The 55767-nt window shown below is 68.3% G+C and carries 52 protein-coding genes (2 of these 52 cut by a window edge); 29 read left to right on the top strand and 23 right to left on the bottom strand.

Translation table 11 applies throughout. The features are described from left to right. The 3 genes from GLS40_RS13160 to GLS40_RS13150 form a co-directional block, all read right to left on the bottom strand. Nucleotides 1–664, bottom strand: the 5' portion of a protein-coding gene (locus GLS40_RS13160; RefSeq protein ID WP_160383189.1) for an NAD(P)H-dependent flavin oxidoreductase. 344 nt of this gene lie to the left of the window's left edge; only the first 664 of its 1008 coding nucleotides appear in the window; it begins with the start codon at nucleotides 662–664; its stop codon lies beyond the left edge, outside the window. A 462-nt stretch (nucleotides 665–1126) separates the two neighbouring features. Continuing rightward, complete coding sequence (locus GLS40_RS13155; RefSeq protein WP_160383188.1) at nucleotides 1127–2872, bottom strand: hydantoinase B/oxoprolinase family protein; 1746 nt, start codon at nucleotides 2870–2872, stop codon at nucleotides 1127–1129. A gap of 358 nt (nucleotides 2873–3230) precedes the next feature. After that, the gene (locus tag GLS40_RS13150; RefSeq protein ID WP_202076144.1) at nucleotides 3231–5279 is read right to left on the bottom strand and encodes a hydantoinase/oxoprolinase family protein; all 2049 of its coding nucleotides are present in this window, start codon (nucleotides 5277–5279) and stop codon (nucleotides 3231–3233) included. A gap of 307 nt (nucleotides 5280–5586) precedes the next feature. Here GLS40_RS13150 and GLS40_RS13145 point away from each other — a divergent pair, with 307 nt between their 5' ends. The 7 genes from GLS40_RS13145 to GLS40_RS13115 all read left to right on the top strand — a co-directional run bounded on the left by GLS40_RS13145 (nucleotide 5587) and on the right by GLS40_RS13115 (nucleotide 12202). Next, nucleotides 5587–6957: a hypothetical protein gene (locus GLS40_RS13145; RefSeq protein ID WP_160383186.1), complete on the top strand. Its 1371-nt coding sequence runs from the start codon at nucleotides 5587–5589 to the stop codon at nucleotides 6955–6957. Between the two features lie 107 nt (nucleotides 6958–7064). Next, complete coding sequence (locus GLS40_RS13140; RefSeq protein ID WP_160383185.1) at nucleotides 7065–8357, top strand: substrate-binding domain-containing protein; 1293 nt, start codon at nucleotides 7065–7067, stop codon at nucleotides 8355–8357. Between the two features lie 4 nt (nucleotides 8358–8361). After that, nucleotides 8362–8739 carry a VOC family protein gene (locus tag GLS40_RS13135; protein WP_160383184.1) on the top strand — a complete coding sequence of 126 codons (378 nt, stop codon included), beginning with the start codon at nucleotides 8362–8364 and terminating at the stop codon, nucleotides 8737–8739. Between the two features lie 3 nt (nucleotides 8740–8742). After that, a complete protein-coding gene (locus tag GLS40_RS13130) occupies nucleotides 8743–9669 on the top strand; it encodes a branched-chain amino acid ABC transporter permease (protein ID WP_160383183.1) in 927 nt (308 codons plus the stop codon). Beyond that, nucleotides 9666–10601: a branched-chain amino acid ABC transporter permease gene (locus GLS40_RS13125; RefSeq protein ID WP_160383182.1), complete on the top strand. Its 936-nt coding sequence runs from the start codon at nucleotides 9666–9668 to the stop codon at nucleotides 10599–10601. Before GLS40_RS13130 ends, GLS40_RS13125 begins: the two co-directional genes overlap by 4 nt. After that, a complete protein-coding gene (locus GLS40_RS13120) occupies nucleotides 10598–11329 on the top strand; it encodes an ABC transporter ATP-binding protein (RefSeq protein ID WP_160383181.1) in 732 nt (243 codons plus the stop codon). The genes GLS40_RS13125 and GLS40_RS13120 overlap by 4 nt, the downstream gene beginning before the upstream one ends. Before the next feature lie 177 nt (nucleotides 11330–11506). Continuing rightward, nucleotides 11507–12202, top strand: a complete 696-nt coding sequence (locus GLS40_RS13115; protein WP_160383180.1) for an ABC transporter ATP-binding protein — start codon at nucleotides 11507–11509, stop codon at nucleotides 12200–12202. Nucleotides 12203–12232: 30 nt separating this feature from the next. On the opposite strand, the gene GLS40_RS13110 is transcribed toward GLS40_RS13115, so the two are convergent. Then, nucleotides 12233–12655 carry a MarR family winged helix-turn-helix transcriptional regulator gene (locus tag GLS40_RS13110; RefSeq protein WP_160383179.1) on the bottom strand — a complete coding sequence of 141 codons (423 nt, stop codon included), beginning with the start codon at nucleotides 12653–12655 and terminating at the stop codon, nucleotides 12233–12235. A gap of 115 nt (nucleotides 12656–12770) precedes the next feature. On the opposite strand from GLS40_RS13110, the gene GLS40_RS13105 reads away from it, so the two are divergent. From GLS40_RS13105 to GLS40_RS13085, 5 genes are read left to right on the top strand one after another with little or no spacing between them, the layout of a single operon-like run. After that, nucleotides 12771–13631, top strand: coding sequence for an FAD binding domain-containing protein (locus GLS40_RS13105; RefSeq protein ID WP_202076143.1), 861 nt, complete (start codon nucleotides 12771–12773; stop codon nucleotides 13629–13631). Next, nucleotides 13628–16363: a molybdopterin-dependent oxidoreductase gene (locus GLS40_RS13100; protein WP_160383178.1), complete on the top strand. Its 2736-nt coding sequence runs from the start codon at nucleotides 13628–13630 to the stop codon at nucleotides 16361–16363. Before GLS40_RS13105 ends, GLS40_RS13100 begins: the two co-directional genes overlap by 4 nt. 46 nt (nucleotides 16364–16409) lie before the next feature. Further along, a complete protein-coding gene (locus GLS40_RS13095) occupies nucleotides 16410–17873 on the top strand; it encodes a 6-hydroxynicotinate reductase (protein WP_160383177.1) in 1464 nt (487 codons plus the stop codon). Further along, the gene (locus GLS40_RS13090; protein ID WP_160383176.1) at nucleotides 17870–18700 is read left to right on the top strand and encodes a UPF0280 family protein; all 831 of its coding nucleotides are present in this window, start codon (nucleotides 17870–17872) and stop codon (nucleotides 18698–18700) included. Before GLS40_RS13095 ends, GLS40_RS13090 begins: the two co-directional genes overlap by 4 nt. Then, nucleotides 18693–19274 (top strand): amino acid synthesis family protein, encoded by a 582-nt coding sequence (locus tag GLS40_RS13085; RefSeq protein WP_160383175.1) that lies wholly within the window; start codon nucleotides 18693–18695, stop codon nucleotides 19272–19274. The genes GLS40_RS13090 and GLS40_RS13085 overlap by 8 nt, the downstream gene beginning before the upstream one ends. Nucleotides 19275–19740: 466 nt before the next feature. Here the strand turns inward: GLS40_RS13085 and GLS40_RS13075 are convergent, their stop codons facing one another. Next, on the bottom strand, nucleotides 19741–20760 hold the full coding sequence (locus tag GLS40_RS13075; RefSeq protein ID WP_160383174.1) for a ketopantoate reductase family protein: 1020 nt from the start codon (nucleotides 20758–20760) through the stop codon (nucleotides 19741–19743). Nucleotides 20761–21056: 296 nt separating this feature from the next. Between GLS40_RS13075 and GLS40_RS13070 the strand changes: the two genes are divergently transcribed. Both GLS40_RS13070 and GLS40_RS13065 read left to right on the top strand, forming a co-directional pair. Then, on the top strand, nucleotides 21057–23234 hold the full coding sequence (locus GLS40_RS13070; RefSeq protein ID WP_160383173.1) for an anthranilate synthase: 2178 nt from the start codon (nucleotides 21057–21059) through the stop codon (nucleotides 23232–23234). A gap of 381 nt (nucleotides 23235–23615) precedes the next feature. Further along, on the top strand, nucleotides 23616–23930 hold the full coding sequence (locus tag GLS40_RS13065; RefSeq protein ID WP_160383172.1) for an H-NS histone family protein: 315 nt from the start codon (nucleotides 23616–23618) through the stop codon (nucleotides 23928–23930). A 170-nt stretch (nucleotides 23931–24100) separates the two neighbouring features. Here the strand turns inward: GLS40_RS13065 and GLS40_RS13060 are convergent, their stop codons facing one another. The 5 genes from GLS40_RS13060 to GLS40_RS13040 all read right to left on the bottom strand — a co-directional run bounded on the left by GLS40_RS13060 (nucleotide 24101) and on the right by GLS40_RS13040 (nucleotide 29382). After that, nucleotides 24101–25372: an FAD-dependent oxidoreductase gene (locus GLS40_RS13060; protein WP_160383171.1), complete on the bottom strand. Its 1272-nt coding sequence runs from the start codon at nucleotides 25370–25372 to the stop codon at nucleotides 24101–24103. After that, the gene (locus GLS40_RS13055) at nucleotides 25372–26193 is read right to left on the bottom strand and encodes an ABC transporter permease (RefSeq protein WP_160383170.1); all 822 of its coding nucleotides are present in this window, start codon (nucleotides 26191–26193) and stop codon (nucleotides 25372–25374) included. Before GLS40_RS13055 ends, GLS40_RS13060 begins: the two co-directional genes overlap by 1 nt. Nucleotides 26194–26618: 425 nt before the next feature. Further along, nucleotides 26619–27386, bottom strand: a complete 768-nt coding sequence (locus tag GLS40_RS13050; RefSeq protein WP_160383169.1) for an ABC transporter ATP-binding protein — start codon at nucleotides 27384–27386, stop codon at nucleotides 26619–26621. 18 nt (nucleotides 27387–27404) lie between these two features. Continuing rightward, nucleotides 27405–28436 (bottom strand): ABC transporter substrate-binding protein, encoded by a 1032-nt coding sequence (locus GLS40_RS13045; RefSeq protein WP_160383168.1) that lies wholly within the window; start codon nucleotides 28434–28436, stop codon nucleotides 27405–27407. Between the two features lie 163 nt (nucleotides 28437–28599). After that, a complete protein-coding gene (locus tag GLS40_RS13040; protein WP_160383167.1) occupies nucleotides 28600–29382 on the bottom strand; it encodes a shikimate dehydrogenase family protein in 783 nt (260 codons plus the stop codon). Nucleotides 29383–29602: 220 nt separating this feature from the next. Here GLS40_RS13040 and GLS40_RS13035 point away from each other — a divergent pair, with 220 nt between their 5' ends. Together GLS40_RS13035 and GLS40_RS13030 are read left to right on the top strand one after the other, a co-directional pair. Next, the gene (locus tag GLS40_RS13035; protein WP_160383166.1) at nucleotides 29603–30019 is read left to right on the top strand and encodes an NAD(P)/FAD-dependent oxidoreductase; all 417 of its coding nucleotides are present in this window, start codon (nucleotides 29603–29605) and stop codon (nucleotides 30017–30019) included. Between the two features lie 274 nt (nucleotides 30020–30293). Further along, a complete protein-coding gene (locus tag GLS40_RS13030) occupies nucleotides 30294–31448 on the top strand; it encodes a chorismate-binding protein (RefSeq protein ID WP_160383165.1) in 1155 nt (384 codons plus the stop codon). 195 nt (nucleotides 31449–31643) lie between these two features. Here the strand turns inward: GLS40_RS13030 and GLS40_RS13025 are convergent, their stop codons facing one another. The 6 genes from GLS40_RS13025 to pepN form a co-directional block, all read right to left on the bottom strand. Beyond that, nucleotides 31644–32111 carry a thioesterase family protein gene (locus tag GLS40_RS13025; protein WP_328598902.1) on the bottom strand — a complete coding sequence of 156 codons (468 nt, stop codon included), beginning with the start codon at nucleotides 32109–32111 and terminating at the stop codon, nucleotides 31644–31646. Continuing rightward, nucleotides 32108–32593, bottom strand: coding sequence for a thioesterase family protein (locus tag GLS40_RS13020; protein ID WP_235905909.1), 486 nt, complete (start codon nucleotides 32591–32593; stop codon nucleotides 32108–32110). Before GLS40_RS13020 ends, GLS40_RS13025 begins: the two co-directional genes overlap by 4 nt. Nucleotides 32594–32736: 143 nt before the next feature. After that, nucleotides 32737–34248, bottom strand: a complete 1512-nt coding sequence (gatB, locus tag GLS40_RS13015) for an Asp-tRNA(Asn)/Glu-tRNA(Gln) amidotransferase subunit GatB (RefSeq protein WP_160383164.1) — start codon at nucleotides 34246–34248, stop codon at nucleotides 32737–32739. Between the two features lie 256 nt (nucleotides 34249–34504). Next, entirely contained in the window at nucleotides 34505–35836 is a 1332-nt protein-coding gene (locus GLS40_RS13010; protein ID WP_160383163.1) for a hypothetical protein, read from the bottom strand. 283 nt (nucleotides 35837–36119) lie between these two features. Then, nucleotides 36120–36869: an SDR family oxidoreductase gene (locus GLS40_RS13005; protein ID WP_160383162.1), complete on the bottom strand. Its 750-nt coding sequence runs from the start codon at nucleotides 36867–36869 to the stop codon at nucleotides 36120–36122. Next, a complete protein-coding gene (gene pepN / locus GLS40_RS13000; protein WP_160383161.1) occupies nucleotides 36862–39411 on the bottom strand; it encodes an aminopeptidase N in 2550 nt (849 codons plus the stop codon). Before pepN ends, GLS40_RS13005 begins: the two co-directional genes overlap by 8 nt. A gap of 175 nt (nucleotides 39412–39586) precedes the next feature. On the opposite strand from pepN, the gene GLS40_RS12995 reads away from it, so the two are divergent. Then, a complete protein-coding gene (locus GLS40_RS12995; RefSeq protein ID WP_160383160.1) occupies nucleotides 39587–39784 on the top strand; it encodes a hypothetical protein in 198 nt (65 codons plus the stop codon). A gap of 102 nt (nucleotides 39785–39886) precedes the next feature. Here GLS40_RS12995 and GLS40_RS18220 read toward each other — a convergent pair whose 3' ends face one another. After that, a complete protein-coding gene (locus GLS40_RS18220) occupies nucleotides 39887–40789 on the bottom strand; it encodes an SRPBCC domain-containing protein (RefSeq protein WP_160383159.1) in 903 nt (300 codons plus the stop codon). Beyond that, nucleotides 40786–41127 carry an ArsR/SmtB family transcription factor gene (locus GLS40_RS12985; protein ID WP_160383158.1) on the bottom strand — a complete coding sequence of 114 codons (342 nt, stop codon included), beginning with the start codon at nucleotides 41125–41127 and terminating at the stop codon, nucleotides 40786–40788. The genes GLS40_RS18220 and GLS40_RS12985 overlap by 4 nt, the downstream gene beginning before the upstream one ends. A 170-nt stretch (nucleotides 41128–41297) precedes the next feature. On the opposite strand from GLS40_RS12985, the gene GLS40_RS12980 reads away from it, so the two are divergent. Together GLS40_RS12980 and GLS40_RS12975 are read left to right on the top strand one after the other, a co-directional pair. Beyond that, nucleotides 41298–43457 (top strand): malate synthase G, encoded by a 2160-nt coding sequence (locus tag GLS40_RS12980; RefSeq protein ID WP_160383157.1) that lies wholly within the window; start codon nucleotides 41298–41300, stop codon nucleotides 43455–43457. A 269-nt stretch (nucleotides 43458–43726) separates the two neighbouring features. Then, nucleotides 43727–44155, top strand: a complete 429-nt coding sequence (locus GLS40_RS12975) for a GlcG/HbpS family heme-binding protein (RefSeq protein ID WP_160383156.1) — start codon at nucleotides 43727–43729, stop codon at nucleotides 44153–44155. 155 nt (nucleotides 44156–44310) lie between these two features. Here GLS40_RS12975 and GLS40_RS12970 read toward each other — a convergent pair whose 3' ends face one another. Continuing rightward, nucleotides 44311–45015, bottom strand: coding sequence for an NUDIX hydrolase (locus tag GLS40_RS12970; RefSeq protein ID WP_160383155.1), 705 nt, complete (start codon nucleotides 45013–45015; stop codon nucleotides 44311–44313). A gap of 106 nt (nucleotides 45016–45121) precedes the next feature. After that, nucleotides 45122–45520 (bottom strand): DUF983 domain-containing protein, encoded by a 399-nt coding sequence (locus GLS40_RS12965; RefSeq protein WP_160383154.1) that lies wholly within the window; start codon nucleotides 45518–45520, stop codon nucleotides 45122–45124. Nucleotides 45521–45723: 203 nt separating this feature from the next. On the opposite strand from GLS40_RS12965, the gene GLS40_RS12960 reads away from it, so the two are divergent. From GLS40_RS12960 to GLS40_RS12945, 4 genes are all read left to right on the top strand, one after another. After that, on the top strand, nucleotides 45724–46263 hold the full coding sequence (locus tag GLS40_RS12960) for an EF-hand domain-containing protein (protein WP_160383153.1): 540 nt from the start codon (nucleotides 45724–45726) through the stop codon (nucleotides 46261–46263). 120 nt (nucleotides 46264–46383) lie between these two features. After that, nucleotides 46384–46977: an RNA polymerase sigma factor gene (locus GLS40_RS12955; protein WP_160383152.1), complete on the top strand. Its 594-nt coding sequence runs from the start codon at nucleotides 46384–46386 to the stop codon at nucleotides 46975–46977. Beyond that, on the top strand, nucleotides 46970–47368 hold the full coding sequence (locus GLS40_RS12950) for a hypothetical protein (protein ID WP_160383151.1): 399 nt from the start codon (nucleotides 46970–46972) through the stop codon (nucleotides 47366–47368). The genes GLS40_RS12955 and GLS40_RS12950 overlap by 8 nt, the downstream gene beginning before the upstream one ends. Nucleotides 47369–47379: 11 nt before the next feature. Beyond that, nucleotides 47380–47925 carry a periplasmic heavy metal sensor gene (locus tag GLS40_RS12945; RefSeq protein WP_160383150.1) on the top strand — a complete coding sequence of 182 codons (546 nt, stop codon included), beginning with the start codon at nucleotides 47380–47382 and terminating at the stop codon, nucleotides 47923–47925. 245 nt (nucleotides 47926–48170) lie between these two features. On the opposite strand, the gene GLS40_RS12940 is transcribed toward GLS40_RS12945, so the two are convergent. Then, nucleotides 48171–49565, bottom strand: a complete 1395-nt coding sequence (locus GLS40_RS12940; protein WP_160383149.1) for a diguanylate cyclase — start codon at nucleotides 49563–49565, stop codon at nucleotides 48171–48173. 98 nt (nucleotides 49566–49663) lie between these two features. On the opposite strand from GLS40_RS12940, the gene GLS40_RS12935 reads away from it, so the two are divergent. Further along, the gene (locus GLS40_RS12935; RefSeq protein ID WP_328598901.1) at nucleotides 49664–49945 is read left to right on the top strand and encodes a DUF3572 domain-containing protein; all 282 of its coding nucleotides are present in this window, start codon (nucleotides 49664–49666) and stop codon (nucleotides 49943–49945) included. A 10-nt stretch (nucleotides 49946–49955) separates the two neighbouring features. On the opposite strand, the gene GLS40_RS12930 is transcribed toward GLS40_RS12935, so the two are convergent. Further along, a complete protein-coding gene (locus GLS40_RS12930; protein WP_160383148.1) occupies nucleotides 49956–50408 on the bottom strand; it encodes a MarR family winged helix-turn-helix transcriptional regulator in 453 nt (150 codons plus the stop codon). Nucleotides 50409–50549: 141 nt separating this feature from the next. Between GLS40_RS12930 and GLS40_RS12925 the strand changes: the two genes are divergently transcribed. From GLS40_RS12925 to GLS40_RS12905, 5 genes are all read left to right on the top strand, one after another. Then, nucleotides 50550–51254 (top strand): HAD family hydrolase, encoded by a 705-nt coding sequence (locus tag GLS40_RS12925; RefSeq protein WP_160383147.1) that lies wholly within the window; start codon nucleotides 50550–50552, stop codon nucleotides 51252–51254. Nucleotides 51255–51342: 88 nt separating this feature from the next. Further along, nucleotides 51343–52899, top strand: a complete 1557-nt coding sequence (locus GLS40_RS12920) for a trimethylamine methyltransferase family protein (protein ID WP_160383146.1) — start codon at nucleotides 51343–51345, stop codon at nucleotides 52897–52899. A 99-nt stretch (nucleotides 52900–52998) separates the two neighbouring features. Next, on the top strand, nucleotides 52999–53586 hold the full coding sequence (locus GLS40_RS12915; RefSeq protein ID WP_160383145.1) for a heme NO-binding domain-containing protein: 588 nt from the start codon (nucleotides 52999–53001) through the stop codon (nucleotides 53584–53586). 11 nt (nucleotides 53587–53597) lie between these two features. Continuing rightward, entirely contained in the window at nucleotides 53598–54596 is a 999-nt protein-coding gene (locus GLS40_RS12910) for a GGDEF domain-containing protein (protein ID WP_160383144.1), read from the top strand. A 156-nt stretch (nucleotides 54597–54752) separates the two neighbouring features. Then, complete coding sequence (locus GLS40_RS12905; RefSeq protein WP_160383143.1) at nucleotides 54753–55529, top strand: gamma-glutamyl-gamma-aminobutyrate hydrolase family protein; 777 nt, start codon at nucleotides 54753–54755, stop codon at nucleotides 55527–55529. A 181-nt stretch (nucleotides 55530–55710) separates the two neighbouring features. Here GLS40_RS12905 and GLS40_RS12900 read toward each other — a convergent pair whose 3' ends face one another. Then, a protein-coding gene (locus GLS40_RS12900; protein ID WP_160383142.1) for an SDR family NAD(P)-dependent oxidoreductase crosses the window boundary here: on the bottom strand, nucleotides 55711–55767 show its final stretch. It continues 696 nt past the right edge of the window; 57 of the gene's 753 nt are visible here — the last part of the coding sequence; the start codon falls outside the window, past its right edge; the stop codon is at nucleotides 55711–55713.

The raw sequence follows: 55767 nt of genomic DNA, 5'->3' as shown, positions 1-55767 counted from the left end.
CCGGCACCGCATTGGCCTCTTCCGTCGCGATGAAGGCCGACCCGGCGTAACCGCCGTCAGCCCCCATGGCGAGGGCCGCCAGGATCGAGTCGCCCCTGGCGATGGCGCCGGACAGGTAGAGCGGACCGTCGAACCATTCGCGGATCTCGGCCACCAGGGCCAGCGGGGATTGCGACCCCGCATGGCCACCCGCACCGGCGGCAACAGCGATCAGCCCGTCGGCGCCCTTTTCGATGGCCTTGTGGGCGAAGGTGTCGTTGATGATGTCATGCAGGACCACCGCGCCCACGGAATGCGCGGCCTCGTAGACCCAGGGCTGCGCGCCCAGCGAGGTGATCCAGACCGGGACCTTGTGCTTGACGCAGATCTCGACATCCCGTTCCAGCCGGGCGTTGGACCGATGCACGATCTGGTTCACCGCATAGGGCGCGGCGGGATAGTCCGGGTTGGACTGGTTGTGCCGGTCCAGCTCCTCGCTGATATGGGTCAGCCAGCGGTCCAGCTCGATCGGCTCGCCTTCCTTTTCGCGCGCGTTCAGCGCGGGAAAGGCGCCGACGATTCCGGCCTTGCACTGGGCCAGCACCAGATCGGGGTTCGAGATGATGAAAAGCGGGCTGCCGATCAGCGGGATCCGCAGGTTCTGCAGGATTGGGGGCACTGCCATTTGGTTCCTCCCTTGGCCGTTCCGTCTGCCCGGACCGGGGTCCGGGCGGTCAGTCTGGCCCCATGCTATGCCCCGTGCTGGGGAAATGGAATTGCTTTCCGCGCGGTGGTTTCGTGCCGCTGCGTCACGGACATGTATGTGTGACAGGGGTGGCGCGCAGCCGCCTTTGCGCCTCGTCCCCGGGCCGGCAGGGGGCCCGAGGCCCGGAAGATTTCAGTTGGGCGCATGGGGCGGTCCGGTCCGAGTCCCCACGTGACAGCCGGGTGACCGGAACCGGGATCGCGGCGTGGCGGCAATCAGCCAGGGCTAGGGGTGCGTGTCGACCTGTCCCGCCAACGACCGACCCGCGCCCTGCGCCGGGGGTGAGGCCCGGCACCTGTCAGCCCGGCGCGAGCGGGCGCAAGGTTCAGACCCATCCGTGACCGCAGGGTGCCCTGCGCCGGGGCCAAAGCCCGGCAACTGTCAGCCTGGCGTGCGGGTCCGTTCGGTGCGGGTGGCCGTGGCGTCGAGCCTGCCCGAAGCGTCCACCGAGACGCCGAACAGGCCAAGCGCCTGCGCGGGCGTGTAGCGGCCCAGCCTCACGTCCTCGGCCACAGCCGCGGGGTCGCGCGTCATCGGATCGCCCCAGCCGCCGCCGCCCGGGGTGCACACATGCACCACGTCGCCGGGGGCCAGCGCGATGTCCTGCTCCTTGGACAGATGCGGGGGGACATGCACCACGCCGTCGCGGATCACCTCGACCCGGTTCACCGCCCCGTCCGATCCGCCCTGCGCGCCCTGCGGCCCGAACCGCCCGTGATCCATCACGAAACTCGCCCGCGCCGCACCGCGCCGCAGCTCGACCGCGTAATCCAGCCCGAAGCCGCCGCGATGCCGCCCGGCGCCGCCCGATCCCTCGTGCAGGCGGTAATGGCGGTACAGGACGGGAAACTGCTGCTCCATGATTTCCACCGGCGGGGCCTTGGAGATGCCGATGGTGGAACAGCCGTTGGACAGCCCGTCGTGATCGGCATTGCCGCCGTAGCCGCCGCCCGAAAGCTGGTACATGACAAAATCCCGCCCGCGCTCCGGGTCGTGCCCGCCCAGGGCGAAGTTGCCCGAGGTGCCGGCGGGGGCCGCGGTCACCCGGTCGGGCAGGGCGGGGGCCAGGGCGGCAAAGACCGCCTCGGCGATGCGCTGGCTGACCTCGGCCGCGCAGCCCGAGACCGGGCGCGGGTATTGCGCATCAAGGAAGGTGCCGGCCACGCCGGTCACCTCCAGCGGTTCGAAGGCCCCGGCGCTGATCGGCACCTCGGGAAAGATGTGCCGCATCGCCAGATAGACCGAGGACAGCGTGGTGGCGAGGACCGAATTCATCGGCCCCGTGCAGGGCGCCGAGGAGCCGGTGAAGTCGAAAACCAGCCGCCCGTCCCGCCGCGTCACCGCCAGGCAGATTTCCAGCGGCTCGGGGGTCACGCCGTCGCTGTCGACCCAGGCCACCGCCTCGTGCCGCCCCTCGGGGATCTCGGCGACAAAGGCGCGCATCTGCTGCGCGGCCCGGCTGCGCAGCTCGGCGATGGCGGCGCGCACGGTGTCGTCGCCGTAGCGGTCCATCAACTCGCCCAGCCGTGCCTCGCCCACCTTGAGCGCCGCCGCCTGGGCCTGCACGTCGCCGATGCGCTGGTCGGCCACCCGGATATTGGAGCAGATGATGGCATAGATCTCGTGGTCGAGCTGGCCGCGCTTGAACAGGCGCACGGGCGGCAGGCGCAGCCCCTCCTGTTCGACGCTGGTGGCCGAGGCCGAAAAGCCCCCTGGCACCGCGCCGCCGGTATCGGGCCAGTGGCCCGTGTTGGACAGCCAGCAGAAGATCCGGCCATCGCGCCAGAAGGGCATGGCAAAGCGCACGTCCATCAGATGCGTGCCGCCGAGATAGGGATCGTTGACGATGTAGATGTCGCCCGGTTCCGGGGCCGCCGTCACGCCATCGCGGATCCGTTCGACCAGCACCCGGGTGGAATATTGCATCGTGCCGACAAAGACCGGCAGCCCCTGTGAACCCTGTGCGATCAGCGCGCCGTCCTCGGCGGCGTAGATCCCGTCCGAGCGGTCGTTGGCCTCGGCGATCACCGGCGAAAAGGCGGCGCGCGAGAAGGAGAGGTCCATCTCGTCGCAGACCTGCTGCAGCCCGGCCTGGATGACGGAAAGGGTGATCGGATCGAGGGTCATGCGACGGGCTTTCCCTTGGATGTGGCGGCCAGCGCGAGCGGTGCGTCACGCGGCTGGACGGGGGCGTATGGAATATCGCTGGCGGATGGCGGGCGAAGACGGACGCATGCGTACGGAGATTCCAGGCGGGCGCGCCTCAAAGTCAGTACGAAATCGTATGGTCCTGCGGCGTGGAGCGGTCTTATCGAGGGACGTAGGACCGGCCTGCCTGTGCCCTGCCGGCCCGGGCGACCTGCCCGCGCGGGGGCAATTCCCGGGCCGGAAGACAGCCATAGCAACACCTTGCTCGCGATCCGCCTGGACCGTTTCGCCACGTCACTCCCGAAAGTAGACGCCGCCGTATGGTTGCGGTCCCGCATCACCCCGCCGCCCCGACATGCACGATGATATTGCCCAGCCTGTCCCCCCGCGCGACATCGCCCGGCGGGATCAGGATCGTGGTATCCATCTGCTCGATCACCGCCGGCCCGGTGATCTCGGCCTCCAGCGGCAGGGCATCGCGCAGGTAGACCGGCGTGTCATGCGCGGCGCCGTCAAAGATCACGTCGCGCCGGGTGCGCAGGGCCTCTGCCACGGTCGCGCGCCGTCCGGCGGGGTCGATCAGCACCGACAGGTCCAGCGGTTCGCGCACCCCGATGACCGAGCAATTGGCGTTGACCACCGAGGCGCGGATCGTGTCGAGACGCACGCGGAAGCGGTTCCAGTAGACCTCCTCGAACTTCGCCTGCAGGGCCTCGCGGGTGATCCCGGGCCCGTCGAGCGCCACCCGCAGCAGATGCGTCTGGCCGATGAACTGCATGTCGAGCGACAGGACCCGGCGGACCTCGCGCAGGGGTACGGTCTCGCGGGCGATCAGGGCGCGGCCCTCGGCCTCCTGCGCCTGCAGCACGGCGGCGAGGTCCTCCATGTGCAACCTGTCGAGCGGACGGTTCAGCGTGGTGACGAAATCGTGCCGCAGGTCGGCCACCACGCAGCCGAGCGCATTGGTGATGCCGGGGCGGGCGGGGACCAGAACGCGCGGCACGCCCAGCTCGCGGGCCAGGGCGCAGGCATGCAAGGGCCCCGCGCCACCAAAGGCGAAGAGCGCGAAATCGCGCGGATCGGCGCCCAGCGAGACCGAGACCATGCGGATCGCCCCGGCCATCCTGACATTGGCCATGCGCACCACGGCCTCGGCCGCCTCCTCGGGCGTCAGGCCCAGTGGCGCGCCCAGATTTTCGTCGAAAATCTGACGCACCCGCTCCAGGGTCACGCCGCCTTCGACCGATTTCAGCCGCGACGGGTCCAGCCGGCCCAACAGGAGATTGGCGTCGGAAATCGTCGGCTCGGTCCCGCCGCGGCCATAGCAGATCGGCCCCGGCACGGCCCCCGCGCTGTGCGGCCCGACCTCCAGCAGCCCCGCCGCATTGACCCGCGCGATCGACCCGCCACCGGCGCCCACGGTGCGCACGTCGACCATCGGCACATGGATCGGCATGGCATATTCGATCTCGATCTCGTTCGACACCGCAGGCTCCGCCCCGCGGATCAGCGCCACGTCGGTCGAGGTGCCGCCCATGTCATAGGTCAGCAGATCCGGCATGCCCGCCGCCCGCCCGGTGAAGGCCGCCGCCATGACCCCCGAGGCCGGGCCCGACATCACCGTCTTGGCCGCCTCGCGCGCCACCTTGCCGGCCGAGACCATACCGCCATTGCCGTTCATCACCAGCAGCTCGCCACGATACCCGCCCGCGGCCAGCTCCCCGGCCAGGCGCGAGACATAGCGCTCCAGCAGCGGCTGGACCGAGGCATTGACCGCCGCCGTCACCCCGCGCTCGAACTCGCGGCTTTCCGACAGCAGGGCGTGGCCCAGGGTGACATGATCGTTCGGCCAGACCTCGGCCAGGATCTCGCCCGCCCTCAGCTCATGCGCCGGGTTGGCATAGGCATGCAGGAAATGCACCACAACCGAGACGCATCCCGCCTCCAGCAGGGCCCGCGCCTCGCGTTTCAGCGCATCCTCGTCCAGCGCGGTGACCACGCGGCCCTGGGCATCCATCCGCTCTGGCACCTCGCGGCGCAGGTCGCGCGGGATCACGGGGCGGAACTCTCCCTTCATGCCGTAGGCCTGCGGCCGGGTGCGCCGCCCCAGCTCCAGCACGTCGCGGAAGCCTGCGGTGGTGATCAGGCCGGTCCGCGCCAGCTTGCGCTCCAGCACGGCGTTGGTCGTGGTGGTCGTGCCATGCACCACCAGCGCCACCGCGCCCAGGTCGGCCCCGGCCTCCCGCGTTGCGGCCATGACCCCGCCCGCCTGGTTGTCCAGCGTCGAGGGCACCTTGGCCAGCCGTACCGCCCCGCTGGAGGGATCGACCAGCACGAGGTCGGTGAACGTCCCCCCGACGTCGACGCCGATCACCTGTTCCGCCATGCCAGCCTCCAAATCCATTTGTGTGCAAATGATTTTCAGCGGCGCGGCCCTTTGTCAATGATCCAGGCCGCCAACCGCCCCGCTCTCGGCCCCTGCCGCCCGGCAGAGCAACACGATCCTTCATCTCGTCACAAATACTCAAATCCGCGCCTTGCCGACAGCGCAACAACCGATCATCCGCAAGACCCGGCCCGCGCAAGCCACCCGCTATCGTCCCCTCACTCCGGCGGGGCGGCGGACCGGCGGCACCTTTCCGCGCGGCATCGTCGCATCTTGCATTCCCCCGGCCGTGCGGGACAATCGCCCCATGACACGGCGCTGGCTTCTCCCTCTCCTGCTGCTCCCCGGCCGGGCCTCGGCCCATGCGTCCGAACAGGGCTTTGTCCTGCTGCTGCCGACCGACCTCTATATCGCGGGCGGCGTGGCCTCGGTGATCGCGACGGTCATCCTGATTGCCCTGGTTCCGCCGGGCGCCGCCCGCGCGCTGTTCCGGCCCGTGCGAGTCGCGCCGCGCCCGGCAGGCCCGGGGGCGCCGGTTGCGGGGGGCATCGGCCTTGCGGTCTTCCTCTGGATGGTGGCCGAGGGCGTGACCAGGTCGCAGGACCCGACGCATAATGCCATGCCGCTGATGCTGTGGAGCGGGTTCTGGATTTTCCTGCTGACCGCGCAGGGCCTCTTTGGCGACATCTGGCGCCGCGCCAACCCTTGGGTCGCGCTCTGGTGGCTGCGCCGCCGCCGCCATGCCCGCCTGCACCTGCCGCGCCGTCTGGGCGCCTGGCCGGCGGTGGCGATGCTGATGGTCTTTGCCGCCTTCCTGCTGGCCGACCCGGCCCCGGCAGCGCCCGAGAGGCTGGCGCGGATCGCGGCTGTCTACTGGGCGGTGAACATGGCGGGCGTGATGGCCTGCGGGCCGCGCTGGCTGTTCCGGGTAGAGCCGCTGAGCGTGCTCGCCCGCGCCTATGCCGGCATGGCGCCGTTCGGGCGGCGGCGGGGCGGGATCGCCATCGGCCTGCCGGGCTGGCGCTGGATCGCGGCGCCCCGGCCCGCCACCGGCATGGCGGTCTTCCTGATTCTCGCGCTTGGCATCGGCACCTTCGACGGGCTGAACGAGACCTTCTGGTGGTTCGGCCTGATCGGCGTGAACCCGCTGGAATTCTCGGGCCGGTCCTCGGTCGTGGGCACGTCGCTTGCGGGCCTCGCCGCTGCCTGCCTCCTGCTGGTCGCCGCCTTTGCCGCGACGATCAAGGCGGGGCTGATCCTGGCCGAATCGGACCTGCCGCTGGCCCTGGCCTTTCGTGCGCTGGCCCCGTCGATCCTGCCGATCGCGCTTGGCTATCACGTGGCGCATTACCTGCCCACGGCGCTGGTCGACGGGCAATATCTGGGCCTGCAGCTCAACGATCCCTTCGGGCAGGGCTGGAACCTGCTGGGGCTGGCCGGGCATCGGGTCACCACGGGATTCTTCAACACCCGCGACACGGTGCAGGTGATCTGGCTGAGCCAGGCCGCCGCGGTGGTCCTGGGGCACATGATCGCGGTGCTGATGGCCCATGTCCGGGCGCTGTCGCTGTTCGGAACGCACGGAAAAGCGGCAGTTTCCCAGATTCCCCTGGCGCTTTTCATGGTGATCTACACGCTTTTCGGGCTCTGGCTGCTCGCCTCGCCCCGTGGCGGCTGATTGCAGGTGCCAAAATTCTGGACAACTCGTTTGTATACATACAGACTGCATTGCAGAGCCCCGGCTACAAGGGGTCGGCACATCGTTCTCAACAGGGATGACCAGAGATGACCAAGTCTTCAGATCGCCTAATCACGCCCAACCGCCGCTCGGTTCTCAAGACGCTCGGCGTTGCCGGTGCCGCCACCGCACTGCCGCTCTGGGCGCGCTACACCCATGCCCAGACGGCCGAGCCGATCCGCATCGGGTTCCAGAAACACGCCACCGGAATCGGTGCCGCCTATGGCCGCTGGTACGAGCGGACCTCGGTCGCCGCGGTCGAGAAGATCAACGCCGAGGGCGGGATCAACGGCCGCATGGTCGAACTGGTGACCGAGGATGACGGCACCGATCCCAAGCGCGGCGCGGAGGTGCTGGAGAAATTCGCCAACCAGTCCAACTGCGACATCGCCTTCGGCACGCTGTTCTCGCATGTGGTGATCGGCTCGGCCCCCCGCGCCGGAGAGCTGAAGCTGCCCTATTTCGTGGTCTCCGAGGGGCACCACGTCGCATCCGGCATGCTGAACCGCTGGACGCTGCAGCCCGGCATCACCGATGTGAAAAGCCAGATCCAGGCGATGGCCCCCTTCATCACCGACACGCTGGGCAAGAAGGTCACGATGATCTTCCCCGATTTCGCCTTTGGCTACGATCACCGCGACAACCTGACCCCGGCCATCGAAAAGGCGGGCGGCGAGGTGCTGGCGCAGATCGCGATCCCGCCGACCGAAACCTCGTTCACCAAGTATTTCCCCAAGATCCCCCGCGACACCGAGGTGATCTATCACGTCATGGTCGGCCCCGCCGTGCTGACCTTCGTCAAGGAACTGGGCGAGTTCTTCGGCCCCTCCGCGCCGCAGCTCTTCGGCTTCATCGACTCGCTGGAGGCGGTCGACATGTCCTCGCCGGGGCTCGAATTCCTCGACGGCAGCTATTTCTGGGAGGGCAACCCCCGCTACCTGCAGCCCGATGCGCCGGATTACGTCAAAGCCTACCGTGACGCCGTCGGCATCGACGCGAACGGCGCCAGCGTGAGCGATCCCAAGGATGTCTCGACCTCGGCGCATATGTTCGGGTGCTGGGAAACCCTGCATGTCATCAAGGCGGGGATGGAGGCCTCGGGCTATGCCTCCACCGCCGACCGGCAGAAACTGGTCGAGGCGGTCGAGGCCATGTCCGAGATGGAGGCCGGCGCCGCCCATCCGCAGGGGCCCAAGCTGTTCAACGGCAAGACCCACCAGGTGTTCGGCCAGCAGTACATTTCCAAGGTCGAGGGCGGCAAGCTGATGGTCCAGCACACCGCCAGCATCGACGATACGCTCTATCCCGACGAGGTCGATTACACCTCGATGAGCTTCTGAACCGATGGCGTCGCTCGCCCCGTTCGTGATGTTCCAGGGTACGGCCGCCGAGGCGGTCGAGACCTATTGCGCCATCCTGCCCGATGCCCGGGCCGAGGTGGTGCAGAATGACGGGGCGGGCGCGCCGCAACTCTGGCGGCTGGAGGTGGCGGGGACCGAGATCATGGTGCTCGACAGCCCTGCCGTGCACGATTTCGACCTGACCGCCAGCCTGTCCTTCTACCTGACCTGCGACAGCTCCGAGGAGGTCGACCGCCTCTATGCCGCGCTGGCCGAGGACGGCAAGGTGATGATGCCGCTGGACAGCTATCCCTTTGCCGAGCGCTATGCCTGGGTGACCGACCGCTTCGGGCTCAGCTGGCAGATCCGTACCAAGACCTGACGCATGGATTTCGGCCCCTATCTGATGCTCGCGATGCTCGAGGGCGCCGTCATGGCGGCGGTGCTGGCGTTGACCGCCTCGGGCCTCAGCCTCGTCTTCGGCGTGATGCGCGTGGTGAACGTGGCGCATGGCGAATTCTACATGCTGGGCGCGGTGGTCGCCTGGTTCGTGGCCCAGCACGTGGGCGGCGGCCCGGCCATCGGCTTTGTCGCCGCGCTGATCCTGGCCCCGCTGCTGGTCGGCGGGCTGGCGGCACTGGCCGACATGACCATCCTCAAGCGCATCGACTACGATCCCGAACGCACCATCGTGGCCACCATCGGGCTGCTCTACGTGATCCAGCAGGTGGCGCTGATGACCTATGGCCCCAATGCCCAGCCGGTCGAGCCGCCGTTCAATCAGCGGATCGCGCTGCCCTGGCTCGAATGGGGCGACGGCGGTCTGGCCATCTATTTCCCCTGGGGGCTGTCGACCACCTCGTACAAGCTGTTCGTCATCATTGCGGCGGTGGCCGTGATCCTGGCGGTCTGGCTGCTGATGAGCCGGTCCAAGGCCGGTCTGATCATGCGCGCCACCCAGCTCGACGGCGAGATGGCCACCGCCTTCGGCATCCCGGTCGAACGGGTCTATGCGGCGGTCTTCGGCATCGGGGCAGGGCTGGCGGCCCTGGCCGGGGTGCTGATCGTGCCGATCCAGCAGGCGCATTACCTGATGGGCGGCGACGCCCTGCTGCTGTCCTTCATCGTGGTGATCATCGGCGGGCTGGGCTCGCTGCCGGGCACCATCGTCGCGGCGGTGCTGATCGGCATGTCCGACGGCATCATCTCGGTCTTCTTCTCGCCCACGCTGGCCAAGATCATCGCCACACTGCTGGTCGCCCTGGTGCTGGTGTTCCGCCCGCAGGGCCTGTTCGGGGCCAGGGCGCGATGAGCCGGGCGCTGATCCTCCACCTCGGCCTGCTGGCCGTGCTGCTGGCGGGCAATGTCCTGCTGCCGGCCTATCATCACGGCAACATGGCGCGGATCATGGTGCTGGCGGTCTATGCCATGGGCTACAACATCGCCTTCGGATATACCGGGCTGCTGTCGCTGGGCCATGCCATGTTCTTTGCCGCCGGCATGTACGGCATGGGGCTGGCGATCCGCCTGGCCGACGCGGGCGCGCTGCCGGCCATGCTGACCGGGCTGGCCGCGGGGGCGGGGCTGTCGCTGGTCGTGGGCCTGCTGGCGCTGCGCACGGCGGGTGTCTCGTTCATGATCGTGACGCTGATGTTCAGCCAGGCCTGCTACCTCGCCATCCTCTACTTCGGCGAATGGACGCGCGGGGACGAGGGGTTTGTCATCCAGGCCGTGGACCGGACGCTTTTCGGCATCGACCTCAGCGATCCCGGCAACCGCTATATCGCGGCCTGGCTGCTGTTCTCGGCGGTGCTGCTGCTGACCCTGCGCCTGGTGCGCCGCCCGGCGGGGCGGGTGTTTGTCGCCATCCGCGAGAACGAGGAACGCGCCCGCCTGCTGGGCTATGACACCTTCCGCGCCAAGCTGAGCGCGCTGGTGATCTCGGGCACGATCTCGGCCGCCGGGGGCGCGGCCTACGGGCTGCTCTTCGGCTATGCCGGGGCCAGCTTCGCGGGGGTGCAATATTCGATCTTCCCGCTGCTGTGGGTGTTGCTGGGCGGGGCGGGCACGGTGGTCGGGCCGCTGCTGGGGACGCTGTTCATGTTCTACCTGATCGACCTCTCCTCGGGCTTCACCGAGGCCTATATGCTGATCGCGGGCCTGGTGCTGATCGGCCTGACGCTGTTTGCCCCGCAGGGCATCGCGGGCGAGCTGCGCCGCCGGCTGTGGAAGGGCCTGCCATGAGCGCGCCGATCCTTTCGACCCGGGGGCTGTCGCGCGCCTTTCACGGGCTGCAGGCGGTGTCGAACGTGGATTTCGACCTGCCCCCGAACGAGGTGCGCGCCCTGATCGGGCCCAATGGCGCGGGCAAGACCACCTTCGTCTCGATGCTGATCGGGCGCATCCCGCCCACCGGCGGGCGCATCGCCTTCGACGGCGCCGATGTGACCGACCTGCCGGCCCATGCCCGGGTCGCGCGGGGGATGGCCTATACCTTCCAGATCACCTCGGTCTTCTCGCGCCTCTCGGTGCACGAGAACGTGGCCCTGGCCGCGCGCCGCCGCCTGGGCGGCGATGCCGCGGCGGTGGACGGGGCGGTGACGCAGGCCCTGGCGCGGGTCGGGCTGGGCGACAGGGCCGATGACGCGGCCGAGGATCTGTCCTACGGCCACCAGCGCCTTCTGGAGATCGCCATGGGGCTGGCCCAGAAACCCCGCCTGATGATCCTGGACGAGCCGACCCAGGGCCTGGCGGAAAGCGAGATCGCGGCCTTCAAGGTGCTGATCCGCGAACTTGCCGCCGAGACCACGATCCTGCTGATCGAGCACAACATGGCCGTGGTCATGGAACTGGCCGACCGGATCACCGTGCTGAACTTCGGCGAGGTGCTGGCCGAGGGCACGCCCGCCGAGATCCACGCCAATGCCGACGTGCAGGCGGCCTATCTCGGGACAGGAGGCGCGGATGCGTGATCGGCTCTCCGCCCCGGCGCGGCAAGGGTGCCCGGCGGCGGGACATGGATTTGAGGCCTCCGGCGGGAGTATTTCCGACGAGATGAAGCCCGTGGATGCGCCCTGTCTTCATCTCGTTCCAAATACTCCCGCCGGAGGCTTCGGCGCGCAGCGCCGACCGGGGCAGGGCGGGCCGTCATGCTAGAGATCGACGGCATCACCGCGGGCTACGGCCCGGCCACCGTGCTGCGCGCGCTGTCGCTGCGCGCGGCGCCGGGGCAGATCACCTGCCTGATGGGGCGCAACGGGGCCGGCAAGACCACCACGATGAAGGCGATCATGGGCCTGCTGCCGGTCACCGCCGGGACGATCACGCTGGACGGAGCGCCGCTTTCGGGCCTGCCGGCGCATGAGGTGCCGCGCCGGGGTGTCGGTTACATCCCGCAGGGGCGGCGGCTGTTCGGAGAGCTGACGGTGGCCCAGAACCTGACCGTCGGCCTGATGACCCGCAAGAGCGGCCCTGACACGCGCGAGGAGGTGCTGGAGCTGTTCCCCCGTCTGCGCGAGCGGCTGGCCCAGAGGGCCGATACCCTGTCGGGCGGCGAGCAGCAGATGCTGGCCACTGCCCGTGCGCTCTGCCTCAGGCCCCGGCTGCTGCTGCTGGACGAACCGACCGAGGGGCTGCAGCCCTCGATGATCGAGGCGATCCGCCAGGTCATCCTGCGGATGCGCGACAGCGGGGCCATCGTGCTGCTGGTCGAGCAGCGAATCGATGCGGTTCTGGCGATGGCCGATCACGTGCACGTGATCGAGAACGGGCGGAATCTGGAGGATCTGGATGCCGCGGCCCTGGCCGCCGATCCGTCGCGGCTGCGCGCTCATCTGGGTGTGTGACCGGTTGGCCCAGGGGCGCGACCCGGGCCGTCAGCCCAGCCGGGCCAGCATCTCGACAAAGGCGATGCGCTCGTCCTCTGACAGCGGTTCCAGCGTTTCGGCGCTGATGCGCAGGGCGGTGGCGGTAAGCGACTCGTAGAGCGCGCGCCCCTCGTCCGAGGCCGCCAGCAGCAGGCGCCGCTTGTCGTTCGCGTCCTGGGTCGAGGCGATGAGCCCCTTGTCCCGCAGCCGGTCGACCACGCCCTTGATCGTCGCCGCATCCATCGCCGTGGCCCGGCCGAGCGCGTTCTGCGACACCGCCCCCAGCTCGCAAATCTTGGCCAGGGCGGCGAACTGGGTCGGCGTCAGCTCGGGCAGGGCCTGGCCGAAGATACCGATGTGCCGCTGCGTTGCGCGGCGCAGCAGGTAGCCGACCTGATTGTCCAGAACATAGCCTTTGGTATCGTCCGCCATCCGCTTGGCCCTTCGATCTGCTGCCCCACCTTGACATGATAGGGCTTGCGGCTCCAAAATCCGTTTGTACACCAACAAACGCGGCAGCGCCATTGCGGAAACGGGGAGGTGTGTCTTGTCTACCATAGGCGACGTGACGTTCCATAGGCCCCATGACCTGGGCGAGGCGCTGCGCGTCGTCGCCTCTGGCGCGGTGCCCGCGGCGGGATGCACCGACCTCTTCCCCGCCACCCAGCGGGCGAGCCTGTCCGGCCCGGTGCTCGATCTGACCGCCGTCGCCGGACTGCACGGCATCACCCGCACGCCCGAGGGTTGGCGCATCGGCGCGACCACCAGCTGGAGCGCGGTCTTGCACGCCGCGCTGCCGCCCGCCTTCGACGCCCTGAAACAGGCCGCGCGCGAGGTCGGATCGGTCCAGATCCAGAATGCCGGCACGGTGGGCGGCAATCTCTGCAATGCCTCGCCCGCCGCCGACGGGGTGCCGCCGCTGCTGGCGCTGGATGCATTGGTCGAGCTGGCCTCGACCGCCGGAACGCGCCGCCTGCCGCTGGCTGATTTCCTGACCGGCCCGCGCCAGACCGCGCGGCGGCCCGACGAGCTGCTGTCGGCCGTGCTGGTCCCGGATGCCGCGGGGCAGGGCGTTTCCTGTTTTGCCAAGCTGGGGGCGCGGCGCTACCTTGTGATCTCGATCGCCATGACCGCCGTGCGCATCGTCCTCGACGGCGAGGGCCGGATCGCGACGGCCGCGCTGGCCGTCGGCGCCTGTTCCGCCACCGCCCGCCGTCTTGCGGTGCAGGAGGCGGCGCTGCAGGGCCTGACCCCGGGCGCGGCGGGCGCGGCCATCGACCCGGCGCTGATCCTGCCGGAGCTTGCGCCCATCGACGACCCGCGCGCCGATGCGGCCTATCGCGGCACGGCGGCGGTGGAACTGCTGCGCCGCTGCCTGACCCGACTGGCCGAGGGGGCCGCCACATGACCGGACATCCCGCCACCGCCCGCCTGACCGTGAACGGACAGCCCTGCCAGGTCGCCGCCGCGCCGCTGCGCCGCCTGTCCGAGGTGCTGCGGAGCGAGCTGCAGCTGACCGGCACGAAATCCGGCTGCGACGCCGGGGATTGCGGCGCCTGCACCGTGCTGATCGACGGCGAGGCGCGCTGCGCCTGCCTGACGCCGTTGGCCCAGGCCGAGGGGCGCCATGTCACCACGGTCGAGGGGCTGGCCGAGGGCGGCGTGGTGTCCTCCCTGCAGGCCGCCTTTCTGCGGCATGGGGCGGCGCAATGCGGCATCTGCACGCCGGGCATGCTGATGGCCGCCGCCGCGCTGCTGTCGCGCCGCGCCGCGCCCAGCCGGGACGAGGTGGAGGAGGCGCTTGGCGGCGTCCTTTGCCGCTGCACCGGCTATACCAAGATCATCGACGCCGTCTGCGATGCCGGCACGCCCGACACAACCCCGGCGGAGACCCCGGCGGGGCAGGCTGTCGGGGCACGTCTGCCGCGCCGCGACGGTCTGCCCAAGGTGCTGGGCACCGAACAGTTCGGCGCCGATCCCCAGCCCGAAGGCGCGCTGATCGTCAGGGCGATCCGCTCGCCGCATCCGGCGGCGCGGTTCACCTTTGGCAACCTGGCCCAATGGGCGCGGGCGCGGCAGGTGCAGGTCTTTACCGCCGCCGACCTGCCCGGCGAGAACCGGTTTGGCGTGATCCCGCCCTTTGCCGACCAGCCCGCCCTGGCCGAGACCGAGACGCGGTTCCGGGGCGAGGCGGTGGCCATCGTCGTGGCCCCCGCCTGGATCGCGGAAACGCTGGACCTCGCATCCTTTCCGGTGGAATGGCAGCCGCTCGACCCCGTGACCGACCCGCTGACCGCCGAGGGCGCGCGCGCGGTGCAGGACTCCCGGCCCGACAATGTGCTGACCCGCGGCCGCGTCTGTCGCGGCGATCCTGAGGGCGCGCTGGCCGCTGCGGTGCATCTGGCCGAGGCCGAGGCCGACACGACCTATGTGGAACATGCCTATATCGAGCCGGAGGCGGGCCTGGCCTGGGTCGAGGGCGACGTGCTGATGATCCGGGCCTGCACCCAGGCCCCGGTGATGGACCAGGAAGACCTCTCGCGCCTGCTGGCCCTGCCGATGGAACGGATCCGCATCCTGCCCTCGGGCACCGGCGGGGGCTTCGGCTCGAAGCTCGACGTCTCGCTGCAACCGCTGATCGGGCTGGCGGCGCTGAAGACCGGGCAGGTCTGCCGGATGACCTACACCCGCTCGGAATCCATGCAATCGACCACCAAGCGCCATCCGGCACGGATGCGGGCGCGGATCGGCACGGATGCCGAAGGCCGCGTGGTGGGCATGGAATTCGACGGGACCTTCAACACCGGCGCCTATGCCAGCTGGGGGCCGACCGTGGCGAACCGGGTGCCGGTGCATGCCTCGGGCCCCTATCTGACGCCCAACTACCGGGCCGAGACGCGGGCGATGCACACCAACGGCCCCGTCTCGGGCGCCTTCCGGGGCTTTGGCGTGCCACAGGCGGCGGTGCTGCAGGAAGCGCTCTATGACGATCTCGCGGCGGCCTGCGGGATGGACCGGCTGGCCTTTCGCCGGCTGAACGCGCTTGGCGACGGCGATCCCACGGTCTGCGGGCAATATCTGGGCGGCATCGGCATCGGCGCCTGCCTGGACGCGCTGGCCCCGCACTGGGACCTTGCGCTGGCCGAGTCCGCGGCCTTCAACGCGCGGGGCAGCACCCTGCGGCGGGGGATCGGCGTGGCCTCGTGCTGGTACGGCTGCGGCAATACCTCGCTGCCCAACCCCTCGACCATGCGGCTTGGCCTGACGGGCGAGGGGCGGCTGGTGCTGCATCAGGGGGCGACGGATATCGGCCAGGGCTCCAACACCGTGATCCCGCAGATCTGCGCCGATGCGCTTGGCCTGCCGGTCGAACGGATCGAGCTGATCGGGCCGGACACCGGGCTGACCCCGGATGGCGGCAAGACCTCGGCCTCGCGCCAGACCTATGTGTCGGGCAAGGCGGCCATGCTGGCGGGGCAGGCGCTCAGGGCCCGGATCCTCGCCATGACCAATCGCGCGCCCGACGCCCGGCTGCAGCTTGAGCGCGGCACGGTCACGGTCAGCGATGCGCGCGGCAGCTCGACCGTGGACCTGGCGGCGCTGCAGACGGATGCGCGCGGCTATGCCCTGTCGGTCGAAGAAAGCTATGACCCGCCAACCGCGCCGCTGGACGAAAACGGGCAGGGCACGCCCTATGCGGTCTATGGCTACGGCGCCCAGATCGCCGAAGTCGAGGTCGACATGGTCCTTGGCACCACCCGCGTCACCCGCATCACCGCCGCGCATGACCTGGGGCGGGTGATCAACCCGCTGCTGGCCGAGGGGCAGATCCAGGGCGGCATCGCCCAGGGCCTCGGCATGGCGCTGATGGAGGATTACATCCCCGGGCGGACCGAGAACCTGCACGATTACCTGATCCCCACCACCGGCGACATGCCCGAGATCGTGCCGATCCTGGTCGAGGTGCCCGACCCCGAGGGGCCGATGGGCGCCAAGGGGCTGGGCGAACACGTGCTGATCCCCACCGCCCCGGCGATCCTGAACGCGATCCGCGATGCCTCGGGCGCCCGCGTGGCGCGCCTGCCGGCCCTGCCGCACCGGGTGCTGGCCGCGATCCGCGCGGCGGAGGCATCGGCATGACCCCCCTCCCTGCAAAGGCCGCCACGGCCCGGAAGGCCCCTACGCCATGAACGACGTGACCCCCCAGAAACCCGCGGCGGCGGACAAGGTCCGCTGCGATGCCTGCCCGGTGATGTGCTACGTGGCCGAAGGGCGCACCGGCGCCTGCGACCGCTATGCCAACCACGGCGGGCAGATCGTGCGCTGCGACCCGCTGACGATCCTCGACGCGGCCGAAGCAAAGGGAACGCCCCTGCGCCCCTTCCTGGCGCGTGACTGGGACGGCAGGCTGCTGGCCGATGACGGCGTGACGGTGACGGCCATCGGGGCGGGCACGACCTATCCGGACTACAAGCCCGCGCCCTTCATCGTGTCGCGCCAGTTCGACGGGGTGGATTTTGTCACCGTAGTGACCGAGGCGATCTATTCCTACTGCGGCGTGAAGGTGAAGATCGACACCGACCGCCACCTGGGCCACGAGGGCGCGCGCGTCCTGGCCCGGGGCGAGGTTGTCGGGCTGGTCGTCACCTCGGAATACGGCTCGCAGATGCTTTCGCTCGGCGGGGTCGAGCACCTGACCGGCGGGTCCAAGGCCGAGGGCCGCGCGACCTGCGACACGCTGCTGGCGCTGTGCAACTGCGAGGCGGTGGAGCTGCAGATCGAAGGCGGCGCGCAGGTCACCGTGCAGGCCGGCCAGCCGCCCGTCGTCGACGGCAAGCGCGAGGAACGGATGCGCGTGGGCTGCGGATCGGCCACCATCGGCATGTTCGCCGCGCAATGGCACGGGCTGGTGGACGAGGTGGTGGTGGTCGATGACCATATCACCGGCGTGGTTTCGGAACATCAGGCGGGCAAGGTGCTGGGCTGGCCCGACACCGGCATCCGCATCCGGGGCCACCGCTCGACCCCGGGGCGCTATTTCCGCGTGGCCGAACCGGGGCTGGGCTGGGGCGGCACCGATATCGAGGATCCGCTGTCGATCCTGAACCCCTGGCTGGAGAAAAAGGGCGCGCGCCCCGGGCTGACCCTGCTGATGGTTTCGACCACCGGCGAGCATTCGGCCTATTACGTGCTGGACGAAGCGCTGCAGCCGCAGCCGCAGCCGATGCCCGAGGCGCTGCAGCAGACCGTCGCCCTGATCGCCGAGAATTGCGAACCCGCGCTCTGCACCGTGCTTTTCGCCGCGGGGGCGGGGGGATCGCTGCGCTCGGGCGCCACGCGCAACCCGGTCCGGCTGACCCGGGCGGTGCAGTCGGGCGAGGTCCGCGTGACGGTGGGCGGCGCGCCGGCCTATGTCTGGCCCGGCGGCGGCATCACCCTGATGACCGACGTGACGCAGCTGCCGCCCGGCAGCTTTGGCTATGTGCCCACGCCGGCGCTGGTTGCGCCGCTGGAATTCACCCTGCCGCGCGACAGCTATCGCGCGCTCGGGGGCCATGACGGCGCGGTGCGCGATCTCGACGACATCCTCGCCACGGGCAACGAATACGGGGCCAGCAACCGCCGCCTGCCGGGCCGCGACGGGGCATGACCGGCCCCCAGATCCGCATGTTGCCGGATGGCGAGCGGATGCATCTGCACGAAGGCCCGATCGACCTGATCGTCAAGGCCGAAGGCGCGGCCCGGGCCCAGGCGATGGCCGCCGCCGCCGCCCGGTTCGAGGGGCTGCTGCAGGAACTGGTCTCTGAACTGCCCGCGCTGCGCCGGGCAGATTCGCCGCCCCTGCTGGGCCATGTCGCCCGCCGGATGCGCAGCGCCACGGTGCATTTCAAGCCCGAGTTCATCACCCCGATGGCCGCCGTCGCCGGGGCCGTGGCCGACGAGATCCTCGCCAGCATGTCCCATTTCCGCGAGGTGACCCTGGCCTGGGTGAACAACGGCGGCGACGTGGCCTTTCACCTCACGCCAAGGCAAGAGATCAGGGCCGCAATGCCCGGCGGCACCATCCGGATCGACGCGCAGACCCCCTGGCGCGGCATGGCGACCTCGGGCTGGGGCGGGCGGTCGCATTCGCTGGGCATGGCCGATGCGGTGACCGCGGTTGCGCGTTCGGCGGCCCTGGCGGATGCGGCGGCCACGATGATCGCGAACCGGATCGACCTGCCGGGCCACCCGGCCGTGACCCGCGTCCCGGCCAGTCAGCTCTCGCCCGACAGCGACCTGGGCGACCGGCCCGTCACCACCGGGGTCGGCGCGCTGAGCGAGGCCGAGATCGAAGAGGCCCTGGCCCGTGGCGCGACCTATGCCGAGGGGCTGGTTTCACGCGGGCTGATCGGCGGGGCACGGCTGGAGCTGCAGGGGCGGTTCCGGCTGGTCGGCGGAATTGGAAAACTGGTAACGGATGCTGGACATGACTGAATTCACCCTGCGCAAGACGATGATTTTTCTAGAGGACATCGCCCATGACGGCGGACCGGTGGCCACCGTACCGCGCCGGCGCGGGGCCATTGTCGCCCTGGTGCGCAACCCCTATGCGGGCAGCTACACCGCCGATATCCAGCCGGGGATGGAGGCGCTGAAGCCGCTCGGCCTGATGATGACCGACCGCCTGATCGAGGTCATGGGCGGGCGCGAGGGCATCGACGGTTACGGCAAGGCCGCCATGTGCGGCACGCGCGGAGAGCTGGAGCATACGGCCCTCTGGCACGTGCCGGGCGGCTATGCGATGCGCGAACGGCTGGGCGAGGCGCTGGCCATCGTGCCCTCGGCGATGAAACAGGGCGGGCCGGGCAGCCGGATCGACGTGCCGCTTGGCCATATCAACGCGGCCTATGTGCGCTCGCATTTCGACGCGATGGAGGTCGGGTTGCCCGACGGCCCGCGCGATGACGAGCTGCTGCTGGCTCTTGCCATGTCCTGTGGCCCGCGCATCCACGACCGGGTTGGCGGGCTGGCGGTGTCCGATATCAAGGCGATGGACGGGCTGCGCTGAGCTGGTGCGAGGTGTTTGCAAAGTCTCGGGCCGCGTTTTGTAAAGGCGCTTCCGGGGCTGTGCTGTGCTCAGGTTCCCTGAACCGGGGTCTGGCACAGCTGTGACCCGGGGTCCGGGAGGCTTGCGCCGGATGGCGTGTCCGGTGTCCGGTCCCTTTTTGCAAACCGCATGATGCAAATCACTCTTTGCAAAACGCGTTCTGCACAGGGGCGTTTGCAAAGCGGTCTTTGCAAATCCTGATCTGGTGGTTGACCGGACAGGGCGGCTCAGGGCACGGCCTCCCCGTACCCGTACCCGTACCCGTACCCGTACCCGTACCCGTACCCGTACCCGTACCCGTACCCGTACCCGTACCCGTACCCGTAACCGTACCCGTAACCGTACCCGTACTGTCAGCCGGACCCGGACCCGGACCTACAGCCGGACCCGTCCCGGCGGCCGGACCCAATAGTCCGGATGCGGCGGGTCAGAGCGTCTCTTGCACCGCGCGCAGGATCGCTGTCATCAGTTCCAGCTTGGGGCAGGGGATGCCGCGCGCCTTGGCCACGGCGATGGTGGCGCCAAAGATCGGCTCCAGCTCCATGTGGCGGCCCTTTTCCAGATCCTGCAGGGTCGAGGGTTTGAAGCTGGCATTGCGCTCGGCCAGGTCCAGGCGCTTTTCGGTGGTCATGCGGATCTCGGCCCCCTCGGCGGCGGCGATGGCGCGGACCTCTTCCATGATGTCGCCGGCCAGCGCGCGCAGCACCGGATCCTGCATGGCGCGCGCCGAGGCCACGCGGGTGACCGCCGCAACCGAATTGAAGGCGCAGTTGCTGAACAGCTTGGTCCAGAGCGAATTCTGGTAAGGCTCGGTCGTGCGGATCATCCAGCCCGCCCCGCGCAGCAGCTCTGCCACCCGGTCGACATCCGCCCGGTCCTCGCCCGGCAGGCGGCCGATATCCAGATAGCCCTCGATCTCGAGCGCAACCAGCCCCGGCTCGGGCACCGAGGCGCCGAAATAGGCGATGGCGCCAATCGCCCGTTCGGGGCCGATGTCGCGCCAGAGCACACCGCCGGGATCGACCTCTTCGGCGCCGTGAAACCCGCCCTGGCCGTCGGGCAGCGGGTACCACCAGGGCACGCCGTTCACCACGGGCATGATGCGCCCGTGCGGGGCCAGCAGACGCGACAGGCGCGCGGCCATCGCCGGGATCTGGTGCCCCTTCAGCGCGGTGATGACAAGGTCCTGCGGCGGCAGCTCTGCCGGGTTCTCGACAGCGGTGACGGGCAGGGCAAGCGGATCGGGCTGATCGGGCGTGGTGATGCGCAGGCCATAGGTGCGGATCGCCTTGAGATGAGAGCCACGCGCCACCACCGAGACAGCCCCCAGGGCGCCGCCCTTTTCCGCCAGGGCCAGGCGGGCCGCGATCACACCGCCTATGGCCCCCGGCCCGACAACGCAGACATTCAACGGACGGTCCGGCAAAGGGGCAAGCGGCTGAGTCATCACGACCTCGCGTAAACAAATTAAGTCAATCAATTGGCACCCACTATGGGGGGCGTAGGTCCGTCCACAAGCGGATCTTGCGCTGACCGGCGGCTTTCCGCATGTTTACAACCATCGCGCTGCTTGCTAGAGCATGGTGCCCGTCAGCTGCGCGACGCAGGATATCATTCGACCCATGTGCATACTACGATGGCAAATCAGGACCAAGGACTGGCGATGGCGCCGCCCATCGATCCACTGACCCTTTGCATCGTCCACCGGGGCATCCCGGCCCCAGCACATGAGATCACAGCGACATGACCGACCTGACTTTCGTCACCACCGGGGGCGTCACAGTTTCCCGACGCGAATCCCCCGCAACCTATATCACCTCGTCCGAGGAGCTGGCCGAACGGCTGGACAGCCATCGCGGGGCGCTCTTCAGCTCGAACTACGAATATCCCGGGCGCTACACCCGGTGGGAATTCGGCTTTTCGGAACCGCCGCTGATGATCGAGGCGCGCGGCCGCGATATGGCCCTGCGCGCCCTGAACGCCCGCGGCGAGGTGCTGCTGCGGATCATCCGCCCGGTGCTGGACGGGCTGCCCGCCATCGCGCGGCTGGATGACCGGCAGGACGTCATCGCGCTGACCATCCGCACGCCCGACCGCGTCTATAACGAGGAAGAGCGTTCGCGCGCGCCGTCGGTCTTTTCGGTTCTGCGGGCCATCACGGCGCTGTTCGAAACCGAGGAGGACAGCCACCTGGGCCTCTACGGCGCCTTCGGCTATGACCTCGCCTTCCAGTTCGAACCGATCGAGCTGAAGCTGAAACGCCCCGACGACCAGCGCGACCTGGTGCTGTTCCTGATCGACACGCTGCTGGTCAACGACCACTATTCGGCGCGCGCCTTTACCTACAGCTACGATTTCGCGCAGGGCGATCTGTCCACCGAGGGCCTGACCTCGGGCGGCGTGGCCGAACCGTTCCGCAAGGGCCCGTCGGATCTGCCGCGCGGCGACCATGCGCCGGGCGAATATGCCGAACTGGTGCGCGAGGCCAAGAAGAGCTTTCGCCGCGGCGACCTGTTCGAGGTGGTCCCGGGGCAGGTGTTCTATGAGCCGTGCAACGATGCGCCCTCGGCCATCTTCAAGCGTCTGAAGAAGATCAACCCGGCGCCGTTCGGTTTCATGATGAACCTGGGCGAGCAGGAATACCTTGTCGGCGCCAGCCCCGAGATGTTCGTGCGCGTCACCGGCCGCCGGGTCGAGACCTGCCCGATTTCCGGCACCATCAAACGCGGTGTGGATGCCATCGAGGACAGCGAACAGATCCTCAAGCTGCTGCAGTCCAAGAAGGACGAGAGCGAGCTGACGATGTGCTCCGACGTCGACCGCAACGACAAGAGCCGGGTGTGCGAGCCGGGGTCCGTCCGCGTCATCGGACGGCGGCAGATCGAGATGTATTCGCGCCTGATCCACACCGTCGACCATATCGAGGGGCGGCTGCGCGAGGGCATGGATGCCTTTGACGCCTTCCTGTCCCACGCCTGGGCCGTGACGGTGACGGGCGCGCCCAAGCTCTGGGCCATGCGCTTTATCGAGAGCCATGAAAAGAGCACGCGGTTCTGGTATGGCGGCGCCGTGGGCGCGATCCAGTTCGACGGCGACATGAACACCGGCCTGACCCTGCGCACCATCCGCATCAAGAACGGTGTGGCCGAGGTGCGGGCGGGCGCGACCCTGCTGAACGACAGCGACCCGGACGAGGAAGAGGCCGAGACCGAGCTGAAGGCCAGCGCCATGCGCGCCGCCATCCGCGGTGACGTCAAGGCGAACGAGAGCGGTGGCGACGACTGGCGGCTGCCGGTCGGGAAGGGGCGGCGCATCCTTCTGGTCGATCACGAGGATTCCTTTGTGCACACCCTCGCCAACTATTTCCGCCAGACGGGGGCCGAGGTGCTGACCACGCGCACCCCGCTGTCGGGCGAGGTCTTCGACCGGTTCCGCCCCGATCTGGTGGTGCTGTCGCCCGGGCCGGGGAACCCTTCGGATTTCGACTGCCGCACCACCATTGCCCAGGTCCTGGATCGCGGTCTGCCGCTGTTCGGGGTCTGTCTGGGCCTGCAGGCGATTGCGGATTACTACGGTGCGACGCTCGACCAGCTGGACGACCCGATGCATGGCAAGCCCTCGCGCATCACGGTGCACAGCCCGGGCACGGTCTTTGCCGGCCTGCCCGAGCAGATCACCATCGGGCGCTACCACTCGCTGCACGCCCGCCGCGACACCCTGCCGGACGAGCTGACGGTCACCGCCACCACATCCGACGAGGTGGTCATGGGGATCGAGCACCGCTCGCTTCCGGTGGCCGCGGTCCAGTTCCATCCCGAAAGCATCATGTCCCTCGGGCAGGATGCCGGGATGCGGATCATCGAGAATGTGGTGGGGCGGCTGACCAGCCACCAGAACCAGCGCGACCGCGCAGCGGTCTGACCAAAAAATCGGGTATTACGCTTCCGGGGATCGGCGATAGTTCGCCGATCCTTTGACGCGATTCCATTTGGCGGATTTTCGCCTTTTAATAGAATGTTTCTCAATTTTCCCTTGGGAAAATGCATTGACGCCAAGCGGCGTCTAGTTTCATCGGAAATGGCGTATTTGTGATCCGTTCCGATGATAATGGCATCAGCCTGTATTTCTACCTGTCGGTCATCTGACGTTCCGTTTCAAAGAGATTTTGTGTCAGTTCAGGCTCCGCTATTGACAGTTTCAAAACCTCGTTACATTCCATCATATATCTGGAAATCAACTCCGGATATTGGTCGCCATTGATGTATGGCGATCGTGTTATTTGTAAAACTGGAAAGAATGAGCATGAGTATCGATCTGGAAAGCAAGTCTCTCGATGAGCTGCGGAAACTGCGCAAGGATGTCGATGTGGCTATCAAGACCTACCAGGATCGGGAACGGAAAAAGGCTCTGGCCGCGGTTGAGCAGAAAGCTCTTGAAATGGGGTTCTCCCTTTCGGAACTGACGGGCCAGTCCTCGAAGAGCCGCAAGGTCAATCCGCCGAAATACCGTGATCCCGCAGACCCGACACAGACCTGGAGCGGCCGTGGCCGTCAGCCCGGCTGGGTCAAACAACTGCTCGACGAAGGCAAATCGCTGGACGATTACCTTATAAAGTGAGCAAGGCCCGGGCGGCAGGCGGGAATGTCTCACTCACTTTCCACATCGTCTGGCGCAGTACGGGCCCGCTGGCAAAAGGGGGTGGTCATTATGTACACCCCCTTGCCTCGCCAGCCTGATGCCTCGCGGCGCCGGACGCCGCACAAGGCATGGAAATCCCAGCTGAATGACTAAATGAGCGCTCCCTGCGCCTTGAGCTGCGCCTGCACCTCGCCGGGATCGGGCGCAACGCCCTTGCGCGCGGTCAGCGCTGCCGCGACGCCCGCGGCCTCTCCGCTGGCGAAGGCGGTGCCCATCACGCGGGTCGATCCATAGGCCCTGGGGTCGGCGCCGATCACCCGGCCGGCGTACCACAGATTGCCCAATCCCCTGGCGTGCAATGCGTCCATCGGAATGTGATAATATCCTTTGCCGCCGACATGTTCGTAGATCGGCTTGCCCGCCTCGGAATGCAATTCGATGGGCCATGCCGCGCGCGCCACGCCGTCATCGCGCAGGCGCCCCCTGATCACATCGTCATGGCAGATTTCATAACGCGCGGCGGGATGTCGCGTTTCGCGTACGCCGATCTGCGGACCGGTCTGGGCAAGCCATGCATTCCCGAACCCCTCCACAGTTTCGCGCAGCACCTCGACCAGCATCAGCGCCATTTCGCGCCCGGTCTGTTCCGCCCGGGTAAAGCTGGCCGAAGAGAGATCGGGCATGTCGCGGTCGATGATCAGCCACCAGAAGTCGGACGAGGCGGGAACCCGTGTGAAAATGCCGCCATCACTGCGATGGATTTTCCATTTTGACCGGAGATTGAAGAGATCGACAGCCTCTCTAAATTTGTCGCGATCAATTCTGGTTTCGGCTGCAATGCCGCCAATTCTGAGCGGCATGGTGAAGGCCTGCAGGCGGCCCTCGCCATCGCCAAGCCGCATCGGCACGCCCGCAACCAGCGCCAGGTTCGCATCCCCGCTGGCGTCGACAAAGCTTTCCGCGATCAGGCGCGAGCGTCCGTCCATTCCGGCAACCGTCACGCTTTCGATCGCCTCGGCGGTACGGGATGCGGCGGCGACGCGCGCATGCAGCAGCACGGTCACGCCATGCGCGGCCAGCACGCGGTCCAGCGCCACCTTCAGCCGCTCCGGGTCCAGCAGCACGATCCAGTTGCCGGTAGTGGGCGAATGGTAGGGCTGGCAATCCACGCCCATGCGGCGCATTTCCTCCAGCACCGTCTCGCCCGCGCCTGCGACGGCCTGGATCGCCTGCGCGCCGCCCTGGTGGAAGAAGCCGCAATAGGCCAGCACCTGCGCATTGGTCGCGGCCCCGCCGAGGAAGCCGTATTTCTCGACCAGCGCAACCCGGGCACCGGCCCTGGCCGCCCCGATGGCCGCGCCCACGCCGCCCGCGCCGCCGCCCGCGATCACAACGTCATAATCGGTTTCGGAACGGGGCATCAGTTCCTCCAGCTCAGGAAGTGCTTTTCGGCGCGGGTGATGAGCCAGTTCACCGTCAGGCCCAGGATCGACAGCATCGCCACGCCCGCGATCAGCTGATCCGTCGCCATCAGGTTGCCCGCCAGCAGGACATAGGCGCCGATGCCGTATTCCGCGCCGATCATTTCCGCCGCGACCAGCAGGATGATCGAGATAGAGGCGCTGATGCGCATGCCCGACAGGATCGCGGGCAGGGCGGCGGGCAGCACGATCTTGCGGATGATGTGCCAGCGCGACAGGCCAAAGCTCTGCCCCATGCGGATCAGCGCCCGGTCCACGCTGTCGATGCCGCCATAGGTGGCGATGACGGTGGGGAAGAAGCAGCCAAAGAGGATGGTGGCGACCTTGGACCCTTCGCCGATGCCGAACCAGATGATGAAGAGCGGCAGCAGCGCGATCTTGGGGATCGGGAAGATCGCCGAGACCAGCGGCGCGATCCCGGCCCGGGCATAGGAGGACAGGCCCACCAGCGTGCCCACGGTCAGGCCAAGCGCGGTGCCGCAGATGAAACCGATGATCAGCCGCTGCAGCGAGGCCGAGAGGTGTTTCCAGAGGTTGCCTGAATTCACCAGGTCCATGAAGGCGCCCCAGGCTTCGGACGGGGCGGGCAGGACCAGCGCCGAGATCACCCCGGCGCGCGAGCCGAGCTCCCACAGCACGATCAGGACGACAAAGACCGCAAGCCCGACGAAGCGGCGCGGTTTCGGAAGGAACCCGCCGCCCCGGAACTTCACCGGTTGCGCGGGGGCGGGGGCGGTGGTGCCTGTGGTGAGATCAGCCATGACGGGGCTCCGTTGTGGAGGAGGAGTGGAATGGGATGCCGGTTGGTGTGGCAGACCGGGACTCCGACGTTTCGATCCGGGAGGGAAGGGCGCCGCCCGACCCCGGGAGGGCATGCGCGCGGCGAGTGCTATGGTGGGCGCTCGACAGCACATTCGTCGCACATGCGGTGTATGGCATCGCCAGGCGCCTTCCCGGGGGGAGGGGTGAGGCCCGTCCCGGAAACCCTCTGGTGGAGGGGTTCAGGGCCGAACGCGCGATAGCGCCGGACGGGCACCGTTCGATATGCCGCCGCCTGTGACAGTTCCGTTGATCTGGCAGACGGCCTTTTGGGGTGAAGGGCGCACCCTTCGCTGGCAACTTTCTGGCATGAGCATCCCGCGGCGACCGGCGGACCGCGTGAGACCGGCGGACCCTGTCCACCGCCTCACTCATCGGCCAGTTCCATATCCGCGCTCTGCGCCTCTTCGCGCATCATGTCCCAGAGCTGTTTCTGCAACGTCCCGATACGCGGGTCCGAGACCAGGCGTTCGGACAGGGGGATGTCGATCTCGACCACCTCGCGGATCACCCCGGGCCGGCGCGACAGGACGACGACCTTGTGCCCCAGCCTCACCGCCTCGTTCAGATTGTGGGTGATGTAGCACGAGGTGAAATTCTCGCGTGTCCAGAGGTCGATCAGATCGTCCATCAACAGCTCGCGTGTCTGGCTGTCGAGCGCCGATAGCGGTTCGTCCATCAGCAGCACGGCGGGGTTCACCGACAGCGCCCGCGCGATGGCGACGCGCTGTTTCATCCCGCCGGACAGCTGCTTGGGCACCGCCTTGCGGAAATCGCTCAGCCGGGTGCGCGCCAGCACGTCGGCGATGCGCGCCTCGATCTCCTCTGCGGCCAGCCCGTGACCTTCGAGGACGAGAGAGACATTGCCCTCCACCGTGCGCCACGGCAGCAGGGCGAAATCCTGGAAGACATAGGTCAGCGGGTTGAGAGAGCCGGCCGGCGGCTCTCCCACCTGCAGGACCTGGCCCTGGCCGGGCTGTTCCAGCCCGCCCAGTAGCCTCAGCAAGGTGGACTTGCCACAGCCCGAGGGGCCGATCACGCAGACGATTTCACCCTGGTTGATCTCCAGGTCGATGCCGCGCAGCACCTCAAGATCGCCATACCAGTGAGACAGCCCGTCAACGCGCAGATCCATGCCCCTCGGTCCCTTCGCTCAGTAATTCTTGACGAAGCTGTCGTCGACCAGCTGATCCACGGAGAGGTCGGACTGCACCAGCCCCTCGTCCTTGAACCACTGCATCTGGGCGGCCACGTCGGTCTTGTTGAGGGCAGCGCCCTCGTTCAGGTTCATCGCGCCCTGCTGGATGGAGGTCTTGGCGTCCTCGTAGGGTTTGTCGGGCGACACGTATTTCGCGATCATGCGGGTCATCTCGTCCAGCTCGGCCGGGTCGGCATCGGGGGACAGCATCACCCGGTTGAACTCGGCGATCCCCTTGGCATAGGCGCGGATGAAGCGCTCGACCATGTCGCGGTTGTTCTCGATATTGTCGACCGAGGTGAACAGGGTCGAGATCTGGTATTCGGCATAATCGTAGAGCCAGCCCAGCTCATGCGCGGCACCGGCGGCGACCAGCGGCTTGGCCACATGGGGCACCATGATCATGGCGTCGACCTGGCCCGATTTCAGCGCGGCCACCATCGAGCCGACCTTTTGCAGCGGCACCATCTTCATGTCCTGGATGGTGAAGCCTTCCTTGTCGGCAATCCGGCTGGTCATGTAGTGGAAAGTCGAACCGACCTGGGTCATCGCCATCGAATGGCCCTTGATCCCCGGCACGGTGGTCAGCCCCTCGTCATAGGCCTTGTTCGAGGCCATGACCATCATGCCGTCGACGCCCTTCTTTTCGTGCAGGACACCGGCGACGATGCGGATCGCGTCCTTTTCGGCCAGGTTCATCAGGCCGCCGGTCACGCCCGCGACGCCGAAATCGACGTCACCGCCTGCGGTTGCCACGGCGATCGGCTGCGCGGCCTGGAAGAACTCGAAGCTGACGTCCAGCCCCTCGTCCTTGAAATAGCCCTTCTCGTAGGCGATGAAGCCCGCCGCGTGGCTGGTGAAGCGCAGCGCGCCCAGGACGACCTTGTCCTGTGCCGCGGCCGCGCCTGCGCCCAGCGTCATGGTTCCGGCCGCGATGGCCGAAACACCCGCGAGCCAGGCCCGCCGTGTGATTGCCTTGAATGTCATGTTTCCTCCCTTGGCGCGAGGCCGCGCCGGTCGATCGTGACGCCAAGTGGCGCCAAGGCTCTGAACTTGCCGGGCGGCAGGCCGCCCGAGTACAGGAACACTGGCGCAATTCGCCTGCCGAGGAAAGGCCTTGATAGCTGAATTTCCTAGGGAAACCGCTTGGTCACGTGATGCCGAACCGCGTCAGGATCAGGGGGATCTGGGCCGTTGCCATCGCGGCCCCCGGCTGGATCCGGGCCCCCAGCAGGCGGGCCCGTTCCAGGAAAGGCGTCACCGGCGGTTTGGTCACCACATCGCCCACCAGCGTGCCCGGTTCCAGCCCGGCGAGGTCGTGCACCATCGACACCCCGTCCAGCCCGACGGTGGAGGCGTTGACCACCAGCCCGTAGCCCGCGACGCTGTCCGGCGCCCCGATCGCCCGCGCCCCGCCGCCCAGGCGTTCGGCCAGCGCCTGCGCCTTGCCGGGCGCCGGATCGCAGAGCGTCACCCCTGCGCCGTCCCGCACCAGCCGCGCGGCGATGCTGGCCCCCGCGCCGCCGCAGCCGAACTGCAGGGCGTTCAGGCCGCGGGGGTCGATCCCTTGCGCCTGCATCGCGGCGACAAAGCCGGGCCCGTCGGTATTGTCGCCCAGCAACCGCCCGTCTGCCCGCCGGATCACCACGTTCACCGCGCCGACCAGCCGCGCGTCCGCGCTCAGCGCGTCCACCGCCTGCAGGGCGGCGTGCTTGTGCGGGGCGGTGACGACGCTGCCCAGGCAGTTGTCCAGCCGCCGGAGCGTGGCGAAGAACCCGGCCACATCCTCGGGCGCGATCTTCAGCGGGGTCATCATCACGTCGGTGCCGGTGTCGCGGGCCCATTGGTTCACCTTGAGCGGCATCACCGCATGGGCAATCGGGTCGCCGATCATGAAGGCCACGCGGGCGGCGGCTGTGGCGACCTGAGGCATCTTCGGCTCCCTGTTCCTGTCGGTCGCATTGGGCGGCGTCAGCCCTGTGGAGTCAACCGGGGCGGCCCTGACGGGGAACAGCGCGCCCCGCCCGGGTTTGCAAGGGCGGGCGATGACGCGGGGGGGGCCGGGCCGGATGCCGATGCGTTCCCCAGGGACAATCTGAAGGGCCGGACTGGTCGATATCTGCATCATCGGCGCCGGGTCCCCGGCCGTCACCTTGGCCAGGGCGCTCTGGGAGCGGGGCCTAGCCTTCGACATCTTCGGGATCGGGCCCGACATCGGCGCGTGGCGCGATTGCGCCCATGCCATCGCCGCCAACGGCCATCTGTGGGATCCGCGGTTTCCCGATTTTCCATGCACTTTCGACGGCCCCTCGATCCATCCGCAGGACAACCGCACCGCCGCGCCCTTTGACGGCACGCGGGGGCTGGTGGTGGGCTGTGGCAACTCCGCCGCGAATTGCGCGGTCGGTCCGGCGCGCAGGGCCGGGCAGGTGAGCGTTTCGACCTGCCGGTCCGCCCGGGTGATGCCGAAAGACCTGATGGGCATCCCAGGGTCGGCCAATGGACCGGCCTTCCGGTGCGCAGGCGGCGCCTGCCGGCCCCTATCGCACGCCGGCTGGTGGTGCGACTGATCCGGCCGGGTGCCGGCGACCAGCGACGGTTCGGACTGCCGCGCCCGGCGCATCCGATGTGGCGCGAACATGCGACCCACACAGTCAGACGCCGCGGCCCTGCAGCGGCCACAGCTATCCCGACATCAAGCCCGACGTCGCCAAGCGGCACGCATCGCGACCCCCAGCGGCGGACCTGCCCGGATGGCGCGTGATGTGCTGTCGGTCGATTACGCCCTTTACACCCGGCAGATGCGGGGCGACATCTCGGCGGCACAGAGCCGAGGAGAACCCGATGACCGACCTGACCCCCGAGCTGCGCGCCGCGCTCTCTCGTGCCGTGGCCGCTGGCTATCCCTTTGCCCTGTGGCGTCCGCCCTATGGCGAGGCGTTTTCGCTGGTGGTCGGGCTGGATGCGCCGGTCGAGGTTCCGGTTTTCGACGCGATCCCGGTCCCGGGCTTTGTCATGGCGCCCTTTGACAGCGTTGACGGGAACCTCGCCTGGCTGATCCCGGCGGATGTGGCGCTGCTGCCCGGCGGGTATCTCTATCGCGACGGCATCACGCTGGGCGGCCAGCCGGTGACGGATGCGCAGCGCGCGTTCGCCGCTTTGCCCCAGGGCGCCCCGGTCCGCGCCGCGCCCGATGCCCTGCCGGCCCCCGATGCCACCCCGCGTGCCGAATACGAGGCCCGTGTCGCCCGCGCCGTGGCCGAGATCGAACGCGGCGGCGTCGACAAGATCGTCCTGTCGCGGATCGAGCCGCGCGACCTGGCCCCCGATCACGACCTGGCCGACCTGGCCGAGGCGCTGGCCCGGGTCCATCCCCATGCCTTCGTTTCGCTGGTCTCTTCCGCGCCCACGGGCACCTGGCTGACCGCGACGCCCGAGGTGCTGCTGGAAAGCAGCGCCGGCGGTCTTGGCACCATGGCGCTGGCCGGGACCCAGTGGCCCGAGGCGGGCACGGATATCGCGACCCTGACCTGGCCGCAGAAGATCGTCGACGAACAGGCGCTGGTGTCGGAGTTCATCCGCGCGGCCTTTATCGAGGCCGGGATTTCCGGTGTCAGCGAAACCCCCGCCGCCACGGTGCAGGCCGCGAACCTGTGTCACCTGCGATCCGACTTCACCGCGCCTGCGGCAGACCCCGCGCAGCTGGCCGACCTGCTGCGCCGCCTGCATCCCACCTCGGCCGTTTGCGGCATGCCCAAGGCGCCCGCGCGCGATTTCATCCTGGCCGAGGAGGGCACGACCCGGGGCTTTTACACCGGCTACCTTGGCCCGCGCGGGATCGACGGCTGCACCGCGCTTTACGTGAACCTGCGTTCGGCGCGCGTCTCGGGCGGGCGCATCTTCCTGCATGTCGGCGGCGGCATCGTCGCGGCCTCGGACCCGGCGCTGGAATATGACGAGACGGTTGCCAAGACCCGCACCATCGCGATGGTGCTCTGACCCCGGGCGGCGGCCGCGCGTGCCGGGTGGAAGCCCGCCCCGGCGCCGGATCCGTTCCCCGGGGCAGAGACGCGGGGCGAACCGGCGCCGCACAGCCAACCGGGCCGCAGTCAGCCCGGCACCGCCCTCACGCATATCGCCCGCTCGCTGCGCCGGGGCAGGCGGGCGATGCACCGCCATGCCCCGGGGCGCGCGCTACTTGCGGATGCCCATCCGCGAGCCGACCCATTCCGGCACCGGCTCGCCGGCATGCTGCTTGAGCATCGCGTTCAGCCGCTCCAGGATCTCGGGCGGATAGGGCGCCACCCGCGGCCCGGACTGGTCGACATGCAGCGAGACGCCCTCGCCGGTGGCCGGAAGCCAGCCATCCTCGTGCCGCAGCTCCTGGCAGTAGTGGAAGGCCTTGGGCCCCACGTCCAGCATGTGGAAGGACACCCGCACCCGGGACTCCGGCGCCAGTTCGCGCACGTAGCGGGTGCGGTGTTCGGCGGCAAAGGTCGTATGCCCGGTGCGCTCGCGATAGGCGGGGCCAAAGCCGAACTGCTCCCAGGCCTCGTCGCAGCCGAGGTCGAAAAGCACGTTGTAATAGGCCATGTTGAGATGGCCGTTGAAGTCGATCCATTCCGGCTTCAACGACATCAGGGACGAGATGAAGACGCTCACTTGCGGATCCCCATCGGGGCGCCGACCCAGTCGGGCACAGGCATGCTGCGGCAGTCCTCAAGCAGGGCGGCGATCTTCTCGACGATCTGCGGCGGGTAGGGCGCAACCCGGGGGCCGGAGCGGTCGATATGCAGGTTGACGCCCTCGCCGGTGGCGGCGACCCAGCCATCTTCGTGAAACAGTTCCTGGCAATAGTGGATCGCCCGGCTGCCCGCATCCAGCAGGTGGAACGAGGCGCGCACCCGGTCGCCCAGCTTCAGCTCGCGCCGGTAGCGGATGCGGTATTCGGCCTCGAAGGTCGTATGCCCCGATTCCCTGCGATAGGCGGGGCCGAACCCCATGCGGCGGAAGGCGAAAGAGCTGCCGTGGTCGAACAGCACGCCGTAATAGGCCATGTTGAGATGGCCGTTGTGGTCGATCCACTCCGGCTTGATCTCCATGTAATCGCTCATCATGCGCTGTGGCGCCTCGGCTCCGTCCATCCTTGCCTCCCGTCGGTCATGCGTTCCGAAGGTGGTAGGATCTCCCTGCCGAAAGGTAAACACCGGGATGGCGCGGCGGGGCGGAAACCGCCCCGGAGGCCAGTCCCGGAGGCCAGTCCTGCAGGCCCGTCCAGACGCCCGGATCAGAGGCCCAGCTTCTGGCTGACCAGCTGGTTGACCGCGGCCGGGTTGGCCTTGCCGCCGGTGGCCTTCATCACCTGACCCACGAACCAGCCCGCCAGCTTGGGGTTCTGCTTGGCCTTTTCCACCTGCGCGGGGTTGGCGGCGATCACCTCGTCCACGGCGGCTTCGATGGCGCCGGTATCGGTGACCTGCTTCATCCCTTCCGTTTCGACGATCTCGCCCGGGTCGCGGTCGGATGTATACGCGATTTCAAAGACATCCTTGGCGATCTTGCCGCTGATGTCGCCCTTGGTGATCAGCGCGCAGATCTGGCCCAGACGTTCCGGCCCGATGGGGCTTTCGGTGATGTCCAGGTCGTCCTTCTTGAGCCGCCCGAACAGTTCGTTGATCACCCAGTTGGCCGCCAGCTTGCCTTCGTTTCCTTCGGCAACCTTTTCGAAATACGCGGCATTTTCCGCCTCGGCCGTCAGCACGGAGGCATCGTATTCCGACAGGCCGAAGACCTTGACGAACCGCGCCTTCTTGGCGTCGGGCAGTTCCGGCAGGGTGGCGGCGATATCGTCGACCCAGGCCTGTTCGATTTCCAGCGGCAGCAGGTCGGGATCGGGGAAGTAGCGGTAATCATGCGCCTCTTCCTTGGAGCGCTGGCTGCGCGTCTCGCCCGTATCGGGGTCGAAGCCCCGGGTTTCCTGCACGATCTGGCCGCCCGATTCCAGGATCTGGATCTGGCGTCTTGCTTCGTAATCAATGGCTTGCTGGATGAACCTCATGGAGTTCATGTTCTTGATCTCGCAGCGCGTGCCCAGATGCGAGAAATCCTGCGTCTGCTGGTATTTCTCGTATTGCCCGACCCGGCAGACCGAGACGTTCACATCCGCCCGCAGGTTGCCGTTCTGCATGTTGCCGTCGCAGGTGCCGAGGTAGCGCAGGATCTGGCGCAGCTTCGAGATATAGGCCGCCGCTTCCTCGGGCCCGCGGATGTCGGGGCGCGAGACGATCTCCATCAGCGCGACGCCGGTGCGGTTGAGGTCGACAAAGGACATGTTGGGATCCATGTCGTGGATCGACTTGCCGGCGTCCTGTTCCAGGTGGATGCGTTCGATCCGCACCAGCCGGGCCACGCCGGGGGCCATGTCGACCAGCACTTCGCCCTCGCCGACGATGGGGTGGTAAAGCTGGCTGATCTGATAGCCCTGCGGCAGATCGGGGTAGAAGTAGTTCTTGCGGTCGAAGGCCGAGTTCAGGTTGATCTGCGCCTTCAGCCCCAGCCCGGTCTTGACCGCCAGGGCGATGCAGCCCTCGTTGATCACGGGCAGCATGCCGGGCATGCCGGCGTCGACAAAGGCGACGTTGGAATTGGGTTCCGCCCCGAACTGGGTCGAGGCGCCCGAGAAGAGCTTGGCCTGCGAGGACACCTGGGCGTGCACCTCCATCCCGATGACCAGTTCCCAGTCGTGTTTCGCGCCCGCGATCACCTTGGGTTTCGGGGTCTCGTAGGTGAGGTCCAGCATGGAACGTCCTTTCCGGCGGATGGAATGGACGAGGTTCTAGGCCAGCCCCGCGCGCGGGGCAAGGGGCGCGGGGGCGGCGGCCTTGCGGAAGCCGGGGAAGCTGCGGGCTGGCGGGCTGGCGGGGTAAGCGGGGGGTGCGGGAGCGGGATGCCCGGGGCCGTGCGGCCATGCCGTTGGTGCGGGGCCGTCGGGGGCGCCAGGCGGTCGGGCGAGGTGCCGGCGCGGGGGCCGGCACACCAAGCGGGTGGGGCGGGCGTCAGGCGGGGGCCTGCACCTCGATGCCGTTTTCCGAGAAGGTGACGGTGCGCCCGGCGGCAATCGCGTCGTGGAACTGCTGCGAGATCAGCGCGCGGGCGTTCAGCTCGCCCCGTTCGGCCAGCTCGTTGACCGGCGGCAGGGTGGCGAAGGGGGAATGCTGCGCCTCGGCCCAGGGGGTCGGGTGCAGTTCGCGCAGGTGGTCCGAGACGATCCAGCCCATGCAGTCGTTGATCTCGCCCCGCACGTCGCGCGCGGCGGGCGAGATGTCGTCGGGCGTGGTTTCCGGCGACATGGCCACACCGCAATAGGCGGCCAGCAGGTTGGCATAATTCTGGCTGGGATTGGCATCCAGGATATCGTGCAGCCCGGCGACGAAGCGGTCGACATCCAGCCGCGCGGCGGCCTCGGGCACGGCGCGCAGCACGTCCATCCAGACCCAGGAATAGCCGCCATCGCCCCAGACATCCTCGGTCCGCTCGGCGGTTTCGTGGGCCAGGTCGTCGAGCAGCTCGTACGAGCCGAACCAGCGCGGCAGCAGGTGCACGCCCATGCGGCGCATGTGGCGCGGGTTGGCCGGATCCAGGTCGATCAGATCCTCGTAATCGTCGGCCACGCGCGAAGGGGCCTCGGGCTCGCCGAGCAGCAGGTCGCAGCGCGCTTCGGCCAGGACGGCGCTGTTTTCCTCGACCGCGCAGTACTGGTCCAGGATGTCGGCGGCGCGCTTGAAATGGTAAAGGAACTGCGGCTTGTCGCAATTGGGCCGCCCGGTCAGCGGACGATTGCCCCGCCAGGCCAGGCCGATGTCCATATGCGCCTGTGCGGCGACCAGCGCCACGCCCCAGCATTTCGGGTTCTCTTCCACCGCCTCGTCCAGCCCCGACGCGATGGAGCCGCAGGGCAGCAGGCCCTGCGAGATCGTGGCGCGCGCGGCCTCGACCGCGTCACGGCGGGCGCCGCGGGCCAGCAGGCCGGCCAGGCTGAGCCCGCTGGAGGTGGTTTCGCGGTTGGCGTCGGTTTCGCGGATCAGGCGGCCCAGCACGTCCCACTGTTCCTGCCGGACAAGGAACTGGCCCTTGCCGGTGAAGGTGCGGATCATGTTCGCCTCGTCCATCGGATCGCGCACCGGCATCACGATCTGGCGGCGCGGATTGACCTCGTCGCGGCGCCCGCGCCTGAAGCTCATGGCGAATTGCGCCAGCCCCACAGCGTCGGTCTGGCTGCGCGATGCGGCCTTGGGCGCGCCACGCTTGTCTTCCTTGGCTTCGCCGCGCACACCGGCGGCCCGCAGGACTCGGGTGGGGATCAGGGAAGGCAGGCGTAGTCCGCGCATCGGGCGCTCCATCTATATCTAGGAGTTTCATCATGCGCGGGCATTCGGGCCGAAACGTGGCCCGTTTCAGGAGTTATGGCGAAAAACGGCGGCGTCGATGGGGCGGCGGAAAGCGGCCGACAGCGCCCCGGATGGAGGCTGAATGCAGGTATTTCGATGTGCCACAAGGCGCTTGGCCCGATACCGGTGCACCCCCCGGGCGCGGCGGCCGGAACCAGTCGTCAGGGCCGCCACAATGCCGCCCATATCGTGAACCTTTGTCGGCCCTTGCGCGCCGCTCTCGCTAGCGCCCGCCGGTGACGTCCAGGATCGACCGCGTGACATAGGAGGCGCGATCGGACAGCAGCCACAGGATGGCCTCGGCGATCTCGTCCGCGCGGCCGGTGCGGCGCAGGGGCACATTGGGTGCCAGCCGCGCGGCGCGGTCGGGCTCGCCCCCCTTGGCATGGATATCGGTGTCGATCAGCCCGGGGCGCACGGCGTTCACGCGGATGCCCTCGGGCGCCAGCTCGTCGGCCAGGCCCAGGGTGAAGGTGTCGATCGCGCCCTTCGATGCGGCATAATCCAGGAACTGGTTGCCCGATCCCAGCCGGGCCGCGGCGGAGGAGATATTGACGATGGCCCCGCCCGCCGTGCCGCGCCGCATCAGGGCAACCGCGCCGCGCGCGGCCAGGATGGCCGAGGTGATGTTGACCGTGAACATGCGGGTCAGCCGCTCGGGCGTCATCTCGGCGATGCTGGCGGTGGAGTCGACGATCCCGGCATTGTTCACCAGGTGCAGCGGCAGGGAGGGGTCGGCCAGCGGTGCGGCCCGGGCGAACATCGCCTCGATCCCCTCGGGGCGGGCGAAATCGCATTGCAGCAGGTGGGCGGTGGCGCCCTTGCCGCGCAGCTCGGCCGCCACCGCCTCGGCCCCCGCGCGGTTGCTGCCGTAGTGCAGCAGCAGGGTGACCCCCGGCGCGGCGGCCATGCGTGCCGTGGCGGCCCCGATGCCCGAGCTGGCGCCGGTGATCAGGAGCGTCCGGTCAGCCAAGAATCCGGCCCACCATCTCGCCCGTATCGCGGCTGAGGCCCGGGCGGGCGGCGATGCGGCGCAGCTCGTCGGTGATCATCTGCTGGCGATCGGCGTCATAGCGGCGCCAGGTCTCGAAGGCGGAACACATCCGCGCCGTGGTCTGCGGGTTCAGCGCGTCCAGCTGGATCAGCCAGTCCGCCATCAGCCTGTAGCCGGCGCCCGAGGCATGGTGGAACCCGGCCGGAGTCATCGCCAGCGCGCCAAAGACGGCGCGGAACCGGTTGGGGTTCTTCATGCTGAAATCGGGGTGCTGGGTCAGCCGGTCGGTGACCTCGGCCACCTCGGCCGGTTTGGCATGGGTGATCTGGAGCGAGAACCATTTGTCCATCACCAGCCGGTCATGTTTCCACTGCTGCTCGAAGGCCGCAAGCGCCGCATCGCCCGCCCCGGCGATCAGCAGCGAGGACAGGGCCGAAAGCTGCTGCGTCATGTTGTCGGCGCTGTCGTATTGCGCCTGCGCCAGCTTGCCCCCGTCGCGCCGCGACAGCAGCGACAGGGCGACATTGGTCAGGGCGCGCGCGGCGGTGTGCTGGGCGCCGGGCGTGTAGTCGCCGGGCACCTGATAGACCTCGTAGGCCTCGGCCAGCTGGTCGTGCAGCGTGTCGGCCATCGCGTCGAACATGCGCTGGCGCGCCTCGTGGATCGCCTGCGGGTCGGGTACGCGCCCGGCGTCGACCTGGGCCTGGGCCAGGTCGTCCTCTGACGGCAGGGCCAGAACCAGCGCGCGGAATGCCGGGTCGAGGCTGTCATCGGCCAGCGCCGAGGAAAGCGCGCCGAGGAAGGCCGGATCGGGGCGCGTGCCCTCGTTCAGCATCCGCAGCAGCACGTCGCGGGCCAGGGCGCGCCCGGCCTCCCACTTGTTGAAGGCGTCGGTGTCATTGGCCAGCAGGAAGGCGCGTTCGGCATTGTCCGTCTCGCGCTGCAGGATCACCGGGGCGGAAAACCCGCGCAGGATCGAGGGCACGGGCTTCGCCGCCAGCCCGGTGAAGGTGAAGCTCTGTTCCGCCTCCGTCACCTCCAGCAGGGTCGTGGGCTGCACCTCGTCCCCGTTCGGGCCCAGCAGGCCGACGGCCACCGGGATCACCTGCGCCAGCTTGTCGGGCTGGCCCGGGGTGGGCGGGGTCTCTTGGGTGAAGGTCAGCGTCAGGGTGCCGTCTGCATAGCTTTCGTCAACCTTCAGTCGCGGGGTGCCGGCCTGCGAATACCAGCGTTTGAACTGGGTCAGATCGCGCCCGGTCGAATCCTCGAACACCTTGAGCCAGTCCTCGATCGTGCAGGCCTGTCCGTCGTGGCGCTCGAAGTAGAGATCCAGCGCCGTGGCATAGCCTTCGTCCCCCACGAGACGCTTGAGCATGCCGATGACCTCGGCGCCTTTCTCATATACTGTGGCGGTATAGAAGTTGTTGATTTCCTGAAAGCTTTCCGGCCGAACCGGATGGGCCAGCGGGCCGTTGTCCTCGCGGAACTGGCGGGCGCGCAGGGCGATGACATCGGTGATCCGCTTGACCGGCTCAGAGCGCATGTCGGCGGTGAACTGGCTGTCGCGAAAGACCGTCAGCCCCTCCTTGAGGCACAGCTGGAACCAGTCGCGGCAGGTGATGCGGTTGCCCGTCCAGTTGTGGAAATACTCATGCGCGATGATCGCCTCGATCCGCTCGAAGTTCATGTCGGTCGAGGTCTCGGGCGAGGCCAGGACGCAGGAGGAGTTGAAGACGTTCAGCCCCTTGTTTTCCATCGCGCCCATGTTGAAATCGTCGACCGCCACGATGTTGAAGATGTCGAGGTCGTATTCCCGGCCATAGACATCCTCGTCCCATTTCATCGAGCGTTTCAGCGCATCCATGCCAAAGGCGCATTTGTCCTCGTCGCCCGGGCGGACCCAGATGTTCAGCTCGACCTCTTTGCCCGAGGCGGTGGTGAACCTGTCGGGGTGGTTCACCAGCTCGCCCGCGACCAGGGCGAAAAGATAGGCGGGTTTGGGCCAGGGGTCGTGCCATTCGGCAAAGCCCGGGCCGCTGTCGCCGGGATTGCCGTTGGACAGCATGACGGGCAGGTCGGATTCCACGCGCACGGTGAAGGTGGCCATCACGTCGGGCCGGTCGGGGTAATAGGTGATCTTGCGGAAACCTTCGGCCTCGCACTGGGTGCAGTACATGCCGTTCGACATATAGAGCCCCTCCAGCGCGGTGTTCCGGGCGGGGGCGATCTCGACCTCGGATTCCCAGGTGAAGGGGGCGTCGGGCACGGCGCAGGTCAGGCCCTCGGGCGTCACCTCGGGCGTAACGGGGGTGCCGTCGATGCTGGCCGAGATCAGCGTCAGCTCTTCGCCATGCAGGAAGAAGTCGCGCCCGGCGGCCTCGGGGTTGGGGCGGAACCGGATGGTGCTGCGCACGCGGGTGGCCTCGGGCGCGAGGGCGAAGGTCAGGTGCACGTCATCCACCAGATAGGCGGGCGGAGTGTAATCCTTCAGGTAGATCGTGGCGCCTGTAGTGTCCTTCATCGTCGTCTCCCGTCAGGTTTGGCCCATTGCTGGGGCACCGGAACGGGAAAAGCAAGACCGGCAGGGATCCGCCTGCGGTTGCGCCCCGGCAACTGCGCGATGAAACCGCATCAGGGGGGGATGCGTTGGGCAGTCAGAGACAAACCGCACAGACCATCGAGCAAGGAGGAATTCCATGTCCGCTCCCGACATGTCGCTGCAGACCCAGGCCCGCAAACACGGCACTCCGATCTGGGGCATCTTCGTCTCGGCTCTGTTTGGCGCGCTGGCGGGTGCCCTTGTCGCGATCACCGCCGTATCCGGCGGGGATGCGCCGCAGGGCGCCGATATCCGGATCGACGGGCGCACCGGCGCGGCAGAGCCCGCGATGTGACCGCCAGCCGACCCCCGGCCCGAAACCGCCCGTGACCCTGCCAGGTCGCGGGCGTTTTGCATGTCGGGCCCAGCATGTCGCGGGGCAGGCCGCCGGGGCGGATCAGGCGGCGGGCAGGCTCTGCGCCGTGGCCTCCAGCTTGGCCAGCGTCTCGTAACCCTTTTCCAGCGCGCCGAATTGCATCGCGTCGCGCGTGGTCATGTCGACAAAGCTCATCCGCATGGTGACCCGCGTGCCAGCGCCTTCGGGCGTGAACTCCACAGTCACATCGGCATGGTGGCGCATGTCGTCAAAGCCCGACAGCCGGTAGGTCAGGCGCTTGCCGGGCTCGACCTCGCCGAATTCGTGCAGGTTCGGAAAACGCATGCCCTGGCCGACCATGTCGAACCGCCAGCGCCCGCCGGGGCGGATGTCGATCTCGTGGGTTTCGCAGTGATAGCCGTTGGGCCCGAACCACTTAGGCAGCAGGTCGGGGTTGGTCCAGCTTTCCCAGACCAGCGCGGGCGGTGCGTTGATGACGCGCGTGCTCGTGATCTCGTGATCGGGCCTGGGCCCCTGCATCGAGCGGGCATAGGCGCCAAGCTGGTCGGCCACGGTGCCCCAGCCGCCATAAAAGCCCATATCCTCATGGCTTTTTGCCTTCTCGGCCGAGAAATGCCGCACCGTGACATCGTATTGCGTGCCCTCGGGGTGGTCCGAAAATTCCAGGATCGCGGTCATGAACGGGTCGGGATTGGGGTGCCATCCGGGGGTGAAGGCATCGGTCCAGACCAGTTTCCGCGTCGGCACGGCCTCCAGGAACACGCCGGAATTGTCCATCACCTGGTCGCCGACCTTCATCACCGTCCGGAAGATGCCGCCGGGGCGCAGGTCGATCTCGGCCGCGGTGGTCTGGTGCGGCTTGGGGCAGAACCAGTGCACCAGCAGCTTGGGGTCGGTCCAGCAGGCCCAGACGAGGTCACGCGGCGCGGCGATGACGCGGTTCAGGTGCAGGTCGGTGGTCATTCTTTCTGTTCCTTCGCAAGTGAGAGGACAAAGGCATCGAGGCGGTCCAGACGGGCCTCCCAGATCGCGCGCTGTTCGGCGATCCAGTCGGCGGCGGGGCCCAGGGCCTGGGGTTGCAGGGCGCAGGTGCGCACACGGCCGTCCTTGTGGCTGGCGACAAGGCCCGCGGCCTCCAGCCGTTTCAGATGGCCCATGAACGAGGGCAGGGCCATGTCGAACGGCGCGGCCAGGTCGGTGACGCTGGCGGGCCCCTGCGCCAGCCGGGCAAGGATCGCCCGCCGGGTCGGGTCGCCCAGGGCGGTGAAGATGTGGTCGAGTCCGGGGTCATGCTTAGCCATGTGCCTAAGTAACTCGGAGCGGATCCAAGGGGAAGCAAAAAGTGAGGCGATGAGCTAACTATTGCGGGTCCGGCCCCGGCGCCCGGGATTGGTAAGATATCTTTACCGCCTTGTGGCAGGGGGGGCTTGCCTGTAGTTTTGCCACGATATCCGGGCAAGCGAGGTGCATCATGGCGGACAGGGTCGAGGTCTACGGGCTGCAGGTGGCAGAGATCCTGCATCGGTTCATCGCCGAAAAGGCGCTGCCGGGCACCGGGGTGAGCGCGGATGCCTTCTGGTCGGGCTTTGCCGCGATGGTCGCGGACCTGACGCCGAAAAACCGCGCCCTGCTGGACACCCGCGAGGCGATGCAGCAGCAGATCGACGCCTGGCATGTGGAACGCCGGGGCCAGCCGCATGACGCGGCGGCCTATCGCGCCTTTCTGGAAGAGATCGGCTATCTGGTGCCCGAGGGGCCGGATTTCGAGATCGAGACGGAACATGTCGACCCCGAGATCGCGCGCATTCCGGGGCCGCAGCTGGTGGTGCCGGTGACCAATGCGCGTTACGCGCTGAACGCGGCCAATGCCCGGTGGGGATCGCTTTACGATGCGCTCTACGGCACCGACGCGCTTGGCGACCTGCCGCATGGCGGGGGCTACGACACCAAACGCGGCGCCCGGGTGATCGCCTGGGCCAAGGCGCATCTGGACGCGGTGGTGCCGCTCAAACGCGCCTCCTGGGCGGATGTCACCGGGCTGTCGGTGAATGACGGGGCGCTGGTCGCCGCGACCGAGGGCGGGCCGGCGGGGCTGGCCGATCCGGGGCAGTTCCAGGGCTGGCGCGAGGATGCGCAGGCCCCGCTGCGGGTGCTGCTGCGCCGGAACGGGCTGCTGATCGAGGTGGTCGTGGATCACGACACGCCCGTGGGCCAGCAGGACCGGGCCGGGATTTCCGACGTGCGGCTGGAAAGCGCGATGTCCGCGATCATGGATTGCGAGGACAGCGTCGCGGCGGTGGATGCCGAGGAAAAGACGCTCGCCTATGCCAACTGGCTGGGCCTGATGAAGGGCGACCTGGCCGAAAGCGTGAGCAAGGGCGGCACCTCCTTCACCCGCAGGCTGAATCCCGACATGGAATTCACCATGCAGGACGGCGAGTTGCTGCGGGTCAAGGGCCGGTCGCTGATGCTGGTGCGCAACGTCGGCCACCTGATGACCAACCCCGCCATCCTCGATGCGGACGGGGCCGAGGTGTTCGAGGGGCTGATGGATGCGGCCGTCACCACGCTCTGCGCCATGCATGACCTGGGCAAGAGCGGCGGCGACCGGAATTCCACCGAAGGATCGGTCTATGTGGTCAAGCCCAAGATGCACGGGCCCGAGGAAGTCGCCTTTGCCGACGAGATCTTCACCCGGGTCGAGGCGATGCTGGGGCTGAAGCGGAACACCGTCAAGCTGGGCATCATGGACGAGGAACGCCGCACCAGCGTGAACCTCAAGGAATGCATCCGGGCGGCCAAGGCCCGGGTCGCCTTCATCAACACCGGCTTCCTGGACCGGACGGGCGACGAGATCCACACCTCGATGGAGGCGGGGCCGTTCCTGCCCAAGGGCGAGATGAAGAACACCGCCTGGATCAAGTCCTACGAGGATCGCAACGTCGATATCGGCCTGGCCTGCGGGCTGAAGGGCAAGGCGCAGATCGGCAAGGGGATGTGGGCGATGCCGGATCTGATGGCCGGGATGCTGGAGGCCAAGATCGCACACCCGCAGAGCGGCGCGAACTGCGCCTGGGTGCCATCGCCCACGGCGGCGACCTTGCACGCGATCCATTACCACAAGGTGGACGTTATGGCGCGCCAGGCCGAGATCGCCGCCGGCGGTGCGCGCGGCACGCTGGCGGATCTGTTGAGCATCCCGGTGCTGCAGGGCCGCAACCTGGATGCCGCCGAGGTCACCCGCGAGATCGAGAACAATGCGCAGGGGATCCTGGGCTATGTGGTGCGGTGGGTCGATCAGGGCGTCGGCTGTTCCAAGGTGCCCGACATCAACGATGTGGGGCTGATGGAGGACCGGGCGACCTGCCGGATTTCCTCGCAGGCGCTGGCCAACTGGCTGCATCACGGGGTGATCGACGCGCAGCAGGTGATGGCGGCGATGCGCAAGATGGCCGAGGTGGTGGACCGCCAGAACGCGGGTGACGCGGCCTATGTGCCGATGGCGCCGGGCTATGACGGCATCGCCTTCCAGGCGGCCTGCGATCTGGTGTTCCGGGGGCGGGTGCAGCCTTCGGGCTATACCGAACCGGTGCTGCACCGGCGGCGGCTGGAGCTGAAGGCCGGGGCGTGAGCGTCGGGCAAGACGGTTTGGCAGAGGCTCTGCCTCCGGTGGGATTTGCGGTTTGCGGAGGCTCTGCCTCCGGTGGGACATGTGGTTTGCGGAGGCTCTGCCTCCGGTGCGACTATTGATTTTGCGGAGGCTCTGCCTCCGTTGCGACTATTGATTTTGCGGAGGCTCTGCCTCCGCGGGGGGAAGGGGGGCTGTCTGCCCCCCTCTTGGCCTGCGGCCAATTCACCCCCCGAGCATATTTGGAGCAAGAGGAAGATGGGAGCTGGGACATGGTTGCGATTTCGTTGAGAAAGGCGCGCACGATCGTGCGCAAGGCGCTGGAGAAGGGGCGGGAGCTGGAGCTGAAGCCGCTGTCTGTCGTGGTGCTGGATGCGGGCGGGCACGTGCAGGCCTTCGAGCGCGAGGACGGGGCGAGCCCGGGGCGGTTCGACATCGCGCGGGGCAAGGCCTATGGCGCGGTGATGCTGGGCATGAGCGGGTCGGCACAGCTGGCGCGGGCCGAGCAGCAGGCGTTTTTCATGGCGGCGATGAACGGGGCCTTTGGCGGCAAGGTGGTGCCGGTGCCGGGCGGCGTGCTGGTGCGCGACGGCAAGGGGGCCGTGATCGGCGCGGTTGGCGTGACCGGCGATACTTCGGACAATGATGCCCTGGCGGCGATGGCCGGGATCGAAGGGGCCGGGCTGACCGGCGAGGCCTGATTCCGCGGGCCGGGACTCCGGGGCCGGCCCGGTGGCTGGTGCCATGCGCCCCTGGACGCCGCCTGTCCCGGGCGGCGTGACCTTTCACCCGGAGCTGACGGGCGAGCCGGGCAGGGCGCAGGGGGCTGCGTGCCTGCGGGGCGCGCGCGCGGCGCTCAGTCCGGCCGGCCGCGCAGCGGGACCAGACCGCGCAGGCGGCGGAATTCGCGGCTTTCGTCCTGATTGGAGAAGAAGGGCACCGAGGCGGGCGGCGCGGGATCGGCGGCGCGCTGCGCGACCTCGGCCAGCACCACCTCGGTGATGAAGGGCAGGTCGAATTCGCGCGCCTTTTCCAGCGGGATCCATTGCAGCAGCGACAGCTCGTCCGAGGCGGCGGTGAAATCGTCGGGATCGGAGGCCAGCCTTTCGGCATCGGTCAGGAAGAAGCGGGCGTCGAAGCGGCGCGGGCGGCCCGGCGGGGTGATCGCGCGGAACACGAACTGCAGGCTGCTGGCGTCGGGCAGGTGGCCCGTGGCGGCGAAACCGGTCCAGTCCTCGGGCGGCGTGCCGTCCCAGGCGCCGGGGCGGCCCAGCACCTGGCCGGTCTCTTCCCAGAGCTCGCGGATCGCGGCCACGCCAAGCGCATGGACGAGGGCGGGGTCGCTGTCCTCGGCCAACCGGCCGATGCAGGGGTCGGGAATCGCGCCGGCGAGCGGAATGGCGGCATCGCCGGCATCGACGGCGCCGCCCGGAAAGACGAACATGTTGGGCATGAACACGGCCTTGGCGCCGCGCTGACCCATCAGCACCTTGGGGGCGGTCTCACGGTCGCGCAGCACGATGATGGTGGCGGCGTTCCGGATCGCTGTCTTGTCGGTCATGAAAGGCTCCTTGGGCATGGGGACCGGGGGTCCCGCATGTGCCGGGGGAGACTAGACCGGGTCGCAGGGCGTGCCAAGCGTCAACCGGGCGGCCAGCAAGAGTGTGTCAGTCGTGCCCGCCAAAGCCATGCATCTGGCGCGCCCACTGGAAGGCGATCAGCGCGCCCTTGAGCCGTGGCAGCAGGAAGAGCGACAGCCCCACGGTGCCCACGAGGAACACGGTGAAGAGCACCAGCGGCTCGGGCCGGAAGGCGGTATAGGCCACCAGCAGCAGCGGCGCCATCAGATGCCCGACGATCAGGATCGTCAGATAGGCCGGCCCGTCATCGGCCCGGTGATGGTGGAACGGCTCGCGGCAGACCGGGCATTCGTGGCGCACGCTGAGGAAGCCCTTGAGCAGCGGACCGCTGCCGCAGTTGGGGCATTTCAGGCGCAGGCCCTTCCACAGCGCGGACATGGTGTCGCGTTCGGCAGGGGCGGCGGGGGTTGCGTGGCAGTCAGACATGGGCCTCTCCGAGGTCGGGCGCAAACATGCGTCCCGGCAGATATAATGTGTCGGGGCCGGTTTGGCCTTGCGTCGGGTTGTCGCGAAGGGGCGGATCAGAAAAATCCGCATTGTGGCGACGGAACCCCCCGGGCCCTGCGTATGACCTGTCAGAAAGCGGATATGAGGCCGGTTTCGAACAGGACTTTAACGGAGGACTACCGATGAAACTTGCAACCCTCGTTTCGGGTGCCGCGGCGATCGCGATCCTGGCGGGTGCATCAGCCGCCCTGGCCGACGGGCGCGGCGGGCCGGGCCGGATGGGCCCCCGGATGAATTTCCAGGAGATCGACGCCAATGGCGACGGCAAGGTCACTCAGGACGAGATGAAGGCCCATGCCGAAAGCCGGTTCAGGGATGCCGACGCCAATGGGGACGGCGCGCTGAGCGCCGAGGAAATGGTCGCGCACCAGGAAAAGATGCGCGAGCAGATGCGCCAGGCGCGCATGGCCCGTGGCGCCGAGCGCATGATCAAGCGGCGCGACACCAATGGCGACGGCGTGCTGAGCCTGGAGGAAATGGGGCCGAAGGACGGCGGCAATCGCATGTTCTCGCGCCTGGACACCGATGGCGACGGGGCGATTTCGACCGAGGAGTTCGAGGCGGCGCGCGAGCGCATGGCCGAGCGGCGGCGCGAGCACAAGGGCCCGCGTGACCATGAGGGCATGCACCGCAAGCCGCAGTCTCAGACGGACGGCGGCTGACACAGCCGGCGTGACAGGGCCCGCCCGTTCCGCATCCCATCACGGGGCGCGGGCCCTGTGACCTGATCCCGGCCCGGCCGGATTGCCGGTGCGCATGGAACAGGATACGCCGGACGGAAGATGAGCGATATGGCTTTCGACGCCCTTGACGAGCTGGACGACGACGCGCTGCTGGTGCTGTTCGCCAATGGCGACGGCACTGCGGCGCGGCTGCTGACCCGCAGGCTGGCGCCGCGCGTGCTGAACCATGCCGCGCGCCTGACCGGCGACCGGGCCGAGGCCGAGGACGTGACGCAGGAGGCGATGCTGCGGCTCTGGCGGATCGCGCCGGACTGGCGGCGCGGCGAGGCCCGGGTCACCACCTGGCTCTACCGCGTGACGGCGAACCTCTGCACCGACCGGCTGCGGCGCCGGCGCGGCGGCACGGCCCCGCTGGACAGCGTCCCCGAACCCGAGGACGAGCATCCGGGCGTGGCCGAGACGATGCAGGACCGCGCCCGGATGGATGCGCTGCAACAGGCGCTGGACGGGCTGCCGGAGCGGCAGAGGCAGGCGGTTGTCCTGCGTCACATAGAAGGCATGACCAATCCCGAGATCGCCGAGATCATGGAGATTGGCGTCGAGGCGGTCGAGAGTCTGACCGCCAGGGGCAAGCGTGCGCTGGCGACGGCCCTGGCCGGGCGGCGCGATGAACTGGGGTATACCGATGGCTGACAAGGACCGGATCACCGCGATGGACCAGGAGCTCGACGCCCTGTTCGCGACCGCCCGGCGGCAGAGCCTGCCGCTGGACGAGGCCCTGACCGACAGGATCCTGGCCGATGCGCTGGCATTGCAATCCGCCCCGGCGGCCCCGGCCCGGCCTGTCCCGGCACAGGCCGTGCGGCCCGGGCGGCTGGCGCAGTTCTTTGCCCTGCTGGGCGGCTGGCCGGCGGTGGCGGGGCTGGCGACGGCCACGGTTGCGGGCCTGTGGATCGGCACCACGTCGCCGGACATGCTCTATGCGCAGACCGGGCTTTTCGAATCCGCCTCCAGCTCGGAGGCGAGTGACCTTTACCTCGTCGATGCCTTTTCGGCCTTTGACGCATTGCCCGCGGGCGGGTGACAGGAGTGAACATGTCGGACAAGGATACAGGCACGGGGTCCGGCCCGGTTTCGGGGACCAGGCTCTGGGTGCGGCTCGTGCTCTTCGCCTCGCTGGCGGTGAACATGCTGGTGATCGGCGCGGTGGTCGGGACGGTCGCGATGCATGGCGGCGGGCCGGACGACAGGCGCAGGCCGCCCCGGGCCGACCAGATCGCCGGGCCGCTGACCCATGCGCTGGATCACGAGGAACGGCGCGAGATCGGCCGCGCGATCCGCAGCGAATACCGCAAGGGCCGCCCCTCGCGCGGGGCGATGAAGGCGGAATACGATGCCGTGATCCAGGCGCTGCGGACAGAGCCCTTTGACGCCACGGCGGTGCGCGACAGTTTCGAGCGCCAGCAGGCCTATGCGGTGGACCGGATGAAGATCGGCCAGGGCATCCTGCTCGACAAGCTGGTCGCGATGACACCCGAACAGCGCGCGGCCTTTGCCGACCGGCTGGAGGACGGGCTGACCCGTTTTGACGAAGGCCGGGGCAAGGGCAAGGACAAGGACGGCAAGGACCGGGACAACTGAGCGGTCTGGCTGCCGGACGCATGTGCGGCCTGGCTGCCGGACGGCCCAGGCGGTTCGGTTGACGGGCAACAGAGTGGTCCGCCTTGCGGACAGCTGGACAGAGTGGCGGACGGACACCTGAACGGTGTGGTTGCCGGTCAATCGGGCGGTTCAACCGCCCGGCATCTGTGCAGTTCACCCTGCGGCCAATCCCTCCGGCTGCACCCGGCGCCGATGACCGACCGCGCCGGCTGCCCGGTGCCGCCTCACTCGGCGGTCTCGGGCACCATGCTGACCTGATTGCGCCCGGCGTCCTTGGCGATGTAGAGCGCCCGGTCCGCCCGGTCGATCATCGCCAGCGCGGCTTGTTCGGGCGTCTGGCCCGGGTCCATCCGGGCGATGCAGCCCCCCATGCTCATGGTGACCTGCAGACGCTCTTCGCGGTCGGGGATGGCAAAGGGCATGTCCTGCATCCGTTTGCGCAGACGCTCGGCCACCAGCTGGGATTCCGTCCAGCCCGTGTCGGGCATGATGATCAGGAATTCCTCGCCCCCGAACCGGGCGACGAGGTCCTTGGCGCGCAGGTTCTCGCGCAGCAGGTCGGCGACGGCGATCAGTACCGCGTCGCCCGCATTGTGGCCAAAGCGGTCGTTCACCTGCTTGAAATGGTCGAGATCGCCCAGAACCAGCGCGAATTTGCGCTTGCTGCGCGCCATGTCCGACAGCATCCGTTCGAGATAGGGGATCACGTAGCGCCGGTTGTAGAGCCCGGTCAGCGGATCGGTGAGCGAGGCGCGCAGCCCGTCCTCCAGACTGCGGCGCAGCCGTTCCACGGCCTTCTTGCGGCGCAGCAGGGTGTTCACCCGCATCAGCACCTCGCGCGGGTCAAAGCCATAGGGCATGACCGCGCTGGCCCCGATGTCCAGCGCGTCGGGCACCATCGGGTTGTGATGGTCGGCGGTGATCAGCAGCACCTCGGCGTGGCGCACATCGGGGCGCGAGCGGATGTCGGCGATCAGCCGCATGACCGACTTGCGCTCGGACCCGTCCATGTCGATGACAAAGACATCGGCCGGCTGGTTGGTCGAGGTCCAGCGCAGTGCCTCGCTCATCGGCATCGGGCGGAACTGGTGGCGCGACAGGCGGACGAGGGCATTGTGCCAGTCCAGCGCCGAGGCGGACTGCCGGGTGACGATGTAGATGTTGCCCGGCCCCTCGAAGGTGCCGCCGACCTCGGACAGGCCCAGCTCGCGCGAGGTGGAATCGCGCAGGCGGATCTCTTCCTCGGCGCCGCGGGCGCGCATCAGGCAGCGCAGGCGGGACAGGAACAGCACGTCGGGCTGGCTGCGGGAAAAGATGTCGTCGGCCCCGGCGGCCAGGTACTGCGCCCGTTTGCGGCGGTCGCTGGCATGGGTCATCACCACGATGGTCGACCAGGCCGTTTCCGGCGATTCGCGCAAGGTCCGGCAGAGCGCGTCGATGGGCATGTCGGCGACCGTTTCGGAGATCACCACCAGGTCGGGCCCGGCTTCCTGCGCCAGATCGACGCCGCGACTGGCGGAATCGGCCAGCACGACATCGTAGAACGTGGCCGAAAGCTGAACTTTCAGCACGATGCGGCTGGTGGCCACGTCATCGATGATGAGGATCTTTCCGGCCATTCCGATGACTACCCGGCTGAAACCAAAACTACGGATAACATTTGTTGAGAATGGTTAAGAATTCCTTTCCCTCTGCCGGGCAAAGTGCGACATGAAAGATGATGAAGCAAGACGCTGCAGAAGTGATCGCCCTGAAATGCCTGACCTGGCTGGTCGGGCAGGATTCGCTGCTGCCTGTCTTCCTCAGCTCCACCGGTGCCGATTCCGAAGAGCTCCAGCGCAGGGCGCATGATCCCGACTTCCTGACCTCGGTTCTGGAATTCATCACCCTCGATGACACCTGGGTGGTCGAATGCTGCGACGACCGGGACCTCCGCTACGAGATGCCGATGATGGCGATGGCCGTTCTGCAGGGCGCCGGGCGGACCCACTGGACCTGAGGGCAGGGGCCTAGATATAGGTCAGGTCCTTGTCGTCCGACGCGATCATCCGATCCAACAGGTCCTTCAGCAGCGCCGCTTCCTCGGCGGTCAGGGTTTCCGCCAGCTTGGCATTGTTGCCGCGCGCAATCGGCGTGCCGGTTTCCAGCGCCTTGCGGCCCTTGCGGGTCAGGGTGACCTGCCGGGTGCGCCGGTCCTCGGTGCCGCTCTGACGGTCCAGCAGCTTGGCCGCTTCCATCTGGCGCAGGGCGCGCGAGGTGGCGGTGCGGTCGATGCCGACAAATGTCGCGATGTCCGAGGGCTGGGTCAGCCCCTCGTTTCCCACGGCCAGGATGATGCACCAGGTGATCCGGGTCAGTCCAAGCGCCTTGAGCTGTTCGTCAAGCCTGCGTTCCTGCTGCCGCGATGCGATGGACAGGCTGTAACCAAGGGACGCATGAAGGTGATAAGGTGCTTCGGACATACGTGTTATGACATTTCAACGGGGAATAGTTGTCAAGCGCTACCATAGTGCTTAGGCCCCCGGGGCGCCGGACAACAGGCCCTTGCGGTTTTTTGCGCTGCGGCGTGTTGTTGCAGGCAGCACAGCGAGGGGCGAACCACCATGATTGACGGCATTCTGTTCGACAAGGACGGCACCTTGTTCGATTTCGCGGCGACCTGGGATCACTGGGCCGGCGGGCTGATCGACGAATTGTCAGCCGGGGACGGGGCCGTGGCGGATCGCATGGCCGAAACCATGCGCTATGACCTGGGCCGCAGGGCGTTCCGCCCCGACAGCGTGATCATCGCCGGCACCAACCGCGAGGCGGCCGAGCTGATCACCTCGGCCCTGCCGGGCGCCGATGTCGATGCGGTCGAGGATCTGATGACCCGCCGCGCCGCCGTCGCGCCACAGCGCCCCGCCGCCGATCTGCCGGTCCTGCTGGGCGGGCTGCGGGCGCGGGGCCTCGCGCTTGGGGTGATGACCAACGATACCGAATTTGCCGCCCGCGCCCATCTGACCCGGGCCGAGGTGTTCGAATTGTTCGATTTTGTCGCCGGGTTCGATTCCGGCCACGGGGCCAAGCCCGATCCGGCCCCGCTGCTGGCCTTTGCCCGCGCCACGGGCAAGGCGCCGGGCCGCATCGCGATGGTGGGGGACAGCACCCATGACATGATCGCCGGGCGCGCTGCCGGGATGATCTGCATCGGCGTGCTCACCGGCCCGGCCACAACTGTCCAGCTGGCGCCATTTGCCGATGTCGTGCTGCCCGATATCGGCCATCTGCCGGCCTGGCTGGATCGGGGCGCACCGCGCGCCGAATGAAGGAAATGCGACAGGGCTTGTCGCATCCGGTGGCGCAACGCCCTGCGCGCCGGGCTCTTGTGGCCGCAATGACACCCAGGAGCAGGCCATGACCGAGAGTCCCCGTAAGAAACGCAGCGGCGGCCGCGCCGGACACGCGGCGCGGCGCGGACCCTCGGCGATCGAGCAGATGCCCTGGCGCCTGCCGGTGAACCACGACCGCCCGACAGAGCCGCTCTCGCCCGAGGGGGTGCAGGCGATCCACGATGGCGCGATGACCATTCTCGAAGAGATCGGCGTCGCCTTCCTGAACCCCGAGGCGGCGACCCTGCTGAAACAGGCCGGCTGCCGGGTCGAGGGAGAGGTCGTCTACATGGGCCGCGACTTCGTGATGGAGATGCTGGCCAAATGCCCCGAACAGTGGACGCTGACCCCGCGCAACCCCGACCGCAAGCTGGTGGTGGGCGGGGACTATATCCTCTTCGGCAACGTCTCCTCGCCGCCGAACTACTGGGACATGGAGATCGGCCGCAAGGTGCCCGGCACACGGGAATATTGCGCCAACCTGCTGAAACTGACGCAGTATTTCAACTGCATCCACTTCGCCGGCGGCTATCCGGTGGAGCCGGTGGACATCCATCCCTCGATCCGCCACCTCGACGTGCTCTACGACAAGCTCACGCTGACCGACAAGGTGCCGCACGCCTATTCGCTGGGGACCGAGCGGGTCGAGGACGTGATGGAGATGGTGCGCATCGCGGGCGGCCTGTCACATGAAGAATTCGACGCAACCCCCCGAATGTACACGAATATCAACTCCACCTCGCCGCTGAAGCACGACCACCCGATGCTGGACGGATGGATGCGGCTGGCCCGGCGCGGGCAGGGGCTGATCGTGACGCCCTTCACCCTGGCGGGGGCAATGGCGCCGGTGACGATGGCGGGCGCGGTGGCGCAGTCGCTGGCCGAGGGGCTGTCGGCCATCGCACTGGCGCAGTGGATCAACCCGGGCGTGCCCTGCGCCATCGGCACCTTCACCTCGAATGTCGACATGAAGACCGGCGCGCCCGCCTTTGGCACGCCCGAATACATGCGCGCGACCCAGATGACCGGCCAGATGGCGCGGTTCTACAAGCTGCCGATGCGCTCTTCGGGGGTCTGCGCCGCCAACGTGCCCGACGGGCAGGCGATGTGGGAGACGTCGAATTCGCTCTGGGCGGCCGTGCAGTCGGGCAGCCACATCGTCTACCACGCCGCCGGCTGGCTGGAGGGCGGGCTGATCGCCAGCCCCGAGAAATTCGTGATGGATTGCGAGGTTCTGCAGCAGATCCAGCGCTATATGGAGCCCGCGACCTGGGCCACCGGGCCCGAGGACATCGCCCTGGACGCGATCCGCGAGGTCAAGCACAACGGCCATTTCTTCGGCACCCAGCACACCCAGGAACGTTATACCACCGCCTTCTACCAGCCCTTCCTGTCGGACTGGCGCAATTACGAGGGCTGGGAGGTCGCCGGCGGCATCTGGACGGCCGAGCGCGCGCATCATGTCTACAAGCGCATCCTGAACGAGTTCGAGGCCCCCCCGATGGACGAGGCGATCCGCGAGGAACTGGCCGATTTCGTCGCCCGCAGGAAGTCCGAAGGCGGCGCGCCCACCGATTTCTGATCCCGCGCATCGCCCGGGAAAACCCCGACAATTGGAAATGTTCGGTCTTCGTTAAGTGCTGACGGGCCATCCTGCGCGCCAGGCGGCGATGGACGGAAGATGCACGGACTGATCAACATGGCGTTGCAGCGTTTTGCCTGCGACACCTATGGCACAGGGTTCTGGGACACGGTGACCCGCGACGCGGGCCTGGGTTTCGCGGGGTTCGAGGCGATGCTGACCTACGATCCCGCGCTCACCGATGCGGTGCTCGACGCGCTGGCGGGGCGGCTGGACCGGACGCGCAACGCGGTGCTGGAGGATGTGGGGACCTACCTCGTCTCGCATCCCGCGATGGCCTCGCTCAGGCGGCTCCTGCGCTTTGCCGGCGCGGGGTTTGTGGATTTCCTGCTCTCGCTCGACGAATTGCCCGACCGCGCGCGCCTTGCGGTGCCCGACCTCGACCTGCCGCGCATCGACCTGGCGGATCTCGGCGAGGGCCGGTTCAGCATCGCCTGCGCCGCCCCGCGCCCGGGCTATGGCCATGTGCTGACCGGCGTGCTGCGCGCGATGGCCGACGATTACGGCGCGCTGGTGACCCTGTCGCCGGTAGCCGAGGGGGCGGGCACGGAAACCATCGAGGTGTCGCTGGTCGTCGCGGGCTATGCCAGCGGCCGCGATTTCGACCTGGGGGCGCGAACGGGGTGAGCCGGGCATTGATGGCATCCGCGCTGGACGTGCTCTGCCCGATGCATGTCACGCTCGATCCCGAGGGCCGGATGACTCATGCCGGGCCGACACTGTGCAAGCTGCGCCCGGGCCGCCCGCTGATCGGCCAGCCGTTCCTGGATCTGGCGCGCGTTCTGCGCCCGTCGCCCGCACCCGACATGGCGGGCCTGCTGGGCCTGGCCGGGGCGCGGCTCAGGCTTGAGCTGCGGGATCCGCCGCGCACCACCCTGTCGGGCGTGCTGATGCCGGACGGGCAGGGCGGGGCGCTGGTCAACCTCGCCTTCGGCATCTCGATCATCGAGGCGGTGCGCGACTACACCCTGACGAACGAGGATTTCGCCCCGACCGACCTGGCCGTCGAGATGCTGTTCCTGGTGGAGGCGAAATCTTCGGCGATGGAAATGCTGCGCCAGATGTCGCTGCGCTTTCAGGGCGAACGCCTGGCAGCCGAGGAGCGCGCGCTGACGGACACGCTCACCGGGTTGCGCAACCGCCGTGCGCTGGACGCGGTGCTGGAGCGCATCGCCTCGGCCGCGCAGCCCTTTGCGGTGATGCATATCGACCTCGATTTCTTCAAGGCGGTGAACGACACGCTGGGCCATGCGGCGGGCGATCAGGTGTTGCAGCGCGCGGCCGCCATCATGTCCGATGTCACGCGGGGAGAGGATACGGTGGCGCGCATCGGCGGGGATGAATTCGTGATCGTCCTCGACCGGCTGAACGACCGACACAGGATCGAGGACATCGCCCTGCGACTGATCCGCCGGCTGGAGGACCCGATGTCCTTCGGCGACCGGCGGTGCCGCATCTCGGCCAGCGCCGGCACCGCGATTTCAACCGATTACACCCGCCCCGATCCGGCCCGGATGCTGTGCGACGCCGATGCCGCGCTCTATGCCGCGAAACATGCGGGGCGCGGGTGTCATGCCTTTCACCAGCCCGCTCAAGACGGGGCCAGGCTGGCGGGCGGGGCGGGCGCGGGGCCATGACCGATCCGCCCCCCGGCCGATGCCCGCGCCCGGGCGGGGAACTGCGTAATCCGCAGGCATTGCCATCCCGGCCTGCATCAACGCACAGCAATTCCGGTTTCTTTGGCGGGGCCGGGACGGTACTGTCGGACCGAAACAACGGGCAGGAAGACCGCTATGGCACGCGCGCGCGTCGGGATCATCACCAACCAGGTTGTGCGGGACGATTACCGCGCCCATTCGGGCGGGGTCATGTGTGTCCAGGCGGTGGCCGAGGTGTCGGATTGCCTGCCGCTGCTGATCCCCGCCGACCCGCGCTATGTCGGTGTCGAGGAGCTGCTGGACAGTTTCGACGGCTTCCTGCTGACCGGGGGCCGCCCCAATGTCCACCCCGAGGAATACGGCGAGGACGCGACCGAGGCGCATGGCACCTTCGACCGGGCCCGCGACTCTGTCACGCTGCCGCTGGTGCGCGCCTGTGTCGAGCGGGGCCAGCCCTTCCTGGGCATCTGCCGCGGCTTTCAGGAGGTCGCGGTGGCGATGGGGTCCACGCTCCACCCCGAGATCCGCGACCTGCCCGGGCGGATGAACCACCGCATGCCCCCCGATGGCACGATCGAAGAGAAATTCGCCCTCCGCCACAAGGTGACCTTTGCCGAGGGCGGGGTCTTTCACAAGCTGATGGGCGCGCCCGAGGTGATGACCAACACGCTGCATGGCCAGGGCGTCAGCTGCGCGGGCAAGCGGTTCCACATCGACGGCACCGCGCCCGATGGCACGCCCGAAGCGGCCTATGTCGACGGCGCGCGGGGCTTTTCCCTGTCGGTGCAGTGGCACCCGGAATACAACGCCGCGCAGGATCCGGTCTCGCGCCCGCTGTTTGCCGCATTCGGCGATGCCGCGCGCAGCTGGGCCGAGGGCCGCGCCTCGGCGCCGATGCTGAAGAGCGCCTGAACCGGGCGGGCCGGTCGCTTCAGCCATCCCAGGTCCGGCCGCCGGTCGGCTCTCCCCCCAGTCGTCGCGCGGCGCGGCAGCGCCCTGCGCCACCGCCGCGCGCGGGCCCGGCGATTTGCCGGCGGGTCAGATCACCCCCTCGGGCAAGGCACAGCCGCGGCGGCTGGCGGCAAGGCCGCTTTCAGACCTGGCCGCCGGCGATGGCGATCTCGGTGCCGTTCACGCTCTCGCAGGCCGG

This window comes from Pseudooceanicola pacificus, assembly GCF_009789075.1.
GTDB lineage: Bacteria > Pseudomonadota > Alphaproteobacteria > Rhodobacterales > Rhodobacteraceae > Pseudooceanicola > Pseudooceanicola pacificus.
The sequence above is the reverse complement of the archived record's forward strand: the minus strand, read 5'-3'. Positions and strand labels throughout refer to the sequence as shown.

What these genes read in the sequence shown, in the direction of transcription:
- GLS40_RS13020 (WP_235905909.1), bottom strand. Translation starts at nt 32,593, where the DNA reads ATGGACGGAGCCGAGGCGCCACAGCGCATGATGAGCGATTACATGGAG.
- GLS40_RS12985 (WP_160383158.1), bottom strand. Translation starts at nt 41,127, where the DNA reads ATGGCTAAGCATGACCCCGGACTCGACCACATCTTCACCGCCCTGGGC.
- GLS40_RS13120 (WP_160383181.1), top strand. Translation starts at nt 10,598, where the DNA reads ATGAGCGCGCCGATCCTTTCGACCCGGGGGCTGTCGCGCGCCTTTCAC.
- GLS40_RS12965 (WP_160383154.1), bottom strand. Translation starts at nt 45,520, where the DNA reads ATGTCTGACTGCCACGCAACCCCCGCCGCCCCTGCCGAACGCGACACC.
- GLS40_RS12975 (WP_160383156.1), top strand. Translation starts at nt 43,727, where the DNA reads ATGGTTGCGATTTCGTTGAGAAAGGCGCGCACGATCGTGCGCAAGGCG.
- GLS40_RS12910 (WP_160383144.1), top strand. Translation starts at nt 53,598, where the DNA reads ATGGCATCCGCGCTGGACGTGCTCTGCCCGATGCATGTCACGCTCGAT.
- GLS40_RS12960 (WP_160383153.1), top strand. Translation starts at nt 45,724, where the DNA reads ATGAAACTTGCAACCCTCGTTTCGGGTGCCGCGGCGATCGCGATCCTG.
- GLS40_RS13065 (WP_160383172.1), top strand. Translation starts at nt 23,616, where the DNA reads ATGAGTATCGATCTGGAAAGCAAGTCTCTCGATGAGCTGCGGAAACTG.
- GLS40_RS13155 (WP_160383188.1), bottom strand. Translation starts at nt 2,872, where the DNA reads ATGACCCTCGATCCGATCACCCTTTCCGTCATCCAGGCCGGGCTGCAG.
- GLS40_RS13110 (WP_160383179.1), bottom strand. Translation starts at nt 12,655, where the DNA reads ATGGCGGACGATACCAAAGGCTATGTTCTGGACAATCAGGTCGGCTAC.
- GLS40_RS13145 (WP_160383186.1), top strand. Translation starts at nt 5,587, where the DNA reads ATGACACGGCGCTGGCTTCTCCCTCTCCTGCTGCTCCCCGGCCGGGCC.
- GLS40_RS12945 (WP_160383150.1), top strand. Translation starts at nt 47,380, where the DNA reads ATGTCGGACAAGGATACAGGCACGGGGTCCGGCCCGGTTTCGGGGACC.
- GLS40_RS12930 (WP_160383148.1), bottom strand. Translation starts at nt 50,408, where the DNA reads ATGTCCGAAGCACCTTATCACCTTCATGCGTCCCTTGGTTACAGCCTG.
- GLS40_RS13045 (WP_160383168.1), bottom strand. Translation starts at nt 28,436, where the DNA reads ATGACATTCAAGGCAATCACACGGCGGGCCTGGCTCGCGGGTGTTTCG.
- GLS40_RS13150 (WP_202076144.1), bottom strand. Translation starts at nt 5,279, where the DNA reads ATGGCGGAACAGGTGATCGGCGTCGACGTCGGGGGGACGTTCACCGAC.
- GLS40_RS18220 (WP_160383159.1), bottom strand. Translation starts at nt 40,789, where the DNA reads ATGACCACCGACCTGCACCTGAACCGCGTCATCGCCGCGCCGCGTGAC.
- GLS40_RS13100 (WP_160383178.1), top strand. Translation starts at nt 13,628, where the DNA reads ATGACCGGACATCCCGCCACCGCCCGCCTGACCGTGAACGGACAGCCC.
- GLS40_RS13050 (WP_160383169.1), bottom strand. Translation starts at nt 27,386, where the DNA reads ATGGATCTGCGCGTTGACGGGCTGTCTCACTGGTATGGCGATCTTGAG.
- GLS40_RS13135 (WP_160383184.1), top strand. Translation starts at nt 8,362, where the DNA reads ATGGCGTCGCTCGCCCCGTTCGTGATGTTCCAGGGTACGGCCGCCGAG.
- GLS40_RS12905 (WP_160383143.1), top strand. Translation starts at nt 54,753, where the DNA reads ATGGCACGCGCGCGCGTCGGGATCATCACCAACCAGGTTGTGCGGGAC.
- GLS40_RS13140 (WP_160383185.1), top strand. Translation starts at nt 7,065, where the DNA reads ATGACCAAGTCTTCAGATCGCCTAATCACGCCCAACCGCCGCTCGGTT.
- GLS40_RS13085 (WP_160383175.1), top strand. Translation starts at nt 18,693, where the DNA reads ATGACTGAATTCACCCTGCGCAAGACGATGATTTTTCTAGAGGACATC.
- gatB (WP_160383164.1), bottom strand. Translation starts at nt 34,248, where the DNA reads ATGCTGGACCTCACCTACGAGACCCCGAAACCCAAGGTGATCGCGGGC.
- pepN (WP_160383161.1), bottom strand. Translation starts at nt 39,411, where the DNA reads ATGAAGGACACTACAGGCGCCACGATCTACCTGAAGGATTACACTCCG.
- GLS40_RS13130 (WP_160383183.1), top strand. Translation starts at nt 8,743, where the DNA reads ATGGATTTCGGCCCCTATCTGATGCTCGCGATGCTCGAGGGCGCCGTC.
- GLS40_RS13010 (WP_160383163.1), bottom strand. Translation starts at nt 35,836, where the DNA reads ATGCGCGGACTACGCCTGCCTTCCCTGATCCCCACCCGAGTCCTGCGG.
- GLS40_RS13090 (WP_160383176.1), top strand. Translation starts at nt 17,870, where the DNA reads ATGACCGGCCCCCAGATCCGCATGTTGCCGGATGGCGAGCGGATGCAT.
- GLS40_RS13125 (WP_160383182.1), top strand. Translation starts at nt 9,666, where the DNA reads ATGAGCCGGGCGCTGATCCTCCACCTCGGCCTGCTGGCCGTGCTGCTG.
- GLS40_RS12935 (WP_328598901.1), top strand. Translation starts at nt 49,664, where the DNA reads ATGATGAAGCAAGACGCTGCAGAAGTGATCGCCCTGAAATGCCTGACC.
- GLS40_RS12925 (WP_160383147.1), top strand. Translation starts at nt 50,550, where the DNA reads ATGATTGACGGCATTCTGTTCGACAAGGACGGCACCTTGTTCGATTTC.
- GLS40_RS12915 (WP_160383145.1), top strand. Translation starts at nt 52,999, where the DNA reads ATGCACGGACTGATCAACATGGCGTTGCAGCGTTTTGCCTGCGACACC.
- GLS40_RS13055 (WP_160383170.1), bottom strand. Translation starts at nt 26,193, where the DNA reads ATGGCTGATCTCACCACAGGCACCACCGCCCCCGCCCCCGCGCAACCG.
- GLS40_RS13040 (WP_160383167.1), bottom strand. Translation starts at nt 29,382, where the DNA reads ATGCCTCAGGTCGCCACAGCCGCCGCCCGCGTGGCCTTCATGATCGGC.
- GLS40_RS12920 (WP_160383146.1), top strand. Translation starts at nt 51,343, where the DNA reads ATGACCGAGAGTCCCCGTAAGAAACGCAGCGGCGGCCGCGCCGGACAC.
- GLS40_RS13095 (WP_160383177.1), top strand. Translation starts at nt 16,410, where the DNA reads ATGAACGACGTGACCCCCCAGAAACCCGCGGCGGCGGACAAGGTCCGC.
- GLS40_RS13060 (WP_160383171.1), bottom strand. Translation starts at nt 25,372, where the DNA reads ATGCCCCGTTCCGAAACCGATTATGACGTTGTGATCGCGGGCGGCGGC.
- GLS40_RS13070 (WP_160383173.1), top strand. Translation starts at nt 21,057, where the DNA reads ATGACCGACCTGACTTTCGTCACCACCGGGGGCGTCACAGTTTCCCGA.
- GLS40_RS12955 (WP_160383152.1), top strand. Translation starts at nt 46,384, where the DNA reads ATGAGCGATATGGCTTTCGACGCCCTTGACGAGCTGGACGACGACGCG.
- GLS40_RS12995 (WP_160383160.1), top strand. Translation starts at nt 39,587, where the DNA reads ATGTCCGCTCCCGACATGTCGCTGCAGACCCAGGCCCGCAAACACGGC.
- GLS40_RS13115 (WP_160383180.1), top strand. Translation starts at nt 11,507, where the DNA reads ATGCTAGAGATCGACGGCATCACCGCGGGCTACGGCCCGGCCACCGTG.
- GLS40_RS13030 (WP_160383165.1), top strand. Translation starts at nt 30,294, where the DNA reads ATGACCGACCTGACCCCCGAGCTGCGCGCCGCGCTCTCTCGTGCCGTG.
- GLS40_RS13075 (WP_160383174.1), bottom strand. Translation starts at nt 20,760, where the DNA reads ATGACTCAGCCGCTTGCCCCTTTGCCGGACCGTCCGTTGAATGTCTGC.
- GLS40_RS12970 (WP_160383155.1), bottom strand. Translation starts at nt 45,015, where the DNA reads ATGACCGACAAGACAGCGATCCGGAACGCCGCCACCATCATCGTGCTG.
- GLS40_RS12940 (WP_160383149.1), bottom strand. Translation starts at nt 49,565, where the DNA reads ATGGCCGGAAAGATCCTCATCATCGATGACGTGGCCACCAGCCGCATC.
- GLS40_RS12980 (WP_160383157.1), top strand. Translation starts at nt 41,298, where the DNA reads ATGGCGGACAGGGTCGAGGTCTACGGGCTGCAGGTGGCAGAGATCCTG.
- GLS40_RS12950 (WP_160383151.1), top strand. Translation starts at nt 46,970, where the DNA reads ATGGCTGACAAGGACCGGATCACCGCGATGGACCAGGAGCTCGACGCC.